Below are 55,673 nucleotides of genomic sequence, written 5' to 3'. Positions count from 1 at the left end.
GCTCGCCAAGCCCGGGATCGCGATCGGCTCGATCTTCGTGGTGACGCTGGTGCTCGGCGACTTCGTCACCGTGCGCTTCATGTCGGGCGGACAGTCGGCCTCAGTCGGCCTGATGATCGCGAACGAGATCTCGCTGCTGCAATACCCGGCGGCTGCGGCGAACGCGGTGGCCCTGCTCGTCCTCGTCCTGCTGATGGTGGCCGCGATGCTGCGCATCGTCAACATCCGCAAGGAGCTGTGAGGATGGCGTCCGAAAAGCGCGGTCTGGAGTTCTACGCGCTGGCGGCGTTCTTCGCGCTGTTCGTGCTGTTCCTCTACGGGCCGTTGTCGACCATCCTGATCCTGTCGTTCCAGGGGCCTGCCGGCGGCCTGACCTTTCCGATGAACGGCGTCTCCACGCGCTGGTTCGAAAACCTGTTCGAGCAGCAGGCGGTGGGCGACTTCGGCGGCTCCTTCGCGCGCTCACTGGCTCTTGGCGTGATGACCACGCTGACGACCGTCGCGGTGTCGTTGTGCGCCGGGCTCGCCTTCCGCCGCCGCTTCCTCGGCTCGACCGCGCTGTTCTATCTGACGGTCGCGAGCCTAGTCGTGCCGTCGATCCTCGTCAGCCTCGGCATCGGCCTCATGTTCCAGGTGGCGGGCGTGCAGCCGACGTGGTGGACCTCGGCCTTCGGCGCCCATCTCACCTGGACCTTGCCCTTCGGCGTGCTGATCATGTTCGCGGTGTTCAACCGGTTCTCGCCGGCGTACGAGGAGGCCGCGCGCGACCTCGGCGCCTCGAACTGGCAGACCTTCGTCCATGTGGTCTTGCCGATCATCGCGCCGAGCCTCGTGGGCGTCGGCCTCTTCGGCTTCACGCTGTCCTACGACGAGTTCGCCCGCACCCTGATGACCGCCGGCAGCTTCAACACCCTTCCGCTCGAGATCTACGGCATGACCACCAACGTCACGACGCCGGTGCTCTACGCGCTGGGGGCCGTCACCACCCTGGTCTCCTTCACCGCGATCGCGGCCGCGCTTGTCGCCGTGACGGCCATGGCGCGGCGGCGCAAGACCTTGAAGCCCCTATGAAGCTGCTCGTCGTCAATCCCAACACCACCGCCTCGATGACGGCCAAAGCTGCCGCCGCGGCCCGCGCGGCTGCGGCGGGGGGCACGGAGATCGTCGCCGCCACCTCCGCCATGGGGCCGGCCTCGATCGAGGGCTACTACGACGAGGCCTTCGCGGTTCCCGGCCTGATCGCGGCGATCCGGGAGGGCGAAGGCGCGGGCGCGGACGCCGCGATCATCGCCTGCTTCGACGACACCGGGCTCGACGCGGCGCGGGCGGCGGCCGCGATCCCCGTCGTCGGCATCTGCGAGGCGGCCCTCGTCACCGCCGGCCAGATCGCGAAGCGCATCGCGGTCGTCACCACGCTGGAGCGCTCGGTCGTGCCTCTGGAGGAGATCGTCACCCGCTACGGCTACGCCGCCCGCGTGCGGGTCTCCGCCTGCGACGTGGAGGTGCTGGCGCTCGAGGACGAAGGATCGGACGCCCGCGTGAAGCTGGAGGCGGAGATTGACCGCGCGCTCGGCCTCGGCGCGGACGCGATCGTGCTCGGCTGCGCCGGAATGGCCGATCTCGCCGCCGCCCTGTCGGAGCGCTTCGGCGCGCCCGTGGTCGACGGCGTGGCCGCCGCGGTGAAGCAGGCCGAGGCTCTCGTCGCGCTCGGCCTCAGGACAAGCAAGCGCGGCGCCTATGCGACGCCGCGCTCCAAGCCCTATGCGGGCCTGCTGTCGACCTTCGCGCCGCCGGCCTGAGAGCCGCGGCCGAAGGCTCAGAAGCGGTAGGTGACGCCCGTGCCGATCACCCAGGGGTTGATCTTGGCGCGCCCGCGGACGTCCGCGCCGCCGGCGGCGAGCGAGATCTTGGGCTCCATGTAAATCTTCTTCACGTCGACGTTTACGCCCCAGTGCTCGTCGATCATGTAGTCGAAGCCGACCTGGGCCGCGACGCCGACCGAATTCTTGAGGTTGAGCTTGCGCACGGTCGGGCCTGCGCCGTCCTCGCCGAAGTAGATGGAGTAGTTCACGCCGACGCCGACGTAGGGCTTGAACTTGCCGAGATTGGTGAAGTGGTACTGCGCCGTCACCGTCGCCGGGATCACCCAGGTGTCGCCGACGTTCAGGCCCTTCAGCGCGCCGCGGCCCTTGATGCTGTGCTTCGAGGCGCAGCAGATGACCTCGACCGCGAGGTTCGGCGTGAAGAAATAGGTGAAATCGATCTCCGGCATCACGTCGGACGAGACGTGGGCGCTGCCGGGGATGCTGAGGTTCGCCTTCGACTTGTGCGGCACGACGCCGATCACCCGGCCTCTCACCATGAAGCGGCTCCAGTCGAACGGAGCGGCGCTCTCGAAGGCGGGTTGGTCGAGGGGGGCGTCCGCCGCGCGGGCGACGGCGGGTGCGAGGGCGGCGAGCGCGAGCGCCGGCGCAAGCAGGAATTTCATGGGTCCGAATCCTCAAAGTGCGAAGCAAGTGCCTGGGAGCGCTTTGAGATTTAGACTTTTCCGGGGCGCTCTTCGTTGACCTGCGTCAAACGCCGAGCCGGCTTTAGAAAGCGGCTTCCGCGTCACGCGGCCAGCGAATGTCGCGCCCCCGCGCCGAGGTAGGCGTCGAAGGCGCTCGCCACGATGCGCGCCAGCGCCGGCGCGTCGCGCACGATGCTGAGACGGGATCCGTCGAGGCGCACGAAGTCCTGGGCGATCAGCGGTTCGAGGCGCTCCAGCGCGGGCAGGAGCGCGGCGGGCGAGGCGCCGTGGGCCATCGCGATCGCGCCGAGCTCGGCCTCGAAGCCGCAGAGCAGCCGCTCGATCACCGCTCCGCGCAGCCGGTCGTCCGGAGTGAGCGCGCGTCCTTTGACGACCGCGAGCCGGCCGTCGTCGATCGCGCGGGCCCAAGCGCCGACGTCGGCGGCGTTCTGGACGTAGCCCGCCGGCAGGCGCCCGACGGAGGAGGGCCCAAGGCCGATGAGGGTCTCCGCCCGATCGGTCGTGTAGCCTTGGAAATTGCGGCGGAGCGTCCCCCACGCGGCCGCGGTCGCAAGGCTGTCGTCCGACCGGGCGAAGTGGTCGATCCCGACGGGCACGTAGCCGGCCGCCTCGATCGCCTCGCGGGCGGTCGCGGCGAGCTCGAGCCGAAGTCCGACGTCGGGAAGATCTCGGGCGTCGATGAGCCGCTGGTTCGCCCGGAACCAGGGCACATGCGCGTAGCCGAACAGCGCGATGCGGTCGGGGGCAAGGGCGACGGCGCGCTGCGCGGTCTCCCGGGCCGAGCGCAGCGTCTGGCGCGGCAGGCCGTAGATGAGGTCGAAGTTCAGGCCCTCGATCCCGGCGGCGCGGACGGCGTCCGCCGCGGCGGCCACGACCCTATGCGGCTGGATGCGGCCGATCGCGGACTGCACCTCGGGCGCGAAATCCTGCACGCCGAGGCTCGTCCGCGTCACGCCGGAGGCGGCGAGCCGCCGCGCGCCCTCGCGGGTCACATGCCGCGGATCGAGCTCGATCGCGTGCTCGGCGTAAGGGTCGACGTCGAAGCGGTCGCAGAGGTCCGCGACGAGGGCGTCGAACAGGTCCGGCGGCAGCAGGTTGGGCGTGCCGCCGCCCCAGTGGATGTGGGAGACTCTCAACCGCCCGGTCCGCTCGGCCACGAGGGCGATCTCGCGCTTCAGCCGCCCGACGTAGGCCACCACCGGCTCGTCGCGCCGCGTCGCCTTGGTGGTGCAGGCGCAGTAATGGCAGATCGACCGGCAGTAGGGGACGTGGACGTAGAGCGAGACCGGAGCCTCCGCCTCCCGCAGCGCGCCCAGCCAGCGACCGTAATTCTCCGCCCCGACGCCATCGTGGAAGTGCGGCGCCGTCGGGTACGACGTGTAGCGGGGGACCTGGCGGTCGGCGAGGTCGGTGAGGCGGAGCGGGAGCATGGGCCCATCCTGCAGACGGCGCGGGCGCGGGCTTTGAGCGAGATCAAAGGCCCGGCGCGGGGGGATGCGTCGCGTCAGTGCGACAGGAGCAGCGGAACCGGCGAGGTCTCGAGCAGGGAGCGCGTCACGCCGCCGAACATCCATTCGCGCGTGCGGCTGTGGCCATAGGCGCCGGCGACGATGAGGTCCGAGCCGATCTCGTCCGCCGCGTCGAGGATCTCGTCGGCGATCGACGAGATCTCGCCCGCGCGTACCTCCGGGCGGCTGTTGACGCCGTGACGGGCGAGGAAGGCCGCGACGTCCTCGGCGCTCTCGTCCCGGAACGACCCGCAGGACGTGACGACCACCACCTCCTCGGCGCGCAGCAGCAGCGGCAGGGCGTCGCGCACCGCCCGGCGCGCCTCACGGGTGTCCTTCCAGGCGATGACGATCGCGCGGGCGGACAGGCGGTCGACGCCCGGCGGCGTGATCAGCACCGGCCGCCCGCATTCGAGCGTGACCGCGCCGGGAGCGACGCCGAGGGCGACGTCGACCGCGTCCTTGCTGGAGCGGCGCCCGAGCACGAGCAGGTCGGCGGCGCGGGCGTTGGCGATGACGTGCCGGCTCGGCTCCTCGAGCGCCTGCCGCCACTCGACGTTGTTGCGCGCGCCGATCACGTCCTTGAACGCGGCGTAGGCGCCGGCCAGTTCCTCCTCGACTCGACCCTGCTCGTCCTCGGCGATGGTGGCCGCCACGTGGGGGCCGCCAAGGTCGCCGTAGATCGGCAGCAGCATCTGCTCGGACGCGAGGCCGATGATGTGGGCGCCGAAGCGGTCGGCGAGGTCGACTGCGAGGCGGCCGCGGTCGCGGGCCGCAAGCGTGAGGTCGAAATGGACCGCGAGGCTTGCGTAGCCCGGCGCGGCGTCCGTCAGAGGCGTCATCGTCGATCTCCACGTCTGGTGACGCTCGATCCTCCCGCCGCGCGAACGCCGCCGCCTTGATCCTGCGCAAAGCGGGCGCCGCCGGCGGTGGCCCCACGCCGCGAAGCCGCTGTAGGATCGCCCGATGACCTTCGCCCCGCCCGAAGACCCGATCGCCCAGCCGATGACAGACCTCGCCCTGGTCCTCGCCGACGCCGCGGGCCGCGTGATCCACTGGCCGCCGGCGGCCGAGCGCATCTTCGGCCTCGGCGCTCGGGACGCGCAGGGGCGCGCCCTCGCGACGCTGCACGCCGACGCGACAGCGGGAGCGGCCCTCTTCGCACGCGCGCAAACGGCGGGCTCGGCGGAAGCGCGCTGCGATCTGCTCCGGGCCGGCGGCGGCTCGTTTCCGGCGCTCGTCGCGATCGCGGCGGCGGCGGGCGAGGGCGACGCGCAGGTCTTCGCGGTCGCCATCCGCGATCTCGGCGAACGGTTCGCCTCCGACAACGCCCTGCGCGCCCGAGAGGCGCATCTGCGGTCGATCCTGGAGACCGTGCCCGACGCGATGATCGTGATCGACGAGCAGGCGGCGATCCAGTCCTTCAGCACGACGGCGGAGCGCCAGTTCGGCTACGCGCCGGAGGAGGTCGTGGGACGCAACATCAGCATGCTGATGCCGGAGCCCTACCGCGGCCAGCACGACGGCTACATGGCCCGCTACCTCACCACCGGCGAGCGCCGCATCATCGGCGTCGGCCGGGTCGTCGTCGGCCGGCGCAAGGACGGCTCGACCTTTCCGATGGAGCTCTCGGTCGGCGAGATGCGCTCCGCCGGCGCACGCTACTTCACCGGCTTCATCCGCGACCTCACCGAGCGGCAGGAGACCGAGACGCGCCTTCAGGAGCTGCAGGCGGAGCTCATCCACATGTCCCGCTTCACCGCGCTCGGCGAGATGGCCTCGACCCTCGCCCACGAGATCAACCAGCCGCTCACCGCCATCGCCAACTACCTCACCGGCTCGCGCCGGATCCTGGAGCGGATGGAGGGCGAGCAGGTCGACCTCTTGCGCGACGCGGTGGGCCAGGCCGCGGAGCAGGCGATGCGCGCGGGGCTCGTCATCCGCCGTCTCCGCGACTTCGTGCGGCGGGGCGACAGCGAGCGACAGGTGGAGAGCCTGCCGCGGCTGATCGAGGAGGCGAGCGCGCTCGCGCTCGTCGGCGTCAAGGAGCGGGGCGTCCGCGTCGCGTTCGACTTCGACCCGCGGGCGACGCTGGTGCTGGCCGACCGCATCCAGGTCCAGCAGGTGCTGCTCAACCTGGTGCGCAACGCGATCGAGGCGATGGAGAACGCGTCGCGGCGGGAGCTGACGGTCGCGACGCGCGCCGGCGGGGAAGCGGGTCTCGTGACGGTCGAGGTGATCGACACCGGTCCCGGCCTCGCGCCGGAGATCGCGGACCACCTGTTCCAGCCCTTTCAGACGACGAAGGCCCAGGGGATGGGCGTCGGCCTGTCGATCTGCCGCACGATCGTCGAGGCGCACGGGGGCCGGATCTGGGCGGAGAGCATGCCGGGGGAGGGCGTGCGTTTCGCCTTCACGCTCCGGGCCGTGGACGAGAAGGAGCTTACGGATGCCCAGTGACGCGGTCGTGCACGTCGTGGACGACGACCTCGCGGTGCGGAAGTCGCTCGCCTTCCTGTTCGCCTCCGACGGGTTGCCGGTCCGCCTGCACGAGTCCGCCTCGGCCTTCCTCGACGGGCTCGACGCCATCCAGCCGGGCTGCGTGCTGACCGACGTGCGCATGCCGGGCCTCGACGGCATCGAGCTTTTACGCCGGCTGAAGGCGCGTGGTCTCCGGTGTCCCGTCATCGTCATGACCGGCCACGCCGACGTGCCGCTCGCGGTCGAGGCCATGAAGGAAGGCGCGGTCGACTTCATCGAAAAGCCGTTCAACGACCATCTCCTGCTCGCCGCCGTGCGCGGGGCGCTCGCGCGCCGCGCCGCCGCAAGCGAGACCGACGCCCGGACGGCCGCGATCCGCGAACGCCTGGACAGCCTGACCGAACGGGAGGCGCAGGTGCTGGAGGGCCTCGTCGCCGGCAAGGCGAACAAGGTGATCGCCTACGACCTCGGCATCAGCGCCCGCACCGTCGAGATCTACCGCGCCCACGTGATGACGAAGATGCAGGCCGGGAGCCTGTCGGAGCTTGTGCGTCTGTCGCTTGCGGTGGAGCGGGTCGCCCGTTGAGGAAGATCAAGGAGCGCGTGGGCGTTGGGGCGTAGGGCTGAAGCTCCGGCTCAGACAGGACGCTCCCATGCCCGCCTCCCGAGGCCCAGTGCTCGTCGTCGACGACGACGACGCGGTTCGCCGCTCGCTGCGCTTTGCGCTCGAGCTCGAGGGCCTCGACGTCCGGCTCTACGTCGACGGCCCGGCGCTGCTCGACGACGAGCGCAACCTGCCGGCGACCGGCTGTCTCGTCGTCGATCAGTTCATGCCGGGCATGGAGGGCGTCGAGCTGATGACGCGCCTGCGCCTGCGCCACGTGCGCCTTCCGGCGATCATGATCACGGCGAAGGCGAGCGACGGCCTTCGAGCCCGCGCGCACGCCGCCGGATTCAGCCTCGTGCTCGAAAAGCCTGTGCACGACGACGCCCTCGTCGCCGGCATCCGTGGCGCGCTGTCCGCTCCCTAAGGGCTTCCCCTTAGGGGAGCATCTGAATTTTCGAAACGTCAGGTCGGGCCTACCCCTGGTCCCCGTCAGGTCCACGCCGACGGAGGTTCCGATGCTCGCTTCTCACGCTCCAGCCCAGCCCATCGCGCCGGCCGTCGCGCTCGCCCATATCGGCGAGCTTCAGGCTCATCGCGCCGCCGCTCCGGTCCGGGCCTTCGCCAAGGACGAGGAGATCTTCGCGGAAGGCGAGCCGGCGACCCGCTTCTATAAGGTCGTCACCGGCGCGGTGCGCACCTACAAGCTGCTCAGCGATGGTCGCCGCCAGATCGACGCCTTCCATCTCCCTGGCGAAATCTTCGGCGTCGAGGCCGGCGAGGAGCACCGCTTCACCGCGGAGGCGCTTGGAGAGGCGACGGTCGTCGCCTACCGCGCCTACGGGCTCGACGCGCTCGCCGCAGGCGACAGCGATCTCGCCCGGCAGGTGGTGTCCGCCATGCTGAACGCGCTGGAGCGCGCGCAGGACCACATGCTGCTGCTCGGGCGGAAATGCGCGCTGGAAAAAGTCGCGACGTTCCTGCTGGGCCTCTCCCGTCGGCTGCCGCATCCCGGCGCGGTCGACCTGCCGATGGCCCGCATCGACATCGCCGACCATCTCGGCCTCACGATCGAGACCGTCTCGCGCACGCTGACCGAACTGGAGCGCCGCGGGGTGATCGAACTTCCCGCCCATCGCCGATCGATCGTCCTGCGCGACAAGGCCGCCCTGCGCCGGCTCGACGCCTGAGTTTAAAGCGCTTCCATCCCCGGAGCGATTGACGGACGCCCCGGCCGCAAGGCCGGGGCTTTTTGTATGTGGGGGGCGCTTGTCCGGCGCGTCAGGCCCCGGCTTCGATCGCCCGGCCGTCGACGAGCCGCAGCGTCCGGTCGGCGACGCCTTCGGGCAGCGCGGCGTGGGTGATCAGCAGCACGGTGCGCCCCTCCGTCGCCGGGCCAAGGTCCCGGAGGAAGGCGAGTTCGGTCGCGCGGTCGAGGCCGCTGGTCGGCTCGTCCAGCACGAGGATCTCCGCCGGAGACAGCAGCGTGCGGGCGAGGCAAAGGCGGCGCGCCTGGCCAGCCGACAGCTTCGCGCCCGCTTCGCCGAGCTCGGCCTCGAGGCCGCCGGGCAGCGCGGCGATCACGTCGTCCAGCCTCGCCTTGCGCAGCGCGGCCCACAGCGCGACGTCGTCCGCGAAGGGGTCGCCGATCCGCAAATTCTCGCGCACGGAGCCGCCGAAGACCGGCGCCTGCTGTTCGAGCAGCGCCACGCGCCGGCGGAGATCGCCGGCGGCCACGTCGCGGAGGTCGCGGCCGGCGACGCTGATGCGGCCCGCCTGAGGATCGGCCAGACGCAGCAGCAGGGAGGCGAGCGTGGATTTTCCCGCGCCGCTCGGCCCTGCGACCGCAACCCGTTCGCCGGCCGAAACTGCAAGGGAGAGGTCGCGCAGGACGGGACGGTCGGGATCATAGCCGTAGGTCACGTGGTCGAAGGCGAAGCCGCCGCCGCGCGGCAGCGGCAGCGGACGGAGCGCTTCCGCCACCGGCGCGACGGCGTCGTCGATCGCCTTCAGCCGTTCCGCCGCCGCCGCGGCCGCGCCGAACTTGCCGATCGCGCGGACGACGACGGCCGTCGCCTCGAAACCGCCGAGCGCCGCCAGCACGAGGCCGACCACGAGCGGACCGCCCAGCTCTCCTGCAGCGTGCGCGTCGACGCCTGCGAGCAGCACGCCGAGCGCGCCGACGCCCGCGCAGATCGCGACCGCGGCGGCGGCCAGCCCCGCCCGCGCCGCCAGCCGCCGGCGCACGCGCGCCAGCGCGTCGGCGATCGCGGCGGAACGAGCCCGCGCCGTCTCCGTCGCGCCGAAGGCGACGAGGTCGGCGTGGCCTTCGAGCGTGTCGAGGGTCGCGATCCGCAGGTCCGCCGACAGCCGCACGGCGTCCGCGCCGAGCCGACGCGTGCCCAGGATCAGCAGCAGGGGCGCGCCGACGAGCGCGGCGGCCATGGCGAGCCCATAGACCGGGGCTGCGCCCGGCAGCAGGACGCCCAGCAGCGCCGTCAGCATCATCCCGATAAGAGCGCCGGTTAGGAGCGGTCCGGCCGCCACGATGAAGACGCTGTCCAGCGCGTCGACGTCGGCGGTGAGCCGCGCGACCGCGTCGCCGCGGCGAAGCGAGCGGCCGAGGTCCAGCCCGCCGCGTCCAAGCGCGCGAAAGGTCCAGCCGCGGATGTCGGCCAGGACCTTCAGCGTCGCGTCGTGCCCCACGAACTTCTCGCCGTAGCGGGAGGCGATGCGCAGCATCGACAGCCCGCGCACCGCCGCCGAGGGGCCGAACAGGTTGAAGCTCGCGGCGGCGCTCGTCAGGAACGCGGCGGTCAGGAACCACCCCGACAGCCCGAGCAGCGCGACGCCGGCGACGAGCGTCGCGAGCGACAACGCGAGCGCCGCGACGAAGCGGCCGCTGTGGGCCGCGAACAGGCGGCGGAACGAGAGCAGGGCGATCATGCGGCGGCGTCCTTGACGATGCTGGCGCGAGGCTGGCGCGGACCGCACGGCGCGAGACGACCGCCTTCGATGCGCAGCGCGCCGTCCATCGCGTCGGCGACGACGGCGGAGTGGGTGGCGACGAGCAGCGTGCGGCCGCGTGCGAAGCTGAGAAGCCGCTCCAGCACGAGCCGTTCGGTCGCGGCGTCGAGATGGGCGGTGGGTTCGTCGAGCAGGATCGCGGCGGGATCGCGCAGATAGAGCCGGGCGAGGGCGATCCGCTGCGCCTCGCCGCCGGAGAGGCCGAGGCCGCCTTCGCCGACAAGGGTCCCGAACCCCTCCGGCAGCCGCTCCACGAAGGCGAGCGCGGCGGCGCAGTCCGCTGCGCGCCGCACGGCGTCGTCGCTCGCCAGCGGATCCCCAAGGCGGATGTTGTCGGCGATCGTGCCGTGGAACAGGCGGGAGCGCTGGCCGACATAGCCGAGCTCGGCGCGGAGCCGCGCCTCCGGGATCTCCGCCAGCGCCCGGCTTCCCAGCCGGATCGTCCCCTCGGCGGGACGCAGCCGTGCGAGCGCGTCCAGCAGCGTGGACTTGCCGATTCCGCTGGGACCGACGAGCGTGATGCTTGCGCCGGCGGGGACGTGCAGGTCGGCGCGGTCGAGGAGCGTGACGCCGTCGGGCGTGCGCAGCGTCAGGCCGCTCGCCTCGATCGCCCAGGGGGCGTCGTCCCGGCGGACGACCACCGGGGCGGCGAGCGGCGGCGCGGGCTCCATCGTCGCGAGCGCGCCGAACTGGCGCTCGATCTCCTGCACGGCGGCGATGGCCGCGGCGCGGTCGTGGTGGTGGGCGGCCAGCAGACGGAGCGGCTGGTAGACCTCGGGCGCCAGCAGAAGACAGGCGAGGCCGCCGCCCAGCGTCAGCGGGGCGGCGCGGAGATCGACGAGGCCGAGGTAGGAGAGGCCCACGTAAAGCGCGACGCCCGCGACGCCCAGGGCCGCGAAGAACTCCAGCACCGCCGACGACAGGAACGCGATGCGCAGCACCCGCAGGGTTCGGACGCGCAGCTCGTCGGTGGCCGTCTCCAGCGCGATCGCTTCGGCCTCCAGCCGCCCGAACAGGCGCAGCGTCGTCAGCCCGCGCAGCCGGTCGGCGAAGCGGCCGGAGAGACGGGCGAGCGCGGTCGCCTGCGCGTCGCTCGCGGCTTTCGCGCCCCAGCCCACGAGCGCCATGAACACGGGTATCAGCGGCGCCGTGACGAGGAACAGCAGGCCCACCGTCACGTCGTAGGCGAAGACGGCCGCGGCGAAGGCGAGCGGCAGCAGCGCCGCCTGCACGGCGGCCGGCAGGAAGCGGGCGACGAAGCCGTCGAGCGCCTCGACCTGGTCCACCAGCGCGCTCGCGAGCGCGCCGGACCTGCGCTCCGCCGCGCCGACGGCGTCGCCAGCGAGCAGCCGGCGCGTCAGCGCGTCCCGCAGCCGGCGCTTCACGGTCTCGGCCGCGGCCGCGGCGGCGCATTCGCCGAGAAGGCCGAGCGCCGCGCGGGCGAGGATGAGGCCGGCGACGGCGAGCGCGGCCGGCGCGAGCGCGGCGAACGGCGCGCCGGCGACGATCGCCTGTTCGAGCGTGCGCGCGAGCAGGATCGCCTGCGCGATCAGCAGCAGCCCGCCCGCCAGCGGCGCGCCGGCGGCGAGGGCGAGGGGAAGGAAGGCGCCGCGGCTCAAGCGGGACAGCTGGCGCGCGGCGGCGCGCGCGGCCGCTCGGGCGGAGGTCGCGGAGGCGTCGTGGGTCATGGAGCTGTCTTTCGGATCACGCTCCAGGGCTTAAGGAGCCGGCTCCTGTCTCACCTTGTTCCAAATCAAAGCGACGCGGCCGGCGGGAGGGTACCGCCATCCCATCCGGCCTGTGCGCCGGGCTTGAGAATAGGCGGGCGGACCCATGATCGACTTCACGGTCGTCGACCTGTCGCGACTCCAGTTCGCGGCGACGGCGATGTACCACTTCCTCTTTATTCCCCTGACGCTCGGGCTGTCCCTCCTGATGGCCATCATGGAGAGCGTCTACGTGATGACCGGCCGCGAGATCTGGCGGCGCATGACGCTGTTCTGGGGCACCCTGTTCGGCGTCAACTTCGCCATGGGCGTCGCGACCGGCATCGTGATGGAGTTCCAGTTCGGCATGAACTGGAGCTACTACAGCCACTACGTCGGCGACATCTTCGGCGCCCCGCTCGCCATCGAAGGGCTGATGGCCTTCTTTCTGGAGGCGACCTTCATCGGCCTGTTCTTCTTCGGCTGGGATCGGCTGTCGAAGGTGGCGCATCTCGTGGTCACCTGGCTGACGGCGCTCGGGGCGAACTTCTCGGCGCTCTGGATCCTGATCGCCAACGGCTGGATGCAGAACCCGGTCGGCGCGACGTTCAATCCGGACACGATGCGGATGGAGGTCACCGACTTCATGGCGGTGCTGTTCAATCCCGTCGCGCAGGCGAAGTTCGTCCACACGGTGAGCGCCGGCTACGTCACCGGCGCGATGTTCGTCATGGCGATCAGCGCCTACTTCCTGCTGCGCGGCCTGCATCTCGACCTCGCCAAGCGCTCGATGGCGGTGGCGGCCAGCTTCGGCCTCGCCTCCAGCCTCTCGGTTGTGGTGCTGGGCGACGAGAGCGGCTATGTCGCGACCGAGCATCAGAAGATGAAGATCGCGGCGATGGAGGCGATGTGGGAGACCGAGCCCGCGCCCGCCGGCCTGACGCTGTTCGCTCTGCCGGGGACCGACGGCAACCGCTTCGAGGTGAAGATCCCCTATGTTCTGGGGCTCATCACGACCCGCAGCCTGGACACCGAGCTTCCCGGCATCCTGCCTCTGGTGAAGCACGCCGAGACGCGCATCCGCAACGGAATGGCGTCGGCGGCGGACCTCGACGCGATCCGCAAGGACCCGAAGGACCAGGCCGCTCGGGCGCGATTCTCCGAGAACTGGCATGACCTCGGCTACGCGCTGCTGCTGAAGCGCTACCGGACCGACGTCGCCAATGCGACGCCGGAGGAGATCCGCAAGGCGGCGCTCGACACCGTCCCCCCCGTGGCGCCGCTGTTCTGGTCGTTCCGGATCATGGTCGCGCTCGGCTTCTACTTCATCGCCTTCTTCGCGATCGCCTTCTGGCTGTCGACGCGCCACCGCATCGACTCGAGCCCTCTCCTGCTCAAGATCGCGCTGTTCAGCCTGCCGCTGCCGTGGGTCGCGGCCGAGGCCGGCTGGCTGGTCGCCGAGTATGGCCGACAGCCCTGGGTGGTCGAAGGCGTGCTGCCGACCTTCTACGCGGCCTCGGGCCTGACGCTCGGCGACCTCGTGATCAGCCTCGGCTTCTTCCTCACCGTCTACACGACGCTCGCCGTGATCATGGTCTTCCTCATGCTCAAGATCATCCGGAGCGGCCCGTCTACGCGCAACGTCCTCATCGACGGCTTCGCCGGCGCCTCCCACGTGCCCGCGGGCGCCGCCGCGGCGGCGACGGATCGCTGAGACCGGCCGCTTAAGGAAAGAACGGACCCATGCACACGATCCCGCTCGACTACGAAACGCTTCGCCTGATCTGGTGGCTGCTGCTCGGCGTGCTGCTCATCGGCTTCGCGCTGATGGACGGCTACGACCTCGGCGTCGGCGCGCTGCTGCCCTTCGCCGCCAAGACCGACGACGAGCGCCGCATTCTCATCAACCTCGTCGGCCCGACCTGGGAAGGCAACCAGGTCTGGCTCATCCTCGGCGGCGGCGCGATCTTCGCCGCCTGGCCGCCGCTCTACGCCGCGAGCTTCTCCGGCTTCTACCTTGCGATGATCGCGATCCTGCTCGCGCTGATCCTGCGGCCGGTCGGCTTCAAGTTCCGCGGCAAGGTGCATGATCCGCGCTGGCGCGAGGCGTGGGACTGGGCGCTGTTCATCGGCGGCTTCGTGCCGGCCCTGATCTTCGGCGTCGCCGTCGGCAACCTGTTCCTCGGCGTGCCCCACGGCTTCGACCCGACGCTCCGGCCGATCTACGAAGGCGGGTTCTTCCTCAAGTTCGTGGGCCTGCTGCGCCCCTTCGCGCTGCTCGCCGGCCTCGTCAGCCTCACCATGCTCGCCGCCCATGGCGCCGCGATGATCACGCTGCGCTGCCAGGGCGCTGTGGTCGAGCGCGCCAGGCTGTTCGGCGCGGCGGCGGCGGCGGCGGCGCTCGTCCTGTTCGCGATCGGCGGCGGCTGGATCGCGCTGATGGACGGCTACGTCTACGCCAGCGTCGTCGATCCGGCGGGCCCGTCGAACCCGCTCGGCAAGACGGTGGAGCTGCACGCGGGGGCCTGGCTCGGGAACTTCGCGGCGCATCCGTGGATGATCGCGGCGCCCGTGATCGCGGCGGCCGGACTGCTGCTGGCGCTCCTCGGCTTCGCTGCGCGCCGCGGCTGGACCACGCTCGCCGGCACGAGCCTGGGCGTAGCGGGGATCATCGCGACCGCGGGGCTCTCGCTGTTTCCCTTCCTGATGCCCTCGAACCTCGATCCGTCGCAGAGCCTGACGGTGTGGGACGCGTCGTCGAGCCAGCTCACGCTGTTCGTCATGCTGCTCGCGACCGCGATCTTCCTTCCGCTGATCCTCGGCTACACCGCCTGGGTGTTCCGGGTCATGCGGGGGACGGTCACGCCCGCCTCGATCGACCGCAATCCCAACGCCTACTGAGGACGAACCGCCATGTGGTACTTCTCCTGGATCCTCGGGCTCGGCCTCGCCTGCGCCTTCGCGATCCTCAACGCGATGTGGTTCGAGATGCGCGAGGACCGACGCGTCTCGGACGCCCTGCGCGAGCCGTCGGTTCCCCTGCGGGACTGAGCAGGGCGAGGGGCGTCCGGCAAGGCCGCCCCTCGCGTTTCGGCTCTGGCCGCGGGAGGGCCTCCTGGCGTAGAACGCGGCCATGGCCCTGTTCTTCCGCTCCCGCGCCGAGGATCCCGCCCGCGCCGACGCCTCCCGCCGCGTGGCCGCCTACGCCCGCGAGGCGCTGGGCCTCGGCGAGGACGACGCGGTGACGGTCAGCGAGATCGCCTGCGGGGATCCCGCCTGCGGCGGCGCCGAGACCGTCATCCTCATCATGCGCGCCGGCGCCAAGACCGAAGCCGTGAAGCTCATGATGCCGATGGCGCAAGCGACCCCCGAGGACGTGGCCGCGGCGCTCGCGAAGGGGACGGCGTAAGGGGCCAAGCGACGCTCTTGGTCCCCCTCCCCCTTGCGGGGAGGGGTTAGGGGTGGGGGGTGGCGCAGAAAAGCGCCCCACGTCTGAGGCCCGCGGCCTCGCGAGCGTCCCGTCGCCCTGACAGCTCTCTCTGGAACGACCCCCACCCTTACCCCCTCCCCGCAAGGGGGGAAACGAGCCTTCGGAAAGCTGGGGCGCTCGTTCCTTTCGTGAGCGGATGCAACCCTTCCGCCGCTCAGCGGTGCCGGGCGAGGATCGCCTGGACTTCCTCCACCAGCCGCGCCTCGGGCACGGTCACCTGCGCCGGGCGGCTTTCGGTCCACTCCGCGCGGTCGGAGATTGCGGCGGCGGCCTTGGCGCCCTCGACGAGGTCCTTCAGCGTGACCTCGCCTTTCTCGCGTTCGTCCGAGCCCTGCATGACCACGCAGGGGCTCTTGCGGCGGTCGGCGTACTTCATCTGCGCCTTCATGCCGGAGCCGCCGAGGTAGACCTCGGACTTGATCCCCGCGGCCCGCAGCCGCGCCGCGAGCGCCATCGAGTCGCCGATGCGGTCGCGGTCGAACGCCAGCACGACGACGGGGCCGGCCGAGGCCTCCGCGGTCTCGCCCTCCAGCGCGCGGAGCGCCGCCTGCAGGCGGGAGACGCCGATGGAGAAGCCGGTCGCCGGCGTGTTCTCCGCCATGAAGCGGCCCACCAGCCCGTCGTAGCGCCCGCCGCCGCCGACCGAGCCGAACTGGATCGGCTTGCCGTCGTCGCCGGCGATCTGGAAGGTCAGCTCGGCTTCGTAGACCGGACCTGTGTAGTATTCGAGGCCGCGGACGACCGAGGGGTCGACCGACACGCGGCCGTCGTAGCCGGCGGCGGCGAGAAGATCGGCGATCTCCTTCAGCTCGCTCGCGCCTTCGGCGCCCACAGGCGTGGCGGCGAACTCGGCCGCGAGCGCTTCCGCGGTTTCGGCGTTGGTCGAGCGCTTGGCCTCGAGGATCGACAGCACCCGCGCGGCCCCGGCCTCATCCAGCCCCGCGCCCTTGGTGAAGTCGCCGCTCTCGTCCTTGCGGCCGGCGCCGAGCAGCGCGCGCACGCCGTTCGGGCCCAGCCGGTCCAGCTTGTCGATCGCACGCAGCACCGTCAGCCTTCGCCCGGCGTTCTCCTCGCCGCCGAGGCCGATCGCTTCCATCACGCCGTCCAGAATCTTGCGGTTGTTGACCTTGATCACGTAGTCGCCGCGCTTGACGCCGACAGCTTCGATCGCGTCGGCCATCATCATGCACATCTCGGCGTCGGCCGAGACCGACGGCGCGCCCACGATGTCGGCGTCGAACTGCAGGAACTGGCGGAAGCGGCCCGGGCCCGGCTTCTCGTTGCGGAACACGGGGCCGAAGCGATAGCTGCGGTAGGGCTTCGCGAGCTTCTGGAAGTTCTCCGCCACGTGGCGGGCGAGCGGCGCCGTCAGGTCGTAGCGCAACGACATCCACTGCTGGTCGTCGTCCTGCAGCGAGAACACGCCGGCGTTGGGGCGGTCCTGGTCCGGCAGGAACTTACCCAGCGCGTCGGTGTACTCGAAGAACGGCGTCTCGACCTCCTCGAAGCCCCAGAGCTCATAGGTCGCGCGGATGCGCTCCGCCATGGCGCGGGTCGCGGCGAGCTCGGCCGCGCCGCGGTCGGCGAAGCCGCGCGGCGTGCGCGCCTGGGTCAGATCGGTGCGGCGGGCGTTCATCGGGCGTGTCCAGGCAAGGCGAAGGTCTCGAAACGGACCCGCTCCCTAGCGCAGCCGGCTGGGAACGGCAACGGAGCCGGCCGGCGCGTCCGTTCCGCCCGGAGCCCTCAGTGTCTGTTTGAGATTGAGAAGACGGGCTGTCGAAGCACGCGCCACGTACAGTCCAAACCTTCTTTTCCAAACGAACGGTCAGCCCTTGCCGAATAGGTCGGCGATCGTCTCCTCGCCAATCGCGAAAGCGCCGGTCGCCCCCGCCCCGGAGGCCGCGACCACGACGCGCACGTTCGGCGCGGGCGCCTCGACCACCACAGGGCGTTCGGGATTGAAGGCGTAGGTGCCGGTCCAGCGCGACAGCACCGCCTTCGGACGCTTGCCGAACACGGCCGCGAACTCCTCGAGGATCAGCTCGTCGATCGCCTGCGTCTGGAACGGGTCGGGCGTCGCGTCCACCTGCCGGCTCGCGCCAAGCACCAGCGTGTCGTCCGCCGACTGGGTCGCGATCAGGGCGACGCCATGGGCCAGGTGCTCGGGCTGCTCGGCCTCGAGCCGCGCGCGTAGGGCGGAGGCCTCCGGCAGCTCGGCGAAGCCGGGGAGGCGGATGAGGCTTAGGTCGGTCGCGACGGCGCCGGGGAGTTCGAAACCCTCCTCCGGACGCACTCGCAGCATATGACTCTTGGCGCGAACGAGGCCGGCCCTCGCGAGCGTCTCGCCGAACAGCGACCGGAAGTCGTCGCCGGGGCACACCACGATCGCCTCGGCTTCGATCGCCCCGCGCGAGGTCGTGAGCCGCGTTCCCTCGACCGCGGTCACCGCGGTCTCCCAGCGGAACGCGACGTCGTGGGCCTCCGCCAGCCACGCGGCGATCTTCGGCATCGCGCTTTTCGCCTCCACGCGCAGCTCGTGCGGGCTCCAGAACACCGCCGACATCGCGCCCTTGAACTGCGGGAATAGCGCGTGGCCGTCTTCGGCGGCGTAGAGCGTGCAGTCCTCGCCCATCTCGGTCGCCATGAAGGCCTCGAGCGCGGAGGCGGCCTCCGGACGCCGCGCGACGATGGCGAGGCCCTCGTGCTCGATGCGGACGCTCGCCTGCGCCGCGACGTCGGCCCAGACGTCGCGGGAGCGTTTCGCCCGCCGCCACGCGCCGCCCGCGGGCTGGCCGGTGACGCCGACGATGCCCGGCATGCGCACGGAGGCGCCGTTGGCGCGGCCCTCGCGGTCGACGACGACGACCCGCCGGCCGCTGCGGGCGGCCGCGAGCGCGTGGGCGAGGCCGAGAACGCCGCCGCCGACGACGGCGAGATCGAATGTGTCGGGCATCAGGGGGGATCCGGGTGAACGCCGGCGACGCTGGCCCCATCCCGGATCGCGCGTCAAGCCGGGCCCGGCGCGAGGCTGGGGCGCGGACGGGCGCTTTCGGCGCGGCGCCGGAGCGATCCCGCGGGTTCAGACCGGCGAGCAGCCCCCGGCGGCCCAGCGCTCGCGCTTGCGGTAGATCGTGGAGGGGCTGAGCTCGAGAGCGGCCGCCGCCTTGGCGAGGTTGCCGCCGCAGACGTCGATCGCGCGCTCGATGATCCGGCGCTCTGTGATGTGGAACGGCTCGATCGGCCCGTCGGCCAGCGGGCCGGCGGAGGCCGCCGCGCGCAGCGGCGTCGCCGCCCGCACCTCGGCCGGCAGCATGTCGGGCGTCACCATGTCGCCGTCGTCCAGCACCACGGCGCGGCGGACGACGTTCTGCAGCTCGCGGACGTTGCCGGGCCAGGGATAGGCGCGGATGAGGTCGAGCGCCTCGGGAACGAATCCCGTGAAGCGGCGGCCCTCTTCCGCGGCGAAGCGCGCGAGGAAGGTCTCCGCGAGAAGCGCGACGTCGTCGCCGCGCTCGCGCAAGGGAGGCAGGCGGATCGGTAGCACGTGCAGACGGTAGAACAGATCCTGCCGGAAGCGGCCGGCCGCGATTTCGGCGTGCGGGTCGCGGTGGGTGGCGCAGACGATGCGGATGTCCGCCCGGCGCGCCCGGGCCTCGCCGACGCGGCGGAACTCGCCCGTCTGCAGCACGCGCAGGAGCTTGGCCTGCAGCGCCATCTCCATCTCGCCGATCTCGTCGAGGAACAGCGTGCCGCCGCTGGCGGCCTCGGCCGCGCCGATCCGGTCCTCGCTCGCGCCGGTGAAGGCCCCGCGGACGTGGCCGAAGACCTCGGATTCCATCAGCTCGCGCGGAATCGCGCCGCAGTTCAGCGCCACGAAGGGCTTTTCCGCGCGGCCGGAGCGGGCGTGGACCGCTTCGGCGCAGAGCTCCTTGCCGACGCCGCTCTCGCCGAGGATGAACACCGGCGCACGGGAGGGCGCGATGCGATCGATCTGGCCGTAGATCTCCCGCATGGCGGGCGATTGACCTACGAAGCCGTGGGCGGCCTGCGGGGCCGCCGGCTGCGGCTCCTTGCGCTCGGCGAAGCGCAGGGCGAGCCTGCGGGCGAAGCCGTCCGGCGTGTAGGGCTTGAGGACGAAGTCGACCGCGCCGCGGCGCATGGCCTCGACGGCGAGGCTGACGGAGCCCGCGCCGCTGGTCGCGATCACGGTGACGCCGCTCGCCACCAGGGCGTCGACGACGTCGAGCGCGTCGCGGTTCGGGAGGTCGACGATGGCGTAGGCCGGGGCGCGGCGTCCGGGGGCGGCGGGCAGATCCCGCGCGCCGATCGCGGCGGTCACCTCGCCGCCGGCGGTGGCGACCGCGACGGTGGCGACCCGCAGCGAGGCCGCGTCATCGTCGACGAGCAGCACCTCGGGCCTGGCCTGAGGGCGGCCGCCGCTCCAGTCGCTTAAGCGTGGCTCAGCCATGCCATGCCCTGCAAACCTCGATCCGCTGGAGCGCGCACGAAGCGGCGCGCCGATGCGTCACCTTGGCGAAACAGGGTAAACGAAAGGTGAGCGAGAGCCGCGTTTCAGCCGGTGACGGCGAGCTGCGCGTCGTAGCCGGCGGCCTCGATCGCGGCGATCGCCTCCTCCGCGCTGAGGGTGGTGTCGGCCGAGACCCGGCCGGCCATGCGGTTGACGACCACGACCGCGTCGGGATCGCGCGCGGAGAGCGCGGACTGGACCGACTTCGAGCAGCCGTCGCAGGTCATGCCGGACACATCCAGAACGATCATGGGTCTCTCCTCTCCGGGCGTTCGACCGACGTCGTCGGCCGTCTTCGCCACATCATGTGGGGAACCGCGGCCCGGACGACGACGGGTTGGCTGCGGAATCGCGAATCTGCGATGGTCGCCAAGGCCTTTTGCCCGGATGACGCCAATGTTCAAGCCCGCCGATGTCTTCGTCGCCGTCGCCATGACGGTGACGGCGGCCTGCGTCGCCATCATGGCGAGCTTCGGCCTCGGTTTCGGCCTCGCCGAGGGCATGCTCGTCGGGCTCGCCGCGCTGGCCGGGATGGCCGTGCTCCACATGGCCTTCGCGCGGGCGCCGGGGGCGGAGCTCGAACGCGTCGACGACCTCGACCGCCTGGTGACCGAGCTGCAGAGCCGGATCGAGACCCTCGACGTGCGGCTCTCGACCCTCGACGCGGCGGTCTCCGACCGCGCCAAGGCCGCGAGCCGGCCGCTGGTGGAGGAGATCGCGGCGCTGGGCGGTCTGGTGACCTCGGTCGCCAAGGAGGTCGCAAAGCACGACGCGGCGCTGCTGCGGCTGAAGGCCCCGCGGCCGGCGCCGGTCGCGACCCTCGCGACGCCGGCCGAGGCGCTCCCCGCGCAGCCGGCCCGGGCCTCCGAGCCGGCGGCGGCGGCTGCGGCGCCGGTCGCCGAGGCCCGTCCGCTGATCCCGCCGCCGCCGCCCGCGCCCCCGCGCCGGGCGCGCCGCACGGAGGCCGTGGCCTCGCCCTCGAAGCCGCAGGCGCCGGATCCGTTCGACCCCGCGGAAGCCGAGGACGAGACCCAGGGCTACGCCGGCGCGGCCGACCGCGGCCTCGCGGCGCGCGTCGAGCTGGCGCTGCGGGACGACCGCGTCGACTTCTACCTCCAGCCCGTGGTGGCGCTGCCGAACCGCCGGATCCTGCACTATGAGGGCTTCTCCCGGCTGCGGGAGCCGGACGGGCTGGTGCTGCCCGAGGAGTTCCTTCCTTCCGCGGCCGCGGAAGGAAGGCTGGTCGAGATCGACCGCCGTGCGATCGAGCGCGCCGCTCGGGTCGCGCACCGCCTCAACGCCCGCGGGCGGGGCGTCCGCATCTTCGTCAACATCGCCTCCGAGACCCTCGCCGACGATCGGGTCGCGCGCGACGTCGCGACCTATATCGACGGCTCGCCGGAGCTCGCGCGGTTGCTCGTGCTGGAGCTCACCCAGTCCGCCTTCGACGGCCTCGGCGCGCTCGAGCGCGAGAACCGCGACGCGCTGGCCGCGAAGGGCGTGCGGTTCTCCATCGACCAGGTCGCGAACCTGCGGCTCGACGGCCGCGATCTCGCCGCCCGCGGCGTGCGCTTCGTGAAGGTTCCGGCGGCGACGCTGCTCGACCCCGACACGGCGCGGAACCTGCCGGTGCACCCCGCCGACCTGCCCAACCTGCTCGCCCGAGACGGCGTCGACCTGATCGCGACCCATGTGGAGGAGGAGCGCACCACGCCGGAGCTGCTCGATCTCGACGTCAAGGCGGCGCAGGGCTTCCTGTTCGGCGTGCCGAGGCCGGTGCGCGGCGAGGGCGGAGAAGCCGGCGAGGCGGGATCGGATGGCGTCACCCGCGCGTTCACGCCTCATGCCTTTCCCCGCCGCGCTTGACGGCGCTCCGCCGCGGCTCTAGGGCGCCCTCATGACCGACATCTCCGACTCCCCCGTCTTCGCGCGGTTCGCGCCGCTCGCCTCCGCCTACGACGTCGCGCTGTGCGACGTCTGGGGCGTGCTGCACAACGGCGTCGCGGCCCATGCGGAGGCGGGGGACGCGCTGACGCGGTTCCGCGCCCAAGGCGGCGTCGTGGTGCTGATCTCGAACGCGCCGCGCGACAGCGAGTGGGTGATCGACCACCTCGACGGCTACGGCGTGCCGCGCAGCGCCTGGGATGCGGTGATCACCTCGGGCGACGTCACCCACCACATGCTGGCGGAGCGCGGCGTCGCCCGCGTCCACCACATCGGGCCGATGCGCGACGTGCCGCTGTTCGGCGACGAGCGCATCGAGCGCGTGAGCGTGGAGGAGGCGCCGCTCGCGGTGGTGACCGGCCTGTTCGACGACCGGACCGAGGAGCCGGAGGACTACCGCCCGCTGCTCGAGGAGCTGAAGGACCGCGGCATGCCGCTGATCTGCGCCAACCCCGACCTGGTGGTGCAGATCGGCGACGACCTGATCTGGTGCGCCGGCGCGATCGCCGACATGTACCGGGACATGGGCGGCGAGACCCACTACGCCGGCAAGCCCTACGCCCCGATCTACGACGCCGCGATCGCCGTCGCCTCCGACATCGCCAAGCGCGCGGTCGACCGCTCCCGCATCATCGCGATCGGCGACGCGGTGCGCACCGACCTCGCGGGCGCCGCGGCGGCGGGCATCGACTGCCTGTTCGTGGCGGACGGCATCCACGCCGAGGAGCTTGGCCCCGGCGCGCCGGACCCCGAAAAGCTCGCGGCGCTGTTCGCGGAAAACGGCGACACCCCGGTCGCGGTCACGCCGAAGCTTGCGTGGTGAGCGGCGTCATCCCGGCGAAGCGGCGCAGCCGCGCGGAGCCGGGATCGTTCTGAACGGCCGCTCCCCGGATCACGATCCCGGCTCGGCCTTCGGCCGTCCGGGATGACGTCCGTTTTCCGGACCTACTCCTCCAGCCGCGCCACCGCGCGCCAGCCGATGTCGCGGCGGCAGAAGCCGCCCGGCCAGTCGATGTCGTCGATCGCGGTGTAGGCGCGGGCCTGGGCCTCGCGCACGTCGGCGCCGGTCGCGGTGACGGCGAGCACGCGGCCGCCGTTCGCGAGCAGCCGCTCGCCGTCGGTCGTGGTGCCGGCGTGGAACACGGTGACGTCGTGGCGCGCCTCCGCCTCCGCCACGTGGCGGATCTCCGACCCTTTCTCGTAAGCGCCGGGATAGCCGTTCGCGGCCATGACCACGGTCAGCGCCGCGTCGCTTATGAAGGTGGCCTTCCGGCCCGCGAGCTGGCCGTCGACGGCCGCGACCAGCAGGTCGAGCAGGTCCTCCTTCAGCCGCGGCAGCACCACCTGCGCCTCAGGATCGCCGAAGCGGACGTTGTATTCGACGAGCCGCGGCGCGTTGGCCTCGATCATCAGCCCGGCGTAGAGGAAGCCGGTGAACGGCGCGCCGGCCTCGGCCATCGCCTTCACAGTCGGGCGCACGATCTGCGCCATCGCCTTCTCGACCAGGGCCGGCGTCAGGATCGGCGCGGGCGAATAGGCGCCCATGCCGCCGGTGTTCGGGCCTTCGTCGCCGTCGTAGGCGCGCTTGTGGTCCTGGGCCTCGCCGAAGACGAGCGCCGTGGTCCCGTCGCAGAGCGCGAACAGGCTGGCCTCCTCGCCCTCCATGAACTCCTCGACCACGGCCTCCCCGAAGCCGCCCGCGAACACGTCGTCGACGGCGGCGTGCGCCTCCTCCAGCGTCATGGCGACGGTGACGCCCTTGCCGGCCGCGAGGCCGTCGGCCTTGATCACGACCGGCGCGCCGAAGGCGTCGACCGCGGCGTGCCCTTCGGCGCCGGAACGGCAGCGCCTAAAGCCTGCGGTCGGGATGTCGTGGCGGGCGCAGAGCTCCTTGGTGAAGGCCTTGGAGCCTTCCAGCCGGGCGGCCGCGGCGCTGGGGCCGAAGGCCTTGATCCCGGCCTCCTTCAGCCGATCCACCACGCCGGCCACCAGCGGCGCCTCGGGGCCGACCACGGCGAGGTCGACCTTCTCGTCGGTCGCGAGCCGCACGATCCCCTCGAGGTCGTCGACGGGAACCTCGCGCAGCTCGGCGTGCTGGGCGATGCCTGGGTTGCCCGGCGCCGCGATCAGCCGCGTGAGCTTCGGGCTCTTGGCGAGCGCCGCGGCCAGCGCATGCTCGCGGCCGCCGGAGCCGAGGAGAAGGACGATCATCAGGGCCTCGCAGGGGGCGTCGACGGGGGAGGTCGGCGCCGTTCTAGCGGAGGCGGGCGCGGAGGTCACGGCCCCGCGGGGCCGACCTCCGCCGGCGCCTTACTCGACGATGACCTTCGCCTTCATCATCGGATGCGGCGTGCAAATGTAGTCGTAGGTCCCGGCTTCGCCGAAGGTCACGGTGTAGCTCTCGCCCTTGTTCAGCATCTTGCCCTGGGCCTTCGGGTCGCCCTTCGCCGGGCCGTTGCGGAAATGGACGTTGTGGGCGATCTCGTCGTCGTTGGTCCAGGTCACGCTGCCGCCCTTCTTCACCTTCACCTCCTCGGTCGCGAAGGCCATGTTGGCGATCGACACCGTGACGGCGTCGGCGGGCGCCTGGTCGACGACGGTGATGGCCTGGGCGAAGGCGGCGCCGGCGGGCAGGGCGAGGGACAGGGCGGCGGCGAGCAGGAACGAGCGCATGGGGATGTCCTCAAGCCGCGGCTGCTTTTGTCGGCCGGCGGCCGCCGCGGCACGGCCCCGTCCTCGCGCGGCGCAAAGCGGAGGCCGCGTCACGTGCGAGCCTCGGCAGGTAGAAGGGGCGGCAAGCCAGGCAAGGAAGTTTTGTCCCGCTGACGCAGACGTGACCTTGGCCGCCGCCGTCGCCTTGCGCGCCGAACGCGGCTAACGTCGCGCACGCTCACGACCGCTCCGATCCCACCGAGGCCCATGCCCCCGTCCGACGCCGCCGCCAGCAACGCCCTCGAAGTCTCGGTCTCCGAACTGTCCCAGCAGCTCAAGCGGACGGTCGAGGACACCTTCGGCTATGTCCGCGTGCGCGGCGAGATCTCCGGCTACCGGGGCCCGCATTCGTCCGGCCACGCCTATTTCGCGCTGAAGGACGAGGGCGCGAAGATCGACGCCGTGGTCTGGCGCGGGTCGTTCGGAAAGCTACGGTTCAAGCCGGAGGAGGGCATGGAGGTGATCGCCACCGGCCGCCTCACCACCTACCCCGGCAAGTCCGCCTACCAGATCGTCATCGACACGCTGGAGCCCGCGGGCGTCGGCGCGCTCATGGCGTTGCTCGAAGAGCGTAAGCGCAAGTTCCAGGCCGAGGGCCTGTTCGCAGCCGAGCGCAAGCGTCCGATCCCCTACCTTCCGGAGGTGATCGGCGTCGTAACGTCTCCCACCGGCGCGGTGATCCGCGACATCCTCCACCGGGTGTCCGACCGGTTTCCGCGGCGGGTGATCGTGTGGCCGGTGCGCGTGCAGGGCGAGACCGCGGCGGCCGAGGTCGCGGCCGCGATCCGCGGCTTCAACGCGCTTGGCGCGGGCGGCCTGATCCCGCGGCCGGACGTGCTGATCGTCGCCCGCGGCGGCGGCAGCCTCGAGGACCTGTGGGGCTTCAACGAGGAGATCGTGGTGCGCGCCGCGGCGGAGAGCGCGATCCCGCTGGTCTCCGCTGTGGGTCACGAGACCGACACCACGCTGATCGACTACGTCTCCGACCGGCGCGCGCCGACGCCGACCGCCGCCGCCGAGATGGTGACGCCGGTGCGCGCCGAACTGCTGGCCGCGACCGCCGAACGCGGCGCCCGGCTCCGCGCCGCGACGCTTCGGGGCATGGAGGCGCGCCGGACCGAACTGCGCTCCGCCGCGCGCGCGTTGCCGACGCTCGAGACTCTGATCCAGATCCCCCGCCAGCGCCTGGACCACGCCGCCGCCCGGCTCCGGCCCGCGCTCACCGCCAACGCCGGCCGCCACCGCGCCCGCTTCGCCGCCGCCTCCGCGCGGCTCCAGCCGGCCGCTCTGACTCAGCGCGTTCATCTCGGGCGCGAACGGGCGGAAGGCCTTTCAGCCCGGCTGGAGCGTGCGGCGACGGCGCTCGCAGAGAAACGTCGCGACCGGCTGGCCTCGGTCTGGAAGCTCGTGCGCAGCCTCAGCTACGAGGGCGTGCTGGAGCGCGGCTACGCGCTGGTGCTGAACGCCGAGGGCCATGTGCTGCGCCGCGCCGCCGAGGTGGGCGACGGCGAGCAGGTGCGCCTGAAGTTCCAGGACGGCGAGCGCGCCGCGACCGCCGGCGAGGGCGCCGCGCCGCCCCCGCCCTCCGCCCCGGCGGCGCAACCCGCTCCGCGCAAGGAGGCGAAGCCGCGCAAGCCCGCGCCCGCGCCGCAGTCGGACCTGTTCGGCTGAAAGCGTGCGGCTGCCGGCGCGGGCGACGCGCTAAGCTGAAGGATGGGGTGTTGGAGGAGGGGACGATGGCCAAGGCCGCGCTCGCCGACCTGTTTCCGGGCTTTGCGCCGCGCTGGATCGACGTGGCGGACGACGTCCGCCTGTTCGCGCGCGTCGGCGGGGAGGGGCCGCCGCTCCTGCTGCTGCACGGCTACCCCCAGACCCATGTCGGCTGGCGCAAGGTCGCGCCCCTGCTCGCGGAGCGCTTCACCGTCGTGCTTCCGGACCTGCGCGGCTACGGCTGGTCCTCCGTTCCGCCCCCGGTTCCGGAAAACTACGCCAAACGCGTGATGGCCAGGGACATGGTCGGCCTGATGCGCGCTCTCGGCCACGAGCGTTTCGCCCTGGCCGGCCACGACCGCGGCGGCCGCGTCGGTTATCGCCTGGCGCTCGACCACCCCGATCGCGTCGCGAAGCTCGCCCTGCTCGATATCGTGCCGACGGAGCGGATGTGGGCGGGCTTCGGCCGCGCGCGGGCGCTCTCGGCCTACCACTGGGCCTTTCTCGCCCAGCCGGCGCCGTTTCCCGAGACGCTGATCGCGGCCGATCCCACCTATTTCCTCGAATGGACGCTCGCGAGCTGGACCGCGGCGAAGACGCTCGACGCCTTCGGCTGCGAGGCGCTCAATCATTACCGCGCGTTCTTCGCCGATCCCGGCCGCGTGGCGGCGACCTGCGCGGACTACCGCGCCGGCGCGACGCTCGACGTCGCGGACGACGAGGCCGACCGCGCGGCGGGCCGGCGCATCGGGGCGCCCGTCCTGGCGCTGTGGGGCGAGGCCGGCTTTCCCGGCCAGGGCGGCGGGCGGCCGATCGACGTCTGGCGGGACTGGGCCGACGACGTGCGCGGCGAGGCGATCGCCTGCGGCCACTTCCTGCCCGAAGAAGCGCCGCAGGCGACCGCCAAAGCGCTCCTGACCTTCTTCGGAGACCTTGTGTGATGGACAATCCGGCGGGCCGCAGGATCGGCCTCGCGCTTGGAGGCGGCGGCGCCCGCGGGCTGGCGCACCTTCATGCGCTCGAGGCCTTCGACGAGCTGGGCCTGCGCCCCGCGGCGATCGCGGGCGTGTCGATCGGCGCGATCTACGGCGCCGCCTACGCCGCGGGCCTGCCCGCCAAGGAGCTCCGCGCCCACACCGCGGCCATGCTGCGCGACCGCGGCGCGGTTCTCTCCAAGCTGATGAAGGCGCGGGTCGGCCGGCTGACCGACCTCTTCGGCGCCGGTTCGCGGAACCCGGTCCTCGTCGACGCCGAACTGCTACTCGCGCAGTTCCTGCCCGAAGGCGTGCCCGAGACCTTCGACGCGCTGCAGATTCCCTTCGTCGCCGTCGCGACCGATTTCTTCGGCCGCGCGGAAATCCGCTTCGACGTGGGGCCGTTGCGGCCGGCCGTCGCGGCGTCGATCGCGATCCCCGGGCTGTTCCGGCCGATCGTCCATCACGATAGGACGCTGATCGACGGCGCGATGACCAACCCGCTGCCGTTCGACGCGCTCGACGACGTCGACGCGGTGATCGCGGTCGACGTCACCGGCGGGCCGGTCGCAAGCGAAGGCCGCGTCCCGAACGCGTTCGAGACCACGCTGGGCTCGCTTCAGATCATGCAGACGACCATCGTCGCGGGAAAGCTCGCGCGCCGTCCGCCGGAAGCGGTGATCCGCCCCAACGTCGAGGCCATTACGCTGCTGGATTTCTTGAAGACCACCGCCGTCCTGCGCGCGAGCGAGGCGGCGAAGGACGAGACCAAGCGGGCGATCGAGGCCGTGTTGGGGTGACGTGGGCCAACCCCGTCGTGGGCGTCGCGCGCTAACGCCCTGCGAAGTGCTTCTTCAGCAACGCCATGTTGCGGCGGTTCGCCTTGAAGGCGAAGTCGAACACCGTGCCGATCACCGGCACGCTGCCTACCACCGTGTCAATCGCGACGTTGCCGACCATCCGCGCCAGAATGTGGTTCGGCGCGCCGAGGTCGTGGGCGCGCTTGATCATGTAGGCCGAGACCACCGCGGTCGACAGGTCGCCCGCCACCGGCACGATGCTGGCGATCGCGTCGACCCCGAAGCGCCAGTTGGTGCCGGGGATGCGCCAGCGCGTGTCGAGCAGATCGGCGAGCCGGTCGAGATCGTCCAGCGACGTCTGACGCGACGACGGCTCTATGCGCCCAGCGAAGCCGGTGGCGGCCTTGGCGGTCATTTGCGGATGATCACCCAGATGGCGTGAATGATGCCCGGGATGTAGCCGCAGAGCGTCAGCAGGATGTTCAGCCAGAAATGGAGGCCGATGCCGACCTGCAGGAACACGCCGAGCGGCGGCAGCAGGATGGCGATCAGGATGCGGACGACGTCCATGCGGTCTCACCTCAGGTCTCGCGCGTCGGAACGGCCGACGGCTCCGGCTCGGAAACGCCACGGGAGGCGTTTCGTTCACCGATCGGAGATGGGATCGCGCAGGCCCTGAAAAAAGACCCTGAGCAGGTCGGCCGCGTCGCGCTCCGCGATGCCGGGGTAGACCTCGGGCGCGTGGTGGCAGGTCGGCTGGTCGTAGAGCCGCACGCCGGAGGTGACGGCGCCGCCCTTCGGGTCCTCCGCGCCGAAGTACAGCCGGCGGATGCGGGCGAAGGAGATCGCGCCGGCGCACATCGGGCAGGGCTCCAGCGTCACGTGCAGGTCGCAGCCGGTGAGGCGCTCCGCGCCCAGCGCCTCGCAGGCGAGGCGGATGGCGACGATCTCGGCGTGCGCGGTCGGGTCGTTGCGCGCGCGGGTCAGGTTGCCGGCGGCGGCGATCACTTGGCCGTCGCGGGCCACGACGGCGCCCACGGGCACCTCGCCGCGGGCGGCGGCGGCCCGCGCCTCGGCGAGGGCGCGCTCCATCGGGGTCACGGACGTCTCCTGCGGGTTCGCGTGCGCACGAGAGGTAACCTTCGCGGGCGCCCGCTGTCGACAGGACGATAACCGCTCGTAAACCGCGCCTGCGCGTGCTATCGCCCGGCGATCATGACAGACCCGACCGACCGCCCCGACGCCAGTCCCGACGACGCCGCGACGCCCCCTCCGGGCGAGCGCGTGGCGAAGGTCATCGCCCGCGCCGGCCTCGGCTCCCGCCGCGAGGCCGAAGCCTGGATCGAGGCCGGCCGCGTCGCGGTCAACGGGCAGACCATCGACAGCGCCGCGCGCAACATCACCGCGCAGGACGCCGTCACCGTCGACGGCCGCCCGCTCCCGGCCCGCGAGCGCACGAGGCTCTGGCTCTACCACAAGCCCCGCGGCTACGTGACGACCACCCACGACCCCGAAGGCCGCGAGACGGTGTTCGAGATCCTGCCCCCGGCGATGCCGCGGGTGGTCACGATCGGCCGGCTCGACATAAACACCGAAGGCCTGCTGCTGTTGACCAACGACGGCGGCCTGGCCCGCGTGCTGGAGCTGCCGGAGACCGGCTGGCTGCGCCGCTACCGCGTGCGCGCCTTCGGCCGGACCACGCAGGACAAGCTCGACGCGCTGAAAGACGGCGTGACCATCGACGGCTTCGCCTACGGCGGCATCGAAGCCACCATCGAGCGCCAGCAGAGCGACAACGTCTGGCTGATGATCGGCCTGCGCGAGGGCAAGAACCGCGAGGTCAAGCGCGTCGCCGAGCATCTCGGCCTCGCCGTGAACCGGCTGATCCGCGTGTCCTTCGGTCCGTTCCAGCTCGGCGACCTTGGCGAAGGCGCGGTCGAGGAGGTGCGCACGCGCGTGCTTCAGGACCAGCTCGGCAAGCGCCTGATCGACGACGCCGGCTGCGATTTCGAGGCCGAGGCGGTCAGCCATGGCGAGGACGCGCCGGTGGTCACCGGCGGCCGCGGCGCCGGGCGCAAGACGCCGGACAAGCGCGCCGCAGTGGACCAGAGCCGTCTCAAGGACCCGTCCCAGCGCGTCGGCCGTAAGGCCCCGCTGGCGCGCCCGCGCGACGTGCCGGCGCCGCCGACCCTCGCCGAGGGCGAGACCGAAGAGCGGCCGACGCGCACCAAGCGCGCCCCGGCCGTCGCCGATCGCAAGGGCCGCGCCGTGAAGGTGGAGCGCGTCGCGCGCGCCGAGAACGACCCCGCGCCCCGGCGCGCCCGCAAGGCCGACCCCGAGGCCGCTGAACGTTTCGGCGCGCCCGGCCGCGCCCCGCGGCCGCCGCGTCCCGGTGCGAAGCCCGGAGCCCGCGACGGCAAGCCCGCCGGCCGGAGCTTCAAGCCGCGTGAGGGCGACGAGGCCCGCGGCCCGCGCGCCGACGGCGACCGTCGCGGACCTTCGCGCGGCGACCGCCCCGACCGTGGCGAGCGTCCGCAGCGCAGCTTTGGAGACCGCCCGGCCCGCGCCCCATCCGGCGATCGTCCTGACCGCGGCGAGCGCCCGTCGCGCAGCTTTGGCGATCGCCCCGCGCGCGCACCGTCCGGCGACCGTCCCGACCGTGGCGAGCGCCCGGCGCGGAGCTTTGGCGACCGGCCTGCGCGGGCGCCCTCCGGCGACCGGCCGCGGCCTGCGGCGACCACAGACGGCGGCCGCCGGTCCGAGCCGCGCTGGCGCTCCGAGGACGCCCCGCGAAGCGAGCGGCCTCGCGGCGACCGGCCTCAAGGCGATCGCCCCCGAGGCGATCGTCCCCAAGGCGCGCGTCCTCAGGGCGACCGTCCGCGGACGGAGCGGTCCGGCGCCGGAAAGGCGTTCGGCGATCGTCCGCCGCGTCGCGAAGGCGACCGGCCCTACGGCGACAAGCCCCGCGGCGATCGCCCTCAGGGCGACCGCTCGCAGGGAAGCAGGCCGTCCCGCAGCGACGCTCCGCGCGGCGCCGGCGCTGGCGGAAAGCCGGCCGGCAGGTCCGGCGGCAAGCCGGGTGGTTTCGGGGGCAAGCCGGGCGGTTCGTCGGGCAAGCCCGGCGCACGCCCCGGCGGCAAGCCGGGCGGCTTCAAGCCGCGCGGCCCGGGAGGCGGCAAGCCGGCGGGCGGCGGCGGCAGGGGACGGCCAGGCGGTGCGGATCGTCGGGGGTAAATTCAAGGGCCGCGCCCTGAAGGGCCCGGCCGCGGACTCGCGCGCGATCCGTCCCACGACGGACCGGCTGCGCGAGGCCGTGTTTAACGTGCTGGCTCACGCCTATGGCGATCCGGCCGCCGGCGCGCGCGTGCTCGACCTGTTCGCCGGCACGGGAGCGCTCGGCTTCGAGGCGCTGTCGCGCGGGGCGCGGTTCGCGCTGTTCGTCGACGAGGGGGCCGAGGCCCGCGCGTGCCTTCGCGCCAATGTGGAGACGCTCGGCCTCGGCGGGCAAACGCGCATCGCGCGCCGCGACGCCACCCGCATGGGCCCCGTCGGCGCGACCGCTCCGTTCGATCTTGTCTTCGCCGATCCCCCCTATGCGCGGGGGTTGGGGGAGCGCGCCTTGTCCTCGGCGCGCGAAGGCGGCTGGCTGGCGCCCGGCGCGCTGGTCGTCTGGGAAGAAGCGGCGGACGTCGAGGCCATCGCGCCCGCTGGATTCGATACGCTCGAAATCCGCACGTACGGCGACACCCGGCTCGCGGTGCTGCGCGTGGCCTGACGCAGGTCGCTACGCCGGATCCTCGGCCGATCGGAGACGATCGTGCGGTTCCGCCCGGCGCCCTTCGCAACATACATCGCTTCGTCGGCGAACGACACGATCTGCGCGACATGCGCGCAGTCGAGCTCGGTCGAGGACACGCCGACGCTCAGGGTGGCGCGGACGACGTGCTCGCCGACCCTGATCCGGGTTTCGGCGAACGACCGCCGCAGCCTTTCGGCGACCGTTTCGGCCTGCGCCAGCGTGGCGCCCGGTAGCAGGCAGACGAACTCCTCGCCGCCGATCCGGAACAGCGCGTCGCGCGCGCGGATCGAGCGTTGCGCCGCCGCCGCCGCCTCGACGATGACGACGTCGCCGACGTCGTGGCCGTAGCGGTCGTTGATCGTCTTGAAGTTGTCGATGTCGAACACGAGCGCCGCGACGCCGACGGCGTCGGAGGAGCGTTCGTTTTCGAGCAACAGCAGCTCCTGGTCGAAGGCGCGCCGGTTGAGCGCGCCGGTGAGGTGGTCGCGCAACGCCATCTCGTAGTTTGCGAGCGCCACGCGCTCCCGCGACATCGCGACGACGAGGGCGACGGTCGCGGAGGCCTGCGCCACGACGGCGGCGTTGTAGATCACGACCGCCCAGACCTCGGGCGCGCCGAGGCCAAGCGGCGCGGGAAGGAACGGGACGAACGCGGCGCGGACCGCGCTCAGGCCGGCGAAGAGCGCCATCAGCGACACGATGAGGCGTCGCGACGGCAGGGCCTCGTCGCGCCCGCGCCAGAACTCCCACGCGCTCAATCCGTTCAACGTCGCGACGCAGAGCGTGCGGGTCACGCCCCCGGCGGCCGGCAGGTCGAGGGCTTGCGCCGCGACGTCGAGGCCCATCCAGCCGAAGGCGATGGCGAGCGCCGTCCCGACGACGTTGGAGCGCCGATCGAAGGCTCGCGCGGCCTGCCAGGCGAACCCATGGGCGAGGAGCACCCCGACTACGGCGATTCGCTCCTGCCATTCCCTGACGAGAAAGCCGTCTCCCACCAGCAGGGCGGCCGAGGCCACGGCGAAGAGGAACGGCAGGGTCCACCACCACAGCCGCTTGGGTCGCCCGGAGCCCGCCCAGGACAACAGCAGGGACGCGCCCAGCAGAGCGAGGACCACCGCGGAGCAGGCGACCATCGTTGGAACGTCGAGGCGCATCAAGCGGTGGCGGCTCTGATCTGGGTCATATGGAAAATTACGTATACCAGCAAACGTGGCGGAAAGGGCCGATGGCCGCGCTTTTGCACCGGCCTCGTTCGGCTTGGTGAACGCGGGCCGTCGGCGAAAGCGCCTGTGACCGTCTGGCGCATCACGCCGGGGTCGTCAGTCGCCTTCGAACGCCACGCGGTTGCGGCCGCGGGCCTTGGCCGCGTAGAGCGCTGCGTCCGCGCGGGCCGTCAGCGTTTCCGGGGCGGCGTCTTCGGCCCGCAGCAGGGCCCCGCCGAGGCTGATCGTCACCCCGAGCGTCAGCCCCTCGAGGGCGATCGGCAAACTGACGATCGCCCTGTGCAGGCGGTCGGCGACCAGTTTCGCTTCGTCGCCGGTCGCCCTCGGCAGCAGGGCCGCGAACTCCTCGCCGCCCACCCGCGCGATCATGTCGTCGTGGCGGAGCGCGCCCGCCGCGCGCTTCGCGACCGCCTTCAAGACCTCGTCGCCGACTGCGTGCCCGAACCGATCGTTGATCGCCTTGAAGTGGTCGATGTCGAGCGCGATCAGCGCCAGAGGCTCGCCGCGGGAGCGCGCAGTGGCGATGTCGTGGGCGAGCCTCTCCGCGAAGCGGCGCCGGTTCGCCACGCCCGTCAGCGCGTCGGTGCGGGCCGCCGCGCGGAGCTCCGATTCCATCCGGCGCTGCTCGGTGACGTCCCACAGCACGAGCGTGAAGCGATCGCCGAGGAACCGGTAGTAGAACTGCACCGTCCGGGTGTCGCCGTCCCGGGCCCGCACGGTCCACTCCCGCATGTGGGCGCGCGACGGGTCGGCCTTCGCCGCGGCGATGGTGCGCCGCCAGTCCTCCCGAGCGGCCCGCCTCAACGCGGGATCCGGAAAGGCGTGCCGCCACCAGGCGCCGTGGCTGAGCACCGCCGCGCCCTCGTAGTCGAACAGCGCGTCTGACGCGCCGTTGTAGAACAGGGCGTTGAAGTCGCGGTCGTAGATCTCGACGCCCACCGGCAGCGACTCCAGCACCGAGCGCATCTGAGCCAACTCATCGATCGCGCTCAAGGCATCGGTCGCGCCGCGCAGCGCGATCATGACCAGGCCGGGGTCGCGGGGATCCCGCCCGAGATCGAAGCGGATCATCCCCGCCGCGCCGCAGGCGACCGTGACGCTGGGCCCCGGCCCGCCCTGCGCCATCGACGCGATCGCCTTGGCGAGCGCCGCCGCGGCTTCGGCGCCGATCGCGCGCTCCAAGGTCGGCCGTCCCGCGGAGGACCGCCCGAGCAGGCGGCGGGCGGCCGGGTTCATGGCGATCAGAACGGGGACGTCGTCGCCTGTGACGACGAGCACCGGGCTCGCGAGCGCGTCGAGCAGACGTCGCTCTCGGATCGAAAGCGCTCGACGGGTCGCCGCCATCGCCGCTCCTCCTCACCTGTTTCAGCGAGGGTACCAGAACTCCATCTGGCCGGGGGGCGCCTTGTAGTTTGCGATGGTCTTGACCACCGAGCCCTCGAGGCCCCGCTTCGCCGCGATCGCCGCCACCTGCTCGGCCAGCGGCCGGTCGGCGTCGTTGAAGTAGCGCACCTCCGGCGTCGTCGGCGCGCGCCCGGCGACCAGTTCGATGCCGGGCGACTGGAAGCCGGCCGCCCGCAGGTCGCGCCACAGGTCCTCGGCGGCGAAGCGGGAGTCCATGTCGGGCGCCTGGATGTAGACGGTCCCGACCGACGCAGCCGCCGCCGTGGTCGACGGCGCGACGTCGCCGGGCGTGATCGCCGCGTTGCGCGCGTCGAAGGCCTTGGCGCTTTCGGCGGACGCCGCGATCCGTTGCGCCGCGTCCGCCGGAGGCGTCAGGGCGCCGGCGGCGTAGGCCGTGACCAGCCCCACGATCGACAGGAGATAGAGCGCGTAGAGGCCCGTCCGCATGACCCGCGGCGTCTTCACGATCCGCGCCATGGTCAGCGCGACGACGAGCGTGAGCGCCACGAACACGCCGACCAGCGCATAGACCGCGGCGAGCCGCAGCGCGAGATCGGTGGCGGTCTGTTGAAGCATGCCGTCTGTCTCCTGGCGGGATCGTCTCTCCGCGCGAATCGTGGACGCCGATGCTCGCCGCCTCGGCCCGGCCGATCAACGGCGGCTATGCGCACGATCGCGGCGCCGGCGCGTCACCGCCGGCCGAACAGCTTTTCGAGGTCGGCGGTGGAGAGCCGCACGAAGGTCGGGCGGCCGTGGTTGCAGGTCGAGGCGGCGGGCTCGGCCTCGATCGCCCGCAGCAGCGCGTTCATCTCGTCGGGCTTGAGCTTGCGGCCCGAGCGCACCGAGCCGTGGCAGGCGACGGTCGCCAGGATGTGGTCGAGCCTGCGGGCGAGCGGCGCGGCCTCGGCGTCGCCTTCGGCGAGCGCCTCCGCGACGTCGCGCAGCAGCGCGGCGCCGTCGCAGGGGCCGAGAGGGGCGGGCGTCGCGCGCACCAGCAGCGCGCCAGGGCCGAAGCCTTCGACGCCGAGGCCGAGCGTCGCGAGCGTCTCGGCGTGCGCGAGCACGCGCTCCGCGTCGGCCGGGTCGAGGTCGACGACGTCGGGGACCAGCAGCTCCTGCCGGGGCACGCCCGAGGTCGCCCGCAGCCGCTTCAGCTCCTCGTAGACCAGGCGCTCATGCGCGGCGTGGGCGTCGACCAGGACCACGCCGTCGCAGGTCTCGGCCAGCACGTAGGTGTCGTGGAGGTGGGCCTTGGCGGCGCCCAGCGGCCGGTCGCGGGCGCCGTCGGGCGCGGCCTCGCCGACATGCGGCGCGGCCTGCGGGGGAAGGTCCACGAGGTCAACGGAGAACGCCGCCTGCGCGCTTTCGCCGAAGCCGCGGGCTGGCGCGCTCCAGCGCGGCGCGGGCGCTGCTGTCGGCCGGTAGGCGGGCGACGGCGTGGGGCCGCGGGCCACGAAGCGCGCGATCTCGGCGCCGCCGGCGGCGTAGGGCGCCGGGCCGTGGGCGGCGAGGGCGCTGCGGACGGTCGAGACCAGCAGCGCCCGGATCAGGCCGGCGTCGCGGAACCGCACCTCGGCCTTGGCCGGATGCACGTTGACGTCGACCTCGCCGGGGCCGACCCGGACATCGAGCGCCGCCACGGGATGGCGGTCGCGCGGCATGACGTCCTGATAGGCGGCCTTGAGCGCGCCGACCAGCAGGCGGTCGCGCACCGGGCGGCCGTTGACCGAGAGGTAGATCGCGCCCGCGGTCGCCCGATGCAGATGGCTGAGGCCCACATGGCCCAGCAGCCGGGCGCTCTCGCGCAGGCCGTCGATCGGGATCACCGCCTCCGCCACCTCCGCGCCGAGCACCTGCGCGAGGCGCTCGGCGAAGCCGGCGGCGTCGGGCGCGACCGCGGGAAAGCGGAGCGTGCGCTCCGCCACCACGAGGGTGAAGTCGACCTGCGGGGCGGCGAGCGCCAGCCGTCGCACCACCTCGGCCGCGGCTTGCGCTTCCGCGCGCTCGGACTTCAGGAACTTGGCGCGGGCGGGCGTGGCGAAAAACAGGTCGCGCACCTCGATGCGCGTGCCGTGCGGCAGCGCCGCGGGCTCGACCTCGCCCTTCGCGCCGCCCTCGACCGTCAGCCGCCAGCCGTGCGACGCGCCGGCCGTGCGGGTCGCGATCTCAAGCCTCGCGATCGCGCCGATCGACGGCAGCGCCTCGCCGCGGAAGCCCATGGTGGCGACGCCGACGAGGTCGTCGTCGGACGCGATCTTGGAGGTGGCGAAACGCTCGACCGCGAGCACGAGGTCGTCGCGGTCCATCCCGCAGCCGTCGTCGGAGACGCGGATGAGCCGGGCGCCGCCGCCCTCGAGCACCACCTCGATCCGCCGCGCGCCGGCGTCGAGCGCGTTTTCGGCGAGCTCCTTCACCACGGAGGCGGGACGCTCGACCACCTCGCCGGCGGCGATCCGGTTCGCGACCGTGTCGGTGAGGAGGCGGACAGGCATCAGAGGCGGCGGCTCGCGAGTCGGGCGGTCAGTCTAGCATCGCCCGCGGCGCGGCGCGCGGGCGGCCGACGCTCTCAGCCGGGCGCGCCGGGGGTGGCCGGGGCGGCCTCCGGCGCACGCACGTTGACCTCGCCGAGGCCCTGCGGCTTGCCGACCGCGATGATCAGCAGCGAGCCGTCCCCGAACAGCTTCGCCGCGGCGGTCTTGACCTGCTCGGGGGTGATCGCCTCCACCAGCGCGTTGCGGCGGGTGATGTAGTCGATCCCGAGATCGTCGAGCTGCAGCTGGACCAGCTGATTGGCGATCTTGGCCGAGGTGTCGAAGCGCAGCGCGTAGGAGCCGATCAGGTATTTCTTGGCGCTCGCCAGCTCCTCCGCCGTCGGCCCGTCCTTGGCGATCCGGGCGATCTCGGCGCGGATCAGGTCGACCGACTGCCCGGCGCGGTCGTTCCGGGTCGCGACGCCGCCGAGCACCATGCCGGCGTGGTCGTAGGGGGCAAGGTAGCTGTAGACGCCGTAGGCGAGGCCGCGCTTCTCGCGCACCTCGGTGAACAGCCGCGACGAGAACGAGCCGCCGCCGAGGATGTGGTTGACCACATAGGCCGGGATGAAGTCGTCGTCGTTCCGGAGCGGGCCGGCGCGACCGAAGATGATGGAGGTCTGCGGCACGTCCAGCTCGACCACCTCGGTGCGGCCCACGCCCTCGGGCTGCACGGTCGGAACCGGGACGAGGCTGGCCTTGGCGGGGAGCCCGGAAAGCACGCCGTCGATCAGTCCGGCGAGGCGTTCGGGCGTGATCGCGCCCACGACGCCGATCGCGACGTTGTCGCGGGCGATCAGGCGCGTGTGGCCGGCGACGAGGTCGTCGCGGCTGATGGCGCCGAGGGTCTCGACCGTGCCGCGCGGCGGAACGCCGTAGGGATGGCCGGGAAACGCCTCCGAGAAGAAGGTGCGGCCGGCCATGTCGTCGGGGTCGAGCGCGGCGCGGCGGATCTGCGCGGAGAGCTGGCCGCGCATGCGGTCGACGTCCGCGGTCTCGAAGCGCGGCTTGGCCAGCGCGAGGCCAAGCAGCCGGAACGCCTCGTCGATGTTCTCAGGCAGCGTGCGCAGGCTCGCGGTCACGCCGTCGCGGTTCGAGGAGAAGTTGAGCTCGATCGCCTTGTCTTCCAGCGTCTGCTGGAAGGCCTCGGAATCGAGGTCGGCCGCGCCCTCGTCGAGCAGCGCCGACATCAGGTGGGCGAGCCCGGCCTTGCCCTCGGGGTCCTGCGCCGCGCCGCCCTTGAAGGCGAGCTCGACGGCGACCACCGGGACCGTGTTCTCCTCGACGAGCCAGGCCTCCGCGCCCGCGGGCGTCTTGACCCGCTGGATGTCGGTGGCGCGGGCAGGGGCGGTCGGCAGAGCGATGGCGGCTGCGGTCATGACGGCGGCGAAGACTCCGGACAGGCGGCGGGACAGGCGAGGGGCGGCGAGGCCGCCCGTCACGGACGCGCCCCCGGCGCGGCCTTCTCGGCGGTGGCGGGAACAGCGGCGGGCTTCGCGGTCAGAAGCTCGCCGGTCACGCCGCGGCGCGGCTGCAGCACGGCGCGCGCGGCGTCCCGCACCTGATCGGCGGTCACGGCGCGGATCTTGTCGGGCCAGCCCTGAACCTCGGCGACCGTGCCGCCGGTGGCGAGCGACGCGCCGTAGATCCGGGCGAGCGTCGCCTGGTTGTCTTGCGCGTAGATCGTGTCGGCGACGAGACGGGTCTTGGCGCGGACGAGCTCCTCGGGCGTCGGGCCGTCGGCCACGATCTTGGCGATCTCCTCCTCGAGCGCCGTCTCGATCTCCTTGAGAGAGGCGCCGCCGCGCGGGCTGCCGTAGACCGCGAAGCGACCGTCGTCGAGCGCGTCGCCCTGGTACCAGGCGCCGGCGTTGGCGGCGACGCCCTTCTCCACGACGAGCGCCTTGTAGAGGCGGCTGGTGGGGCCGCCGCCGAGCAGCTGCGCCAGCAGATCGAGCGCGTAGGCCTGGTCGCCCTTCGCAGTCTCGTAGGAGGGCGCGAGGAACTGCTTCGAGATCGAGGGCTGCGTCACCCGCGGGTCGGACAGCGAGACCCGGCGCGCCGCGCGCGGCTCCGGCTCGGTCGGGCGCTTGCGCGCGCCGGGGTCCGCGCGACGGGGCGCCTTGCCGTAGGTCTCCTCCGCCATGGCCTTGACCTCGGCCGGCTCCACGTCGCCCGCGACCACCAGGATGGCGTTGTTCGGCGTGTAGAAGCGCTCGTAGAAGGCGATCGCGTCCGCGCGTGACAGCGTCTCCATCTCGTGCTCCCAACCGATGATGGGCGTGCCGTAGGGGTGGTTCACGAACAGCGCGGCGGCGACGGCCTCGGAGAGCTGCGACGAGGGATCGCCGTCGACGCGCGAGCGACGCTCCTCGAGGATCACGTCGCGCTCCGGGTTCACCACTTCGTCGGTGAGCTGCAGCCCGGTCATGCGGTCGGCCTCGAAGGACATCACCTCCTGGAGGTGCTCCTTGGCGACGCGCTGGAAATAGGCGGTGTAGTCGTACGAGGTGAAGGCGTTCTCCTGGCCGCCGAGCTCGGCGACCACCTTCGAGAACGCGCCGGCGGGGTGCTTCGCCGTGCCCTTGAACATCAGGTGCTCGAGGAAGTGCGCGATGCCGGAGACGCCTGCGGGCTCGTCCGCCGAGCCCACCTTGTACCAGACCATGTGCGTGACGACCGGCGTCCGGTGGTCCGGGATCACCACCACCTCAAGGCCGTTGGCGAGGGCGAAGGTCGAAACCTCCGGCCCGGACGCGCGGGCGGGGTCCGCCGCGGCGGCGGAGGGCTGGAGCCCGGCGAGGGAGGCGACAAGCGTTGCAGCGGCCATGGGTGCGGCGAGACCTCCGAAGAAGCGGGTGAACGGGCGGGGGCCGGTCATCAGGCGGGCGGCGTCCTTTGTCGGGCGAAGCGGCCGGGAAGAGTTGGCGTCCGGGGCGCGAGATCGCCGCGTCAGAGCCGCGGCGACGCGGGCGCGTCGTCTGCATATATAGACGAACCGGCGATCCGCCACGAGCGGCGGTCGACGTCACCCGATGAGGCGGTTAAATCGCCGTAACAAAAAAGGCCGGCCCACGGGAGCGGCCGGCCTTTTCGGGTCGGGACGAGGAGAGGCCTCAGTGGCCCTCGCTCGAGAACGGATTGATCTTCTTGTACCAGGAGGCCTCGGCCTCCGGCGCCTTGTAGGGCGCGGTCGAGGCCGGGGTGCGGTAGCCCGAGGGCGGGTCGGTCAGCCGCGCGCGCTTCGGCTCGGTTCCGGCGGGAACCGCCTCGGCGGTCTGCGTCTTGCGCGCCCTGAGTTCGCTCGGGCTCAGCCGATCAATCGTGTTGTCGTAGGTCGGCGAGGAATAGCCGGCGACGCCCGCGGCGTCGGGCTCGGCCGTGCGCTTGCGGTTCAGCTCGCTCGGCGAGATGCGCGAATTGCGGTCGAGCAGGTAGTCCCGCTCTTCGGTGCGCGGCACGTCGGCCAGCGCCTTGCGCTGGGCGCGGCGCTCCGCGTCGGGATCGAGCGGCCACTGGCCGGTCGACTGGGCGACGGCGCCCTTCGCCTGCGGGGGCGGCAGCTGGCTGACCGCCGGCGGCGGCACCAGCGCTGGACGCTCGCGGTAGTCGATCTCGGGCTTTTCCTTGTCGCCCATGCCGAACGCGTCGAACAGTTCGGTGATGGGGTTGGAGCCCATGTCGTCCGCCGCGTGGGCGGGATGAGCCACGCCGACCGCGGCGATCGCAAAGGCGACCGGCGCGACGAGGGCTTTGATCTGACGCTTCATCGACGTGTCCTTGCAGCCGAGACCCGGGCAGCTCCCGTCCGAAGGACGTGACGCTCTACGAGTTTACCCCCGTGGCGCCCTTCGAGCCGCGGAGCGCACCATACAGAAGCAGCAGGACCCCCGCAACGATGGCCGCGTCGGCCAGATTGAACACGTACCAGGTGACCTCGCCCCAATGCAGCAGCGCATAGTCGACCACGGCGCCGTAGGCGATGCGGTCGATCCCGTTCCCCACCGCCCCGCCGAGGATGAGCGCGAGCGCCCAGGTGGACAGCGCGTCCTTCTCTCGGCCTATCCAGATCGTGATCGCGATCGAGGCGACCACGTGGAGCGCGACCAGCGCCCAGCGGCCGAAATCGCTGTCCTGCTGCAGCAGGCCGTAGGAGACGCCGGTGTTCCAGACGAGCACGAGGTCGAACATCGGCGCGACGGCGACGCGGCCCTTGGCCGCAAGGTCGAACACGAACAGCGCCCAGAGCTTCAGCGCCTGGTCGAGCGCGAAGACCACGAGGGCGACGAGGTAGGCGCGGCGGGCGGGGGAGGCGAGGGTCATGGGCGGGCTGTCGCCGTCATCCCGGCCGGAGCGGCGCAGCCGCGCAGAGCCGGGATCGCTGGACGAGAAGTGCGGGCTTTTACCTCTCCCCGCCGGGGAGAGGTCGATCGGCGAAGCCGAGCGGGCGAGGGGGCTCTGAATTCATCTGAGAGGGAACAAGCCCCCTCACCCGGCGCGCTCACGCCCGCCGACCTCTCCCCGCCGGGGAGAGGTGAAGACCAGCGCCCGCCTGGGAGAACGATCCCGGCTCGGCCTGCGGCCGGCCGGGATGACGCCCTGCGCCTCACGCCGCGCGGCTCCGGGCGGCGTCCCATTCGCGCAGCGCCTGGGCGTCGCGGGGGGTGACGTCGGGGTAGTCGGCGTCCGCGCCGACGTCGGGCGTCACCTTCCACGAGCGGGCGCATTTCCGGCCTTCCGCGCGGCCCACCACCACGGCGACGCCGGCCACCTCCGCAAGACGGAACGCATCTGCCGGCGCCTCGTCGGAGACGACCTTGATGCCGCTGGTGATCGCGACCTCGGCGAGGTCGACGCCCTTCAGCGCCAGGGCGAGTTCCGGATCGGTCACATGCACGACCGGCGCCGCCTCGAGCGACGAGCCGATGCGCTTCGCGGCGCGCTCGATCTCGAGCGCCCCCGTCACCACGCGGCGGACCTTGCGGACGTTTTCCCACTTTGCGGCGAGATCGTCGTCGCGCCAGGCGTTGTCGGCCAGCGCGTAGAGTTCGAGATGGACGGAGCCGTCCTCGCTGGGGAAGCGCGACAGCCAAGTCTCCTCCGCCGTGAACGGCAGCAGCGGCGCGAGCCGCGTCACCAGCGTGCGGAACACCCGGTCGATCACGGTGAGGCAGGCGCGGCGGGTCACCGACGACGCCGGGTCGCAGTAGAGCGCGTCCTTGCGGACGTCGAAGTAGAACGCCGAGAGGTCGTTGGTCAGGAAGGTGAACAGGCTCGCGAAGCCGCGCTTGAAGTCGAAGGCGTCGTAGGCGGCCTCCACCTCTGTGTCGACCTCCGCCAGCCGGTGCAGCACGTAGCGTTCCAGCTCCGGCATATCCTCGACCGCGACGACGTCGCCGTCCCGGAAATGCGCCAGCGCGCCGAGCATCCAGCGCAGCGTGTTGCGCAGCTTGCGGTAGGCGTCAGTCGCGGTCTTCAGGATCTCCTGGCCGATGCGGAGGTCGTCGGCGTAGTCCGACAGCACGACCCAGAGGCGCAGGATGTCCGCGCCGGACTGTTCGATGATCTTCTGCGGCGCGACGATGTTGCCGAGCGACTTCGACATCTTGCGGCCCTGCTCGTCGAGCACGAAGCCGTGCGTCAGCAGCGCGTCGTAGGGCGCGCGGCCACGCGTGCCGCAGCTTTCCAGCAGCGAGGAATGGAACCAGCCGCGGTGCTGGTCCGAGCCCTCGAGGTAGAGCACTTGGTCCTCGCCGCCGTCGACGACGCGCTTCGGGCTGAGGTCGGGCCGACGGTCCAGCACATAGGCGTGGGTCGAGCCGGAATCGAACCAGACGTCGAGGATGTCCGGCACCTTGTCGTAGTCCGACAGGGCGTAATCGTTGCCGAGGAAGCGCGATCCGTCGTCGGCGAACCAGGCGTCGGCGCCCTCGGCCTCGAAGGCCTCCGCGATGCGGGCGTCGACGCGGGGGTCCTGCAGGATCTCCCCGGTCTCCTTGTGCACGAACACGGTGATCGGAACGCCCCAGGCGCGCTGGCGCGAGACCACCCAGTCCGGCCGGCCCTCGATCATGCCGCGCAGGCGGTTCTTGCCCTGGGGGGGATAGAACGCGGTCGCCTCGATCGCGGCCAGCGCCCGCGAGCGCAGCGTGTCCGCGGGGCCGGCGATGTCGCGGTCCATGTGGATGAACCACTGCGGCGTGTTGCGGAAGATCACCGGCTTCTTGGAGCGCCAGGAGTGCGGGTACTGGTGCCGCAGCTTTCCGCGCGCGACGAGCCGCCCGCCCGCGACCAGCGCGTCGATCACCGCCTGGTTGGCGTCGCCCTTGTCGCCCCTGTGGGTGATGACCGAGCGGCCGGTGAAGCCCGGCGCGTCCTTGGTGAGGAAGCCCTCGGCGTCGACCGTGTAGGGGATCTTCGAGCTGATCCCGCGCGTCTCCAGATCGAAGCGATGATCCATCCAGAGCTCAAAGTCCTCGCGGCCGTGGCCGGGCGCCGTGTGCACGAAGCCCGTGCCGGCGTCATCGGTGACGTGGTCGCCGGGAAGCAGGGGCACGGCGAAGTCGTAGCCGTGGTCTTTGAGCGGATGCGCGGCGACGAGGCCCTCGAGCTCGTCGGCCGCGACGTCACGGACCTTTTTGAACCCGCTCACCTTGGCGGCCTTGAACACGCCTTCCGCGAGCGCGTCCGCCAGCAGATAGCGCGCGCCGACCTTGGCCCAGTTGTCCTCGGGCGCTTCGGTCACCTCATAGAGGCCGTAAGCGATCTTCCGGGAGTACGCCACGGCGCGGTTGCCGGGCAGGGTCCAGGGCGTGGTCGTCCAGATGACGACGGAGGCGTTCTCCAGCGTCGTCCCGGCCGAAGCCGAAGGCGCAGAGCCGGGACCGTCCGCAGAACCGGGCGCCGCCTCCGACGCGCGATCCCGGCTCTCCGCTTCGCTGCGGCCGGGATGACGCTCGCTGAGCGGAAACGCCACGAACACCGTGTCGCTCGTGAACTCTTGGTATTCGATCTCGGCCTCGGCGAGCGCGGTCCTCTCGACCACAGACCACATCACCGGCTTGGACCCGCGGTAGAGCTGGCCGGTCCGCGCGAAGGTCATGATCTCGCGGGCGATCTGCGCCTCGGCCGAGAACTTCATGGTGGTGTAGGGGTCCTTCCAGTCGCCGGTGACGCCGAGGCGCTGGAACTCGGCGGACTGGATCCCGATCCAGTTCTGCGCGTACTCCCGGCACTCCTTGCGGAACTCGATGACCGGCACCTCGTCCTTGTTCAGGCCCTTGGCGCGGTAGCCCTCCTCGACCTTCCACTCGATCGGCAGGCCGTGGCAGTCCCATCCCGGCACGTAGTTCGAGTCGAACCCCGCCATCTGGCGGGTGCGCACCACGACGTCCTTGAGGATCTTGTTGAGCGCGTGGCCGATGTGCAGGTGGCCGTTGGCGTAGGGCGGGCCGTCGTGCAGGACGTACTTCTTCCGCCCCGCGCTCGACGCGCGCAGCCTGTCGTAGAGCCCGATGCGCTCCCAGCGCTTCAGCAGCTCCGGCTCCTTCTGGGGGAGCCCGGCGCGCATGGGGAAGTCGGTCTGCGGCAGGAACAGGGTTTCGGAGTAGTCGCGGGCGGCGGGCGTAACGTCGGAGGGCATTGGGGCGCGTCCGGGTGTCTCGTGAGGCGTCGGTCAGGCGGCGTGTCGTCTCCCGGCCCGGCGCCTGGGCGCGCGAACCGCGCGGCTCAGGCGGAGGCCGGGCCGGTAATTCGGAACGTCGGAGACGGACGCAGGCGCATGGATGCAAGCCTCAACGATGAAGAGGTCGCGCGCCTTGTAGCAGGGTCGGGCTTGCTGACAAGTGAAGGGCGCCCGGAAGGGGCCAGCGATCCCTCCCCTGGGACAGGGGAGGGTGGCCTCGCGTCAGCGAGGTCGGGTGGGGTGCCTCGCCGGATGAGACGCTTCGCCAAGCCCTGTTCCAATCGTCGCGCTTAAAAGGACCGACGTCGCAAGGGCGACGTCGGCGGCCCCACCCGACCCTTCGCTTTGCGAAGGGCCACCCTCCCCAAGCTTCGCTTGAGGAGGGATCAGACCAGCGCGCTCGGCGCGAGCGGGTCTTCCGGTTGGGCGAGCAGGCGGCGGGCTTCGGCCTTGTCGCGCTCCATCTGGGCGACCAGGGCCTCCACGCTCTCGAACTTCGCCTCGGCGCGCTGCCAGGCGACGAGCTCGACGCGCAGGCGCTTGCTGTAGAGATCGCCGGAGAAATCAAGCAGGAAGACCTCCAGCCGCGGCGCGCCGTCGTCGAACTGCGGCCGGCGGCCAAAGCTTGCGACGCCGTTCACGATCGCGCCGTCGACCAGCGCGCGCACGGCGTAGATGCCGTAGGCCAGCCGGGTCTCCGGCGGCAGCACGAGGTTGGCGGTCGGGAAGCCCAGCTCGCGGCCGCGCTTGTCGCCGTGGACGACCTCGGTCTCGACCGTCCAGCGGCGTCCGAGCAGGCGGTTGGCGGCGACGAGATCGCCGGCCGCCAGCAGGTCGCGGATCGCGCTGGAGGAGACAGGCGTCGCGCCGCCGTGGGGTGGGACAACCTCCACGAACATGCCGTGACGGGGACCGGCCTCCGCCAGAAAGGCGGGCGAGCCCAGCCGCCCGCGGCCGAAATGGAAGTCCCAGCCGACGACGACGGTGTGGGCGCCGAGCCGGCGCGCCAGCACCTTGGCGACGAAGTCTTCCGCCTCGATCTGCGACAGGCGCTCGTCGAAGGTCAGCACGACGGTGGCGTCGGCGCCGGCGCGCGCCAGGAGGCGCGCCTTTTCCCGCGCGTCGGTGAGGCGGAACAGCGGCCGGTCGGGCTGGAAGAAAGTACGGGGGTGAGGCTCGAAGGTCAGCGCCACCACAGGGCGCCCCGCGGCGTGGGCGGGCTCCACAGCCTGGGCGATCACCGCTGCGTGGCCGCGGTGGACGCCGTCGAAATTGCCCACGACGACGTGGCCGTCGCGCAGGCGGTCCGGCAACGTTTCAGGGTCGATCAGCGGCTCCGTCGTCGGACCGGTCATCGCCGTGGCGCCACTCAGCCCTTCACGAGCTTGAGCAGCTCGGGATGGATGTGCTCGTTGCCGCAGACCACCGAGCCGTTCGTGAGCATCGCGTCGCCGCCGGCGGCGTCGGTTACGAAGCCCCCGGCTTCCTTGATGAGCAGGATGCCGGCCGCCATGTCCCAGGACTTGAGGTCGCGTTCCCAGAAGCCGTCGAGACGGCCGGCCGCCACATAGGCGAGGTCGAGCGAGGCGGCGCCGAAGCGGCGCACGCCCGAGACGCGGCCCTGCACGCGCGACAGCTCCTCGCGGAACAGGTCGTGCTTCGGCCGGCCGAGATGCGGCACGCCGCAGCCGATCACGGCCTCGACGATGTCGCGCCGGGCGGCGACGCGCAGGCGATGGTCGTTGAGGTAGGCGCCGCCGCCGCGCTCGGCGGTGAACAGCTCGTCGGTGATCGGATTGAACACCACGCCCGCGACCAGCTGGCCGGCGCGCTCCAGCGCCACCGAGATCGCGAAGATCGGGATGCCGTGCAGGAAGTTGGTGGTGCCGTCGAGCGGATCGACGATCCAGCGGTGGTCGGGGTCGGTGCCCGCGATCACGCCGCTTTCCTCCATCACCAGGCTGTAGCCCGGGCGAACCCGCTGCAGCTCGGCGCGCAGCATGTCCTCGGCCTTGCGGTCGGCGGCGGTGACGAAGTCGCCCGGGCCCTTGGCGGAGACCTGCAGCTGCTCGACCTCGCCGAAGTCGCGGCGCATGGAGCGGCCGGCCTTCATGACGGCCTGGACCATGACGTTGAGGACGGGCGAGCGGGCCATGGAGACATTCGCTTTCAGGGTCGGCGCCGCCGGGGAGGGCGCTGGGAAGGTCAGGTCAGTAGGGCACGCCGGCCGCGCGCTTGGTCTTGAGCGCCTCGGCGTACCATTCGAGTTCTCGGGCGAAGCGGTCGAACCGCGTCGCGACTTTGGCGTCCGTCGGCCGGCCCGCGTCGTCGAAGGCCTGGCCGATCTTCGGCACCGCGTAGATCGAAGGGATCGACGGCATGCCGAGTTCGCCGACGATCGCCCTGAGCTGCATCGCGGCGCGGACGCCGCCGAAGCCGCCGGCCGAGTAGCTGACGATCGCCGACGGCCGCCAGAAGTACTCCTCGAGGAAGTGGTCGAGCAGGTTCTTCAGCGCCGGCGGGACGCCGTGGTTGTACTCGCCCGTGACGAGCACGAAGCCGTCGGCCTGCCCGTAGAGCTCGGCGAGCTCCCGAAGCACGGGCGGCGCCTCGTCGGGCTTGTATTCCTTGTACATCCGGTCGAGCAGCGGCAAGCGCCGCTCCATCGGATCGATCAAAGGCGCGTCATGCCCACGCGCGCGCAGCGCCTCGGCGATCCAGCGGGCGAGCACGATGCCCTGCCGCTCGGTGCGGACGGAGCCGTAGAGAACGGGAAGCGTCAGCGGCATGATGGCTCCTCGGGGAGTTCGGAAACACCGGCGTCAATGCCCGCGTCTTCGCGGGCATCCACGACTTGCAGCAGCGGGCCTGGCGCCGGCAAAGTCGTGGATACCCGGCCAAAAGGCCGGGCATGACGTAGTGGTTCCAAGCAAACCGTAGCTTGATCGTCTCAGTCCGCGCGACGCAGGTAGGTCACTTCGTTGGTGTCGACCACGATGCGCTCGCCGGAGCCGATGAACGGCGGCACCATCACGCGCAGGCCGTTCTCGAGCTTCGCCGGCTTGTAGGAGGAGGCGGCGGTCTGCCCCTTCACCACCGGATCGGCCTCGACGATCTCGAGCGTCACCTGGTCGGGCAGCTTGATGCCGATCGGGCGCTCCTCGTGCATCTCCACCGTCACCTGCATGCCGTCCTGCAGGAAGGCCGCGCGCTCGCCGACGAACTCGGTCGCGAGCGTGATCTGCTCGTAGGTGCTGGTGTCCATGAACACCAGATCCTCGCCCTCGGCGTAGAGGAACTGGAAGTCCTTCTGCTCGAGGCGAACGCGCTCCACCGTCTCGTCGGCGCGGAAGCGCTCGTTGAGCTTGCGGCCGTCGATCAGGTTCTTCATCTCGACCTGGTTGAAGGCGCCGCCCTTGCCGGGCTTCACGGCGTTGGTCTTCACCGCGGCCCAGAGGCCGCCCTGGTGCTCGAGCACCATGCCGGGGGTGATCTGGTTGCCGTTGATCTTCATGGGGCTGTCTTCCGGACGAGCGCCGCGGCGCGTAGGACGCGGCGTTTAAAAAAGGTTGCGCTCGTTTGCCCCCGCGGACGCCCGCCGTCAAGGTTTGGGGGCGGGGGACCCAGAGCCCGCAAGCGCCGCTTCCGCCGCCGGCAGGGGACCGAGCCTCGCCTCCCAGCGCTTCGACAGCTCGTCCGCCTTGGCCTGGTCGGCCTCCGACAGGGTCTGGACGAAGCCTTCGAGCCAGGCGTCGCTCAGGCCCTGGGCGCGGGCGAGGCGATGCCAGGCCGTGGCGCGGGCGGGGTCGCGGCCGACGCCGCGGCCGTAGGCGTAGAGCCGGGCGAGGCGGTTCTGGGCGATCGCGTTGCCCCGCTCCGCCGCCCGCTCGAACAGCCGGGCGGCGTCGGCCTCGTCCTTCTCCACGCCCGAGCCGTTGAAGCGCGCGATGCCGTATTCGACCAGCGCGGCGATCTGATCCTGCGCCGCGGCGCGGGCGAGCCAGCGCACGGAGTCCTCGACGTTCTTGTCGACGCCGCGGCCTTCCTTCAGGAGCGCAGAGTAGGCGTACTGGGCGTCGGCCTGGCCGGCGTCGCCCGCCGCCTTGAACGCCTCGGCGGCGCCCTTGAAGTCCGGCCGGCCGTTCTCGCCCTGCAGGCGCATCACGCCGAGATTGTAGAGCGCCTCGGATTGTCCGATCTCGCCCGCCTTCGCGAACCAGTCGGCGGCCTCCTTGGGGTCCTTCTCGCCGCCGACGCCCTGGAGCCGCGCGAGGCCGAGCGCGAACATCGCCTCCCGGTCGCCGAGCGCCGCGGCGCGCTCGAACCATCGCGCGGCCTCGGCCTCGTTGCGGCCGACGCCGAGACCGTCGGCGTAGAGCTTGCCGATCAGTGTCATCGCAGCGGGGTCGAGGCGGCGCCCCTCGACGCGTTTGCGCGCCTCCGCCATGGCGGCGATGTAATGGCCGCGCTGGAACGCGCCGTAGGCGAGATCGGCGTTCGGGTCGACCGGCGGCTCCGGCGCCTTCTTCTCCTCGGGCGCGTTCGGAACGCCCGAAGGGGTCGGCGTGGTGATCATCATGTCGCGCAGGCTGGGCACCGAAAGCTCGGCCGGGGCGGGGAGCTCGCCCTGACGAGGCCTCTGCTGCGCGATCGCGGGCCCGACGGCCCCGAGTGAAGCCGCCAGCAGCGCCGCGAGGGCTGCGGCGCGCGGGCTCACGGCGTCGGGGCCCGGCCGAGCGAGATCTGCGCGCCGGCGGCGGCGACTCCGGCCGCCGGGCCGTCCTCGTGGCGCCACACGGCGTCGCCCAGCGCGACGAACTCGGCGCCCGTGGCGGCGATCGCCGCGACGTCGTCGATCGTGGCGGCGAAGCCGGCGCAGGGCACCTCGAAGATCTCGGCCCACCATTCCGTGCGGTCGCGGATGGTCTCCGCGTCCCACGGCTCCGCGCCGTCGAGGCCGATCAGCAGGTAGTCCACTCCGGCCTCGCCCGCCTCCATGGCGGCGTCGCGCGAGCGCGGGGCGGCGAAGCCCACGATCTTCTCGGGGCTGAAGCGCTCGACCATGTCGGGCAGCAGCGTCGACGAGACGAGATGAACGCCGTCCGCGCCGGCCTTGCCGATGATGTCCTCGACGCCGTCGCCGGCGAGCAGCACGGCGGCCCCGGCCTCCTGGGCCGTCGTGATCAGGGGCTTCGCGCGGGCGATCCGGGTGCGGTCGTCGGCGGCCGCGAGCCGAACCACCACGGCGGCGACATCGCCGGCCGCCAGCGCCGCGGCGAAGACCGGCGCGAAGGCCTCGGTCTCGGCGAGCTCCGGGGTCACGAGCATCAGGCGGGTGCGATGGGGAAGGGTCATGGGGCTCGGACGGACGGGGAATGGCGTGGACGCTGTCTCACGCCCGAGCGTGGCGAAAGCGGGGCGGGACGCCGTCGGCCGGACCGCGCGTCCTCGGCGCGGAGCCGGGATTGTCGTGCGGACGAACGACCCCCCGAAACGACGATCCCGGATCGCCGCGGCTCGCGCCGCGACGTCCGGGATGAGATCAGACGTCGATCACGCCTTGGCGTAGATGTCGATGATCTTGCCGAGCAGCTCGATCGCCTCGTCGCGCGGGCGCTGGAAGGCGTTGCGGCCCATGATCGAGCCGAAGGCGCCGCCGGCCGCGATCTGGCTGATCTCGGAGAGCAGCGCGTTGGTGTCGTTCTTGGTCTCGCCGCCTGAGAAGATGACGATGCGGCGGCCGCCGAAGCAGCTCTTGACGACGTCCTGGATGCGCTCGGACAGCGTCGAGACCGGGATCTTGGCCTTCTCGTAGGCCTTCTTCGCGGCGTCGAGCTCGAGGTGATCCGACGGCGGCTTCACCTTGATGATGTGGGCGCCGAGCAGCGCCGCCATGTGGGCGGCGTAGGCGATGACGTCGGCGGCCGTCTCGCCCTTCTTCGTCAGCGTGCCGCCGCGGGCGTAGGACCACACCACGACCGCGAGGCCGACCGACTTGGCTTCGGCGGACAGCTCGCGGATCTCCTCGAACTGGTCGTAGGCCGCGTCCGAGCCGGGATAGATCGTGAAACCGATCGCCGAGCAGCCGAGACGCACTGCGTCCGCGACCGACGCGGTCACCGCCTGGTCGGCGTCCTCGTTGAGGCGCGACAGCGAGTTCGCGCTGTTCATCTTGAGGATGGTCGGGATCTGGCCGGCGAAGGTGGAGGCGCCGGCCTCCAGCATGCCGAGCGGCGCGGCGTAGGCGTTGAGGCCGGCGTCGATCGCGAGCTGATAGTGGTAGTGCGGGTCATAGCCCGCCGGGTTCGGCGCGAAGGACCGCGCCGGGCCGTGTTCGAAGCCCTGGTCGACGGGCAGGATCACCAGCTTGCCGGTGCCCGCGAGGCGACCGGTCATCAGCAGGCGGTAGAGGTTCGCCTTCGTGCCCGGGTTGTCGCTCTCGTACCAGGACAGGATTTCCTTGACCCGCGGCGTGATGAGCGAATGGGTCGCGGGGGTGATCTTGGTCTGAGCGTTCATGGGCCTCTCGAAGTCCGGGTTCGCAGTTTGCGCCTGATATAGAACAGAACGCCTATCTTGTCGCGGCGAGCGCCTTCACGCCCGGCAGATCTTTGCCCTCGAGCCATTCGAGGAAGGCGCCGCCCGCAGTCGACACGTAGGTGAAGCTGTCCGCGGCGCCCGCGTGGTTGAGGGCGGCCACAGTGTCGCCGCCGCCGGCGACGGACAGAAGACGGCCTTCGTCGGTTAGCTCCGCCGCCTTGCGGGCGACCGCGACCGTGCCTTTGTCGAAGGGCGCGATCTCGAAAGCGCCGAACGGGCCGTTCCACACCAGCGTCTTGGCCGTCTCCAGCACGGCGGACACCTCCGCGACGCCGTCCGGCCCGATGTCGAGGATCATCTCGTCGGCGGCGACGTCGGTCACCGGCGCGACGCGGTTCTGGGCGTTGGCCTTGAACTCCTTCGACAGCCGTCCGTCGCTCGCCAGCACGATCCGGCAGCCCGCCGCGGCGGCCTTGGCCGTGATGTCGCGCGCGGTGTCGAGCAGGTCGCGCTCGCACAGCGACTTGCCGACGTCGACGCCGTTGGCCGCGAGGAAGGTGTTCGCCATGCCGCCGCCGATCACGAGGTAGTCGACCTTGGCGACGAGGTTGCCGAGCAGGTCGAGCTTGGTCGAGACCTTGGCGCCGCCGACGACCGCGACCACCGGGCGCTCAGGCGCGCCGAGCGCCTTGGTCAGCGCGTCGAGCTCGGCCTGCATGGAGCGGCCGGCGTAGGCCGGCAGCAGCTTCGCGAGGGCTTCGGTCGAGGCGTGCGCGCGGTGCGCGGCGGAAAAGGCGTCGTTGACGTAGATGTCGCCGAGCTTGGCGAGTTCGGCGGCGAAGGCCGGGTCGTTCTTTTCCTCGCCCGCGTGGAAGCGGACATTCTCGAGCAGGAGCACGTCGCCGGGAGTCATGCGGGCGACGGCGGCCTCCGCGGCCTCGCCGACGCAGTCGTTCGCGAAGCCGACGTCCTGCATCAGCGCTTTTTCAAGCGCCGGGATCACGACCTTCAGCGACTGAGCCTCGTCGCGCTTGCCCTTCGGCCGGCCGAAATGCGCGAGCAGAACGGTCTTCGCGCCCTTTTGCGCGAGCTCGTTCAGCGTGGGCTGGATCGCCCGCAGCCGCGTGTCGTCGGTGACGCGGTCGCCCTCCATAGGGACGTTCAGATCGACGCGCACGAGCACGCGCTTGCCCGCGACGTCGACGTCGTCGAGAGTCTTGAAATCGGTCATCAGGCTATGTCCCCCAGCGCGGCCGTTCGGCTTTTATTGGTCGTCAGAGAACCTGGGCAAGCCCTCGAACTTGTGTCCCGGCGGAAGCCGGAACACAGCCAGCGGTCCGGCCCGCGTCAGGCCTCAGAGGAACTTCGCGAGCGCGGTCGCGGTGTCCGACATGCGCGAGGAGAAGCCCCACTCGTTGTCGTACCAGCTGAGCACGCGCACGAAGGTGCCTTCGAGCACCTTGGTCTGGTCGAGAGCGAAGCTCGACGAGTGCGGGTTGTGGTTGAAGTCCGACGACACCAGCGGCGCGTCGACCACGTCGAGGATGCCCTTGAGCTTGCCGGCGGCCGCAGCCTTCACGGCGTCGTTGACCTCCTCCACGCTGGTCGGGCGCTTGGCGACGAACTTGAAGTCGATGACGGAGACGTTCGGGGTCGGCACGCGGATCGAGACCCCGTCGAGCTTGCCCTTGAGCTCCGGCAGCACGAGGCCGACGGCCTTGGCGGCGCCGGTCGAGGTCGGGATCATGCTGAGGGCCGCCGCGCGGGCGCGGTAGAGGTCCTTGTGCATGGTGTCGAGCGTCGGCTGGTCGCCCGTGTAGGAATGGATCGTCGTCATGAACCCGTGATCGATGCCGATCGCGTCGTTCAGCACCTTGGCGACGGGCGCCAGGCAGTTCGTGGTGCAGGACGCGTTCGAGACGATCAGGTGGTCCTTCGTCAGCTTGTCTTCGTTGACGCCGAACACGACCGTCAGGTCGACGCCCTCACCGGGAGCCGAGACGATGACGCGCTTCGCGCCGGCCTGCAGGTGCGCGGCGGCCTTGTCCTTCGCCGTGAAGAGACCCGTGCACTCGAGCGCGATGTCGACGCCGAGCTCGGTGTGCGGCAGCTCGGCCGGGTTGCGGATCGCGGTCGCCTTGATGTCGCCATGGCCCGCGACGGTGATGACGTCGCCGTTGACGGTCACCTCGGCGGGAAAGCGGCCGTGGACCGAGTCGTAGCGCAGCAGGTGAGCGTTGGTCTCCACCGGCCCCAGGTCGTTGATCGCGACCACCTGGATGTCCTTGCGCCCGGACTCGACGATTGCCCGGAGCACGAGCCGCCCGATGCGCCCGAAGCCGTTGATCGCGACCTTCACCGCCATTGTCGTGTCTTCCCTTCCCTGTCGCGCCGCGCTTCGCCGCCCGACGCCCCGATTGTCATCCCTGTCGACGCGGGCCTGCGATCCTGAAGGGTCGCGGGCCGCCGCGGGCCCCTATATGGGGCCTCGCGGGAAAAAATGCGCATGAGTTTTGGCGTAGGACGCCATTCACGCCCGTGATTATGCGGAGGTCTCGGCCATCGCGTTCGCGAGCGCCACGACGGCTCCGGTCGTGATGCCGAAGTGCGCGTAGACCTCTTTGTACGGGCCGCTCTCGCCGAAGCTCGACATCCCGACGAAGCCGCCGTCGGAGCCGACAATCGCGTCCCAGCCCTGCCGGATCGCGGCCTCGATCGCGATCTTGACCGGCGCCGTGCCGATCACTTCGGCGCGATAGGCGCCGGGCTGGTCGAAGAACAGCTCGAAGCAGGGGATCGACACCACGCGGGTCGGAACGCCCGCGGCGTCGAGCTTGGCCTTGGCCTCCATCGCGAGGCTGACCTCGGAGCCGGTCGCGAACAGGCTGACCTTGGCCGGGCCGTCTGCGGCGGCGAGCTCGTAGCCGCCCTTGGCGGTCAGGTTGCCTTTATCCTCGAGCCGGAGCTGCGGCAGGTTCTGGCGCGTGAGCACCAGCAGGCTCGGGCGCTCAAGGCTCGAGACCGCGAGCTCCCACGCCTCCGCCGTCTCGATCGTGTCCATCGGGCGGAACACGTTGAGGTTCGGGATCGCGCGCAGGCTCGCGAGGTGCTCCACCGGCTGGTGGGTCGGACCGTCTTCGCCGACGCCGATCGAGTCGTGGGTGAACACCTGCACCACGCGCAGCTTCATCAGCGCGGCGAGGCGCAGCGGCGGGCGGCAGTAGTCGGAGAACACGAGGAAGGTCGAGCCCACCGGCAGCAGGCCGCCATGGATCGCCATGCCGTTGATGGCGCCCGCCATGCCGTGCTCGCGGATGCCCCAGTGCACGAAGGTGCCGCCGTAGGAGCCCGGGGAGACCACCGTCATGTTCTTGGTGAAGGTGTTGTTCGACGGCGTGAGGTCGGCGGAGCCGGAGACCAGCTCCGGAAGGGCCTGCGACACGACGGCGAGCGCGGCCTCGCCGGCCTTGCGCGTCGCCATCTCCTTGGGCTCGGCGTAGAGCTTCGCCTTGTAGTCGGCCATCGCCTGCGCGAAGCCCGCGGGAAGCTCCGCGCGCTGCCGCCGCAGGAACTCGGCCTTTTCGTCGGCGCCGAGCGCGTCCAGACGCTTCTCCCACTCGGCGCGGGCGCCTGCGCCGCGCGAACCGGCTTGCGCCCAGGCCTGCTTCACGTCGTCCGGAATCACGAACGGGGGATACTCCCAGCCGAGCTCCTTGCGGGCGGCGGCGATCTCCTCCGCGCCGAGCGGCGAGCCATGCACCTTCTCGGTGCCGCCCTTGTTGGGCGCTCCGAAGCCGATCGTGGTCTTGCAGGCGATCAGCGTCGGCTTGTCCGAGCCCTCGGTCGCCTTGATCGCGGCTTCGATCGCCTCGGCGTCGTGGCCGTCGATGCGCACGGCGTTCCAGCCGCAGGCCTGGAAACGGGCGATCTGGTCGACCGAGTCCGACAGCGAGGTCTCGCCGTCGATCGAGATGCCGTTGTCGTCGTAGAGGAAGACGAGCTTGCTCAGCCTGTAGTGGCCGGCGATCGCGATCGCCTCCTGGCTGATCCCCTCCATCAGGTCGCCGTCCGAACAGATCGCGAAGGTGCGGTGGTCGGTCAGCGTCGGGTACTGGGCGGCGAGGATGCGCTCGGCGAGCGCGAGGCCGACGGCGTTCGAAATGCCGGCGCCGAGCGGGCCGGTGGTGGTCTCGATGCCTTCGGTGTGGCCGCGCTCGGGGTGGCCCGGCGTGCGCGAGCCGACCTGCCGGAAGCGCTTCAGCTCGTCGATCGTCATCTCCTTCGAGCCGGTCAGATGCAGCAGCGAATAGAGCAGCATCGAGCCGTGGCCGGCGGAGAGCACGAAACGGTCGCGGTCGAACCAGTGAGGGTCGGCGGCGTCGAACTTCAGGACCTTGGTGAACAGCACGGTCGCCACGTCCGCCATGCCCATCGGCATGCCGGGATGGCCGGAGTTCGCCTTCTCGACCGCGTCCATG

50 protein-coding genes and 1 pseudogene (2 of these 51 only partly in view) are annotated in these 55,673 nt (G+C 71.8%); 18 read left to right on the top strand and 33 right to left on the bottom strand.

The features are described from left to right. The 3 genes in view from K244_RS0111665 to K244_RS0111655 are tightly spaced (at most 2 nt apart) and all read left to right on the top strand, a layout consistent with a single transcriptional unit that may run on beyond the window. A protein-coding gene (locus K244_RS0111665) for an ABC transporter permease (RefSeq protein WP_020186451.1) crosses the window boundary here: on the top strand, nt 1–241 show its 3' end. 608 nt of this gene lie to the left of the window's left edge; the window shows 241 of its 849 coding nt (coding positions 609–849); its start codon lies off the left edge, out of view; its stop codon occupies nt 239–241. Nucleotides 242–243: 2 nt separating this feature from the next. Then, a complete protein-coding gene (locus K244_RS0111660; protein ID WP_020186450.1) occupies nt 244–1,071 on the top strand; it encodes an ABC transporter permease in 828 nt (275 codons plus the stop codon). Continuing rightward, the gene (locus tag K244_RS0111655) at nt 1,068–1,799 is read left to right on the top strand and encodes an aspartate/glutamate racemase family protein (protein ID WP_020186449.1); all 732 of its coding nucleotides are present in this window, start codon (nt 1,068–1,070) and stop codon (nt 1,797–1,799) included. Before K244_RS0111660 ends, K244_RS0111655 begins: the two co-directional genes overlap by 4 nt. 17 nt (nt 1,800–1,816) lie before the next feature. Here K244_RS0111655 and K244_RS0111650 read toward each other — a convergent pair whose 3' ends face one another. The 3 genes from K244_RS0111650 to K244_RS0111640 all read right to left on the bottom strand — a co-directional run bounded on the left by K244_RS0111650 (nt 1,817) and on the right by K244_RS0111640 (nt 4,880). Continuing rightward, on the bottom strand, nt 1,817–2,488 hold the full coding sequence (locus K244_RS0111650) for an OmpW family protein (RefSeq protein ID WP_020186448.1): 672 nt from the start codon (nt 2,486–2,488) through the stop codon (nt 1,817–1,819). 122 nt (nt 2,489–2,610) lie between these two features. Beyond that, nucleotides 2,611–3,960: an oxygen-independent coproporphyrinogen III oxidase gene (gene hemN / locus K244_RS0111645; RefSeq protein ID WP_020186447.1), complete on the bottom strand. Its 1,350-nt coding sequence runs from the start codon at nt 3,958–3,960 to the stop codon at nt 2,611–2,613. 74 nt (nt 3,961–4,034) lie between these two features. Beyond that, the gene (locus tag K244_RS0111640) at nt 4,035–4,880 is read right to left on the bottom strand and encodes a universal stress protein (RefSeq protein WP_020186446.1); all 846 of its coding nucleotides are present in this window, start codon (nt 4,878–4,880) and stop codon (nt 4,035–4,037) included. A gap of 124 nt (nt 4,881–5,004) precedes the next feature. Between K244_RS0111640 and K244_RS0111635 the strand changes: the two genes are divergently transcribed. From K244_RS0111635 to K244_RS0111620, 4 genes are all read left to right on the top strand, one after another. Further along, nucleotides 5,005–6,498, top strand: a complete 1,494-nt coding sequence (locus K244_RS0111635; protein ID WP_020186445.1) for a PAS domain-containing sensor histidine kinase — start codon at nt 5,005–5,007, stop codon at nt 6,496–6,498. Beyond that, nucleotides 6,488–7,105, top strand: coding sequence for a response regulator FixJ (fixJ, locus tag K244_RS0111630; RefSeq protein WP_020186444.1), 618 nt, complete (start codon nt 6,488–6,490; stop codon nt 7,103–7,105). The genes K244_RS0111635 and fixJ overlap by 11 nt, the downstream gene beginning before the upstream one ends. Before the next feature lie 67 nt (nt 7,106–7,172). Beyond that, nucleotides 7,173–7,550 (top strand): response regulator, encoded by a 378-nt coding sequence (locus K244_RS0111625; protein ID WP_024816463.1) that lies wholly within the window; start codon nt 7,173–7,175, stop codon nt 7,548–7,550. A gap of 91 nt (nt 7,551–7,641) precedes the next feature. After that, on the top strand, nt 7,642–8,313 hold the full coding sequence (locus tag K244_RS0111620; protein WP_020186442.1) for a helix-turn-helix domain-containing protein: 672 nt from the start codon (nt 7,642–7,644) through the stop codon (nt 8,311–8,313). 91 nt (nt 8,314–8,404) lie between these two features. On the opposite strand, the gene cydC is transcribed toward K244_RS0111620, so the two are convergent. Further along, a complete protein-coding gene (gene cydC, locus K244_RS0111615) occupies nt 8,405–10,069 on the bottom strand; it encodes a thiol reductant ABC exporter subunit CydC (protein WP_020186441.1) in 1,665 nt (554 codons plus the stop codon). Next, entirely contained in the window at nt 10,066–11,838 is a 1,773-nt protein-coding gene (gene cydD, locus K244_RS0111610) for a thiol reductant ABC exporter subunit CydD (RefSeq protein WP_020186440.1), read from the bottom strand. The genes cydC and cydD overlap by 4 nt, the downstream gene beginning before the upstream one ends. Nucleotides 11,839–11,983: 145 nt before the next feature. Between cydD and K244_RS0111605 the strand changes: the two genes are divergently transcribed. The 4 genes from K244_RS0111605 (at nt 11,984) to K244_RS0111590 (ending at nt 15,265) form a co-directional block, all read left to right on the top strand. Further along, the gene (locus K244_RS0111605; RefSeq protein ID WP_020186439.1) at nt 11,984–13,570 is read left to right on the top strand and encodes a cytochrome ubiquinol oxidase subunit I; all 1,587 of its coding nucleotides are present in this window, start codon (nt 11,984–11,986) and stop codon (nt 13,568–13,570) included. 29 nt (nt 13,571–13,599) lie between these two features. Further along, entirely contained in the window at nt 13,600–14,757 is a 1,158-nt protein-coding gene (gene cydB, locus K244_RS0111600; RefSeq protein WP_020186438.1) for a cytochrome d ubiquinol oxidase subunit II, read from the top strand. Between the two features lie 12 nt (nt 14,758–14,769). Then, on the top strand, nt 14,770–14,907 hold the full coding sequence (gene cydX, locus K244_RS23145; protein WP_020186437.1) for a cytochrome bd-I oxidase subunit CydX: 138 nt from the start codon (nt 14,770–14,772) through the stop codon (nt 14,905–14,907). A gap of 82 nt (nt 14,908–14,989) precedes the next feature. Next, entirely contained in the window at nt 14,990–15,265 is a 276-nt protein-coding gene (locus K244_RS0111590; RefSeq protein WP_020186436.1) for a hypothetical protein, read from the top strand. Nucleotides 15,266–15,500: 235 nt separating this feature from the next. Here the strand turns inward: K244_RS0111590 and hisS are convergent, their stop codons facing one another. The 4 genes from hisS to K244_RS0111570 form a co-directional block, all read right to left on the bottom strand. Beyond that, on the bottom strand, nt 15,501–16,982 hold the full coding sequence (gene hisS / locus K244_RS0111585; RefSeq protein ID WP_020186435.1) for a histidine--tRNA ligase: 1,482 nt from the start codon (nt 16,980–16,982) through the stop codon (nt 15,501–15,503). A 189-nt stretch (nt 16,983–17,171) separates the two neighbouring features. Continuing rightward, entirely contained in the window at nt 17,172–18,299 is a 1,128-nt protein-coding gene (locus K244_RS0111580; RefSeq protein WP_020186434.1) for a TIGR03364 family FAD-dependent oxidoreductase, read from the bottom strand. A 126-nt stretch (nt 18,300–18,425) separates the two neighbouring features. Further along, a complete protein-coding gene (locus K244_RS0111575) occupies nt 18,426–19,814 on the bottom strand; it encodes a sigma-54 dependent transcriptional regulator (RefSeq protein WP_051460022.1) in 1,389 nt (462 codons plus the stop codon). Between the two features lie 104 nt (nt 19,815–19,918). Continuing rightward, nucleotides 19,919–20,125, bottom strand: coding sequence for a cation transporter (locus K244_RS0111570; RefSeq protein ID WP_020186432.1), 207 nt, complete (start codon nt 20,123–20,125; stop codon nt 19,919–19,921). 145 nt (nt 20,126–20,270) lie between these two features. Between K244_RS0111570 and K244_RS22710 the strand changes: the two genes are divergently transcribed. Both K244_RS22710 and K244_RS0111560 read left to right on the top strand, forming a co-directional pair. Next, nucleotides 20,271–21,740 (top strand): EAL domain-containing protein, encoded by a 1,470-nt coding sequence (locus tag K244_RS22710; protein WP_020186431.1) that lies wholly within the window; start codon nt 20,271–20,273, stop codon nt 21,738–21,740. 31 nt (nt 21,741–21,771) lie between these two features. Then, nucleotides 21,772–22,641, top strand: coding sequence for a TIGR01459 family HAD-type hydrolase (locus tag K244_RS0111560; protein WP_020186430.1), 870 nt, complete (start codon nt 21,772–21,774; stop codon nt 22,639–22,641). Between the two features lie 122 nt (nt 22,642–22,763). On the opposite strand, the gene purD is transcribed toward K244_RS0111560, so the two are convergent. Continuing rightward, nucleotides 22,764–24,029: a phosphoribosylamine--glycine ligase gene (gene purD / locus K244_RS0111555; RefSeq protein WP_020186429.1), complete on the bottom strand. Its 1,266-nt coding sequence runs from the start codon at nt 24,027–24,029 to the stop codon at nt 22,764–22,766. A 99-nt stretch (nt 24,030–24,128) separates the two neighbouring features. Then, nucleotides 24,129–24,491: a cupredoxin family copper-binding protein gene (locus tag K244_RS0111550; protein WP_020186428.1), complete on the bottom strand. Its 363-nt coding sequence runs from the start codon at nt 24,489–24,491 to the stop codon at nt 24,129–24,131. A gap of 246 nt (nt 24,492–24,737) precedes the next feature. On the opposite strand from K244_RS0111550, the gene xseA reads away from it, so the two are divergent. The 3 genes from xseA to K244_RS0111535 all read left to right on the top strand — a co-directional run bounded on the left by xseA (nt 24,738) and on the right by K244_RS0111535 (nt 28,014). Next, complete coding sequence (gene xseA, locus K244_RS0111545) at nt 24,738–26,201, top strand: exodeoxyribonuclease VII large subunit (protein ID WP_020186427.1); 1,464 nt, start codon at nt 24,738–24,740, stop codon at nt 26,199–26,201. Between the two features lie 65 nt (nt 26,202–26,266). Further along, the gene (locus tag K244_RS0111540) at nt 26,267–27,181 is read left to right on the top strand and encodes an alpha/beta hydrolase (protein ID WP_020186426.1); all 915 of its coding nucleotides are present in this window, start codon (nt 26,267–26,269) and stop codon (nt 27,179–27,181) included. Continuing rightward, the gene (locus K244_RS0111535; RefSeq protein WP_020186425.1) at nt 27,181–28,014 is read left to right on the top strand and encodes a patatin-like phospholipase family protein; all 834 of its coding nucleotides are present in this window, start codon (nt 27,181–27,183) and stop codon (nt 28,012–28,014) included. Before K244_RS0111540 ends, K244_RS0111535 begins: the two co-directional genes overlap by 1 nt. A gap of 31 nt (nt 28,015–28,045) precedes the next feature. Here the strand turns inward: K244_RS0111535 and K244_RS0111530 are convergent, their stop codons facing one another. From K244_RS0111530 to K244_RS0111520, 3 genes are all read right to left on the bottom strand, one after another. After that, the gene (locus tag K244_RS0111530; protein WP_020186424.1) at nt 28,046–28,429 is read right to left on the bottom strand and encodes a DUF4112 domain-containing protein; all 384 of its coding nucleotides are present in this window, start codon (nt 28,427–28,429) and stop codon (nt 28,046–28,048) included. Further along, nucleotides 28,426–28,584, bottom strand: coding sequence for a YqaE/Pmp3 family membrane protein (locus tag K244_RS23140; RefSeq protein WP_020186423.1), 159 nt, complete (start codon nt 28,582–28,584; stop codon nt 28,426–28,428). Before K244_RS23140 ends, K244_RS0111530 begins: the two co-directional genes overlap by 4 nt. A 75-nt stretch (nt 28,585–28,659) precedes the next feature. Beyond that, entirely contained in the window at nt 28,660–29,106 is a 447-nt protein-coding gene (locus tag K244_RS0111520) for a nucleoside deaminase (protein WP_020186422.1), read from the bottom strand. A 123-nt stretch (nt 29,107–29,229) separates the two neighbouring features. Here K244_RS0111520 and K244_RS0111515 point away from each other — a divergent pair, with 123 nt between their 5' ends. Beyond that, entirely contained in the window at nt 29,230–31,248 is a 2,019-nt protein-coding gene (locus tag K244_RS0111515) for a pseudouridine synthase (protein ID WP_020186421.1), read from the top strand. Next, nucleotides 31,229–31,789, top strand: coding sequence for a 16S rRNA (guanine(966)-N(2))-methyltransferase RsmD (rsmD, locus tag K244_RS23135; protein ID WP_081761473.1), 561 nt, complete (start codon nt 31,229–31,231; stop codon nt 31,787–31,789). Before K244_RS0111515 ends, rsmD begins: the two co-directional genes overlap by 20 nt. Before the next feature lie 44 nt (nt 31,790–31,833). On the opposite strand, the pseudogene K244_RS24175 reads toward rsmD, so the two are convergent. From K244_RS24175 to tkt, 19 genes and pseudogenes are all read right to left on the bottom strand, one after another. Beyond that, nucleotides 31,834–32,310 (bottom strand): annotated as a pseudogene (locus K244_RS24175) (GGDEF domain-containing protein); the annotation flags it as partial. An 822-nt stretch (nt 32,311–33,132) separates the two neighbouring features. Continuing rightward, complete coding sequence (locus tag K244_RS22705) at nt 33,133–34,380, bottom strand: sensor domain-containing diguanylate cyclase (RefSeq protein WP_020186419.1); 1,248 nt, start codon at nt 34,378–34,380, stop codon at nt 33,133–33,135. Between the two features lie 21 nt (nt 34,381–34,401). Next, on the bottom strand, nt 34,402–35,016 hold the full coding sequence (locus tag K244_RS0111500; RefSeq protein ID WP_020186418.1) for a hypothetical protein: 615 nt from the start codon (nt 35,014–35,016) through the stop codon (nt 34,402–34,404). A gap of 113 nt (nt 35,017–35,129) precedes the next feature. After that, entirely contained in the window at nt 35,130–36,932 is a 1,803-nt protein-coding gene (gene mutL, locus K244_RS0111495; RefSeq protein ID WP_020186417.1) for a DNA mismatch repair endonuclease MutL, read from the bottom strand. Nucleotides 36,933–37,006: 74 nt separating this feature from the next. Further along, nucleotides 37,007–38,350, bottom strand: a complete 1,344-nt coding sequence (locus K244_RS0111490; RefSeq protein WP_051460118.1) for a pitrilysin family protein — start codon at nt 38,348–38,350, stop codon at nt 37,007–37,009. Nucleotides 38,351–38,409: 59 nt separating this feature from the next. Beyond that, nucleotides 38,410–39,852 carry a pitrilysin family protein gene (locus K244_RS0111485; protein ID WP_245259763.1) on the bottom strand — a complete coding sequence of 481 codons (1,443 nt, stop codon included), beginning with the start codon at nt 39,850–39,852 and terminating at the stop codon, nt 38,410–38,412. Nucleotides 39,853–40,087: 235 nt separating this feature from the next. After that, nucleotides 40,088–40,741 carry a hypothetical protein gene (locus K244_RS0111480; RefSeq protein ID WP_020186414.1) on the bottom strand — a complete coding sequence of 218 codons (654 nt, stop codon included), beginning with the start codon at nt 40,739–40,741 and terminating at the stop codon, nt 40,088–40,090. Between the two features lie 55 nt (nt 40,742–40,796). Further along, nucleotides 40,797–41,294 (bottom strand): signal peptidase II, encoded by a 498-nt coding sequence (lspA, locus tag K244_RS0111475; RefSeq protein WP_020186413.1) that lies wholly within the window; start codon nt 41,292–41,294, stop codon nt 40,797–40,799. Nucleotides 41,295–41,577: 283 nt separating this feature from the next. Then, on the bottom strand, nt 41,578–44,613 hold the full coding sequence (gene ileS, locus K244_RS0111470; protein WP_020186412.1) for an isoleucine--tRNA ligase: 3,036 nt from the start codon (nt 44,611–44,613) through the stop codon (nt 41,578–41,580). A 428-nt stretch (nt 44,614–45,041) separates the two neighbouring features. Then, the gene (locus tag K244_RS0111465; protein ID WP_020186411.1) at nt 45,042–46,010 is read right to left on the bottom strand and encodes a bifunctional riboflavin kinase/FAD synthetase; all 969 of its coding nucleotides are present in this window, start codon (nt 46,008–46,010) and stop codon (nt 45,042–45,044) included. A gap of 14 nt (nt 46,011–46,024) precedes the next feature. Continuing rightward, entirely contained in the window at nt 46,025–46,810 is a 786-nt protein-coding gene (locus tag K244_RS0111460) for an inositol monophosphatase family protein (RefSeq protein WP_020186410.1), read from the bottom strand. 55 nt (nt 46,811–46,865) lie between these two features. Continuing rightward, nucleotides 46,866–47,444: an NADPH-dependent FMN reductase gene (locus K244_RS0111455; protein ID WP_020186409.1), complete on the bottom strand. Its 579-nt coding sequence runs from the start codon at nt 47,442–47,444 to the stop codon at nt 46,866–46,868. Nucleotides 47,445–47,605: 161 nt separating this feature from the next. Further along, nucleotides 47,606–48,169, bottom strand: coding sequence for an elongation factor P (efp, locus tag K244_RS0111450; protein WP_020186408.1), 564 nt, complete (start codon nt 48,167–48,169; stop codon nt 47,606–47,608). Between the two features lie 87 nt (nt 48,170–48,256). Then, nucleotides 48,257–49,372, bottom strand: a complete 1,116-nt coding sequence (locus K244_RS0111445; protein ID WP_020186407.1) for a tetratricopeptide repeat protein — start codon at nt 49,370–49,372, stop codon at nt 48,257–48,259. Then, nucleotides 49,369–50,010 carry a thiamine phosphate synthase gene (locus K244_RS0111440; protein ID WP_020186406.1) on the bottom strand — a complete coding sequence of 214 codons (642 nt, stop codon included), beginning with the start codon at nt 50,008–50,010 and terminating at the stop codon, nt 49,369–49,371. Before K244_RS0111440 ends, K244_RS0111445 begins: the two co-directional genes overlap by 4 nt. A 198-nt stretch (nt 50,011–50,208) precedes the next feature. After that, entirely contained in the window at nt 50,209–51,174 is a 966-nt protein-coding gene (locus tag K244_RS0111435; RefSeq protein ID WP_020186405.1) for a class I fructose-bisphosphate aldolase, read from the bottom strand. Nucleotides 51,175–51,226: 52 nt separating this feature from the next. Further along, nucleotides 51,227–52,426, bottom strand: coding sequence for a phosphoglycerate kinase (locus K244_RS0111430; RefSeq protein ID WP_020186404.1), 1,200 nt, complete (start codon nt 52,424–52,426; stop codon nt 51,227–51,229). 123 nt (nt 52,427–52,549) lie between these two features. After that, nucleotides 52,550–53,560: a type I glyceraldehyde-3-phosphate dehydrogenase gene (gene gap / locus K244_RS0111425; RefSeq protein ID WP_020186403.1), complete on the bottom strand. Its 1,011-nt coding sequence runs from the start codon at nt 53,558–53,560 to the stop codon at nt 52,550–52,552. A 177-nt stretch (nt 53,561–53,737) separates the two neighbouring features. Continuing rightward, nucleotides 53,738–55,673: the 3' portion of a transketolase gene (gene tkt / locus K244_RS0111420; protein ID WP_020186402.1), read on the bottom strand. The gene runs 53 nt beyond the window's last position; only the last 1,936 of its 1,989 coding nucleotides appear in the window; the start codon falls outside the window, past its right edge; the stop codon is at nt 53,738–53,740.

The organism is Methylopila sp. 73B, from assembly GCF_000526315.1.
GTDB lineage: Bacteria > Pseudomonadota > Alphaproteobacteria > Rhizobiales > Methylopilaceae > Methylopila.
This window is presented reverse-complemented; position numbering and strand designations above follow the sequence as displayed.

Excerpts from the sequence above, each read along its gene's own strand:
- K244_RS0111660 (WP_020186450.1), top strand. The coding sequence starts at position 244 with ATGGCGTCCGAAAAGCGCGGTCTGGAGTTCTACGCGCTGGCGGCGTTC.
- K244_RS0111655 (WP_020186449.1), top strand. The coding sequence starts at position 1,068 with ATGAAGCTGCTCGTCGTCAATCCCAACACCACCGCCTCGATGACGGCC.
- K244_RS0111650 (WP_020186448.1), bottom strand. The coding sequence starts at position 2,488 with ATGAAATTCCTGCTTGCGCCGGCGCTCGCGCTCGCCGCCCTCGCACCC.
- hemN (WP_020186447.1), bottom strand. The coding sequence starts at position 3,960 with ATGCTCCCGCTCCGCCTCACCGACCTCGCCGACCGCCAGGTCCCCCGC.
- K244_RS0111640 (WP_020186446.1), bottom strand. The coding sequence starts at position 4,880 with ATGACGCCTCTGACGGACGCCGCGCCGGGCTACGCAAGCCTCGCGGTC.
- K244_RS0111635 (WP_020186445.1), top strand. The coding sequence starts at position 5,005 with ATGACCTTCGCCCCGCCCGAAGACCCGATCGCCCAGCCGATGACAGAC.
- fixJ (WP_020186444.1), top strand. The coding sequence starts at position 6,488 with ATGCCCAGTGACGCGGTCGTGCACGTCGTGGACGACGACCTCGCGGTG.
- K244_RS0111625 (WP_024816463.1), top strand. The coding sequence starts at position 7,173 with ATGCCCGCCTCCCGAGGCCCAGTGCTCGTCGTCGACGACGACGACGCG.
- K244_RS0111620 (WP_020186442.1), top strand. The coding sequence starts at position 7,642 with ATGCTCGCTTCTCACGCTCCAGCCCAGCCCATCGCGCCGGCCGTCGCG.
- cydC (WP_020186441.1), bottom strand. The coding sequence starts at position 10,069 with ATGATCGCCCTGCTCTCGTTCCGCCGCCTGTTCGCGGCCCACAGCGGC.
- cydD (WP_020186440.1), bottom strand. The coding sequence starts at position 11,838 with ATGACCCACGACGCCTCCGCGACCTCCGCCCGAGCGGCCGCGCGCGCC.
- K244_RS0111605 (WP_020186439.1), top strand. The coding sequence starts at position 11,984 with ATGATCGACTTCACGGTCGTCGACCTGTCGCGACTCCAGTTCGCGGCG.
- cydB (WP_020186438.1), top strand. The coding sequence starts at position 13,600 with ATGCACACGATCCCGCTCGACTACGAAACGCTTCGCCTGATCTGGTGG.
- cydX (WP_020186437.1), top strand. The coding sequence starts at position 14,770 with ATGTGGTACTTCTCCTGGATCCTCGGGCTCGGCCTCGCCTGCGCCTTC.
- K244_RS0111590 (WP_020186436.1), top strand. The coding sequence starts at position 14,990 with ATGGCCCTGTTCTTCCGCTCCCGCGCCGAGGATCCCGCCCGCGCCGAC.
- hisS (WP_020186435.1), bottom strand. The coding sequence starts at position 16,982 with ATGAACGCCCGCCGCACCGATCTGACCCAGGCGCGCACGCCGCGCGGC.
- K244_RS0111580 (WP_020186434.1), bottom strand. The coding sequence starts at position 18,299 with ATGCCCGACACATTCGATCTCGCCGTCGTCGGCGGCGGCGTTCTCGGC.
- K244_RS0111575 (WP_051460022.1), bottom strand. The coding sequence starts at position 19,814 with ATGGCTGAGCCACGCTTAAGCGACTGGAGCGGCGGCCGCCCTCAGGCC.
- K244_RS0111570 (WP_020186432.1), bottom strand. The coding sequence starts at position 20,125 with ATGATCGTTCTGGATGTGTCCGGCATGACCTGCGACGGCTGCTCGAAG.
- K244_RS22710 (WP_020186431.1), top strand. The coding sequence starts at position 20,271 with ATGTTCAAGCCCGCCGATGTCTTCGTCGCCGTCGCCATGACGGTGACG.
- K244_RS0111560 (WP_020186430.1), top strand. The coding sequence starts at position 21,772 with ATGACCGACATCTCCGACTCCCCCGTCTTCGCGCGGTTCGCGCCGCTC.
- purD (WP_020186429.1), bottom strand. The coding sequence starts at position 24,029 with ATGATCGTCCTTCTCCTCGGCTCCGGCGGCCGCGAGCATGCGCTGGCC.
- K244_RS0111550 (WP_020186428.1), bottom strand. The coding sequence starts at position 24,491 with ATGCGCTCGTTCCTGCTCGCCGCCGCCCTGTCCCTCGCCCTGCCCGCC.
- xseA (WP_020186427.1), top strand. The coding sequence starts at position 24,738 with ATGCCCCCGTCCGACGCCGCCGCCAGCAACGCCCTCGAAGTCTCGGTC.
- K244_RS0111540 (WP_020186426.1), top strand. The coding sequence starts at position 26,267 with ATGGCCAAGGCCGCGCTCGCCGACCTGTTTCCGGGCTTTGCGCCGCGC.
- K244_RS0111535 (WP_020186425.1), top strand. The coding sequence starts at position 27,181 with ATGGACAATCCGGCGGGCCGCAGGATCGGCCTCGCGCTTGGAGGCGGC.
- K244_RS0111530 (WP_020186424.1), bottom strand. The coding sequence starts at position 28,429 with ATGACCGCCAAGGCCGCCACCGGCTTCGCTGGGCGCATAGAGCCGTCG.
- K244_RS23140 (WP_020186423.1), bottom strand. The coding sequence starts at position 28,584 with ATGGACGTCGTCCGCATCCTGATCGCCATCCTGCTGCCGCCGCTCGGC.
- K244_RS0111520 (WP_020186422.1), bottom strand. The coding sequence starts at position 29,106 with ATGGAGCGCGCCCTCGCCGAGGCGCGGGCCGCCGCCGCCCGCGGCGAG.
- K244_RS0111515 (WP_020186421.1), top strand. The coding sequence starts at position 29,230 with ATGACAGACCCGACCGACCGCCCCGACGCCAGTCCCGACGACGCCGCG.
- K244_RS22705 (WP_020186419.1), bottom strand. The coding sequence starts at position 34,380 with ATGGCGGCGACCCGTCGAGCGCTTTCGATCCGAGAGCGACGTCTGCTC.
- K244_RS0111500 (WP_020186418.1), bottom strand. The coding sequence starts at position 35,016 with ATGCTTCAACAGACCGCCACCGATCTCGCGCTGCGGCTCGCCGCGGTC.
- mutL (WP_020186417.1), bottom strand. The coding sequence starts at position 36,932 with ATGCCTGTCCGCCTCCTCACCGACACGGTCGCGAACCGGATCGCCGCC.
- K244_RS0111490 (WP_051460118.1), bottom strand. The coding sequence starts at position 38,350 with ATGACCGCAGCCGCCATCGCTCTGCCGACCGCCCCTGCCCGCGCCACC.
- K244_RS0111485 (WP_245259763.1), bottom strand. The coding sequence starts at position 39,852 with ATGACCGGCCCCCGCCCGTTCACCCGCTTCTTCGGAGGTCTCGCCGCA.
- K244_RS0111480 (WP_020186414.1), bottom strand. The coding sequence starts at position 40,741 with ATGAAGCGTCAGATCAAAGCCCTCGTCGCGCCGGTCGCCTTTGCGATC.
- lspA (WP_020186413.1), bottom strand. The coding sequence starts at position 41,294 with ATGACCCTCGCCTCCCCCGCCCGCCGCGCCTACCTCGTCGCCCTCGTG.
- ileS (WP_020186412.1), bottom strand. The coding sequence starts at position 44,613 with ATGCCCTCCGACGTTACGCCCGCCGCCCGCGACTACTCCGAAACCCTG.
- K244_RS0111465 (WP_020186411.1), bottom strand. The coding sequence starts at position 46,010 with ATGACCGGTCCGACGACGGAGCCGCTGATCGACCCTGAAACGTTGCCG.
- K244_RS0111460 (WP_020186410.1), bottom strand. The coding sequence starts at position 46,810 with ATGGCCCGCTCGCCCGTCCTCAACGTCATGGTCCAGGCCGTCATGAAG.
- K244_RS0111455 (WP_020186409.1), bottom strand. The coding sequence starts at position 47,444 with ATGCCGCTGACGCTTCCCGTTCTCTACGGCTCCGTCCGCACCGAGCGG.
- efp (WP_020186408.1), bottom strand. The coding sequence starts at position 48,169 with ATGAAGATCAACGGCAACCAGATCACCCCCGGCATGGTGCTCGAGCAC.
- K244_RS0111440 (WP_020186406.1), bottom strand. The coding sequence starts at position 50,010 with ATGACCCTTCCCCATCGCACCCGCCTGATGCTCGTGACCCCGGAGCTC.
- K244_RS0111435 (WP_020186405.1), bottom strand. The coding sequence starts at position 51,174 with ATGAACGCTCAGACCAAGATCACCCCCGCGACCCATTCGCTCATCACG.
- K244_RS0111430 (WP_020186404.1), bottom strand. The coding sequence starts at position 52,426 with ATGACCGATTTCAAGACTCTCGACGACGTCGACGTCGCGGGCAAGCGC.
- gap (WP_020186403.1), bottom strand. The coding sequence starts at position 53,560 with ATGGCGGTGAAGGTCGCGATCAACGGCTTCGGGCGCATCGGGCGGCTC.